Here is a 56,741-nt window from a genome sequence, read left to right as displayed (position 1 = left end):
GTCGGCCGTGGCGTCACCAACTACCGCCTGCGCGACTGGGGCGTGAGCCGCCAGCGCTACTGGGGCTGCCCGATCCCGGTCGTGCATTGCGCCGATTGCGGCGTTGTGCCGGAGAGGAAGGAGAACCTGCCGATCGAGCTGCCCTACGACGTCAGCTTCGACCAGCCGGGCAATCCCCTGGACCGTCACCCGACCTGGCGCGACTGCGCCTGCCCGAACTGCGGCGCGCCGGCCCGGCGCGAGACGGACACGATGGACACGTTCGTCGATTCGTCCTGGTACTATGCCCGCTTCACCGCGCCGCGCGCCACGACCCCGACGAGCGCGGAAGACGCCGACTACTGGATGAACGTCGACCAGTACATCGGCGGCATCGAACACGCGATCCTGCACCTTCTCTATTCCCGCTTCTTCGCCCGGGCGATGCACCTGACCGGCCACCTGCCCAGGAAGGCGATCGAGCCCTTCAACGCGCTCTTCACCCAAGGCATGGTCACGCACGAGACCTATGCGACGCGCGGGCCGGACGGCCGCCCGGTCTGGCACACGCCCGACGACGTGATTCGGGATGCCGAGGGCGCCCGTCTCAAGGACGGCACTCCGGTCGAGATCGGGCCTGTCATCAAGATGTCGAAGTCGAAGAAGAACGTCGTCGACCCGATGGACATCATCGCCCGCTACGGCGCTGACACCGCGCGCTGGTTCGTCATGTCCGACAGCCCTCCCGAGCGCGACGTCGAATGGACCGCCTCGGGCGCCGAGGCGACGCAGAAGCACCTCGCCCGCGTCTGGCGGCTCGCCGCCGAGATCGATAGCCGCGGCGGCACCGATACGTCGCAGGACGAGGCGCTCCTGAAGGCCATGCACCGCGCCGTCGCCGACGTGACGGCGGGGATCGAGGGCTTTGCCTTCAACAAGGCGGTGGCGAAGCTCTACGAGTTCACCAACACCTTCTCGAAATCCGACGCCTCTGCGGCGACGAAGCGCACCGCGATGCGGACGCTTGCGCAGCTCATGGCGCCGATGGTGCCGCACCTGGCCGAGGATGTCTGGGCGTTGGTCGGGGGCGAGGGGCTCGTCGCCGCGGCCCCCTGGCCGAAAGCCGATCCGGCGATGTTGGCCGAGGACACCGTGGTCCTGCCGATCCAGATCAATGGCAAGCGCCGCGCGGAAATCAGCGTTCCCAAGGACATGGCCCCCGCCGAGGTCGAGAAGATCGTGCTCGCGGACGAGGCGGTGATCCGGGCGCTGGCCGGGGCCGCGCCGAAGAAACTGATCGTCGTTCCGGGCCGCATCGTCAATGTCGTGGTCTGAGCGCAGACATATCCTTGCCCTCCTGGCCGCCGCCGCGCTCGTCGGCTGCGGCTTCACCCCGGCCTATGGCCCGAACGGCGCCGCGGTCGAGCTGCTCGACCGGGTGACGGTTGACGCGCCCAGCGACAAGGACGGTTTCGATCTTGTCGAGCGGCTGGAGGAGCGGCTCGGACGCACCCGCTCTCCCGAGTTCCAGCTCGGCTACGGGATCGACACCCGGACGGTCGAACAGTCGGTCGCGCCGGACAACGCGATCAACCGATACCAGGTGATCGGCTCCGCCAGCTTTACCCTGCGCAACGCGGAGACCAACGAGACCGTCAGTTCGGGCCGGGTAACCTCGTTCACGAGCTATTCCGCCTTCGGCACGCCGGTCTCCACCGAAGCGGCCGAGGCCGACGCCCGGACCCGCCTGATGCGGATCCTCGCCGATCAGATCGTTACCCAACTGATCGCGACCTCGGGCAACGGGAAGCGCCCGTGAAGCTCGCGGGCGCCGCGGCCACCCGCTTCTTCGCGAAGCCGGAGCCCGACAGGGCGGGGCTCCTGATCTTCGGCGCCGACGGAATGCGGGTCGCGCTGAAGCGGCAGGAGGTCATCGCCGCGCTCATCGGGCCCGAGGGCGAGGCCGAGATGCGGCTGACGCGGATCCCGGCCGCCGACCTGCGCAAGGATCCCGCCCTCGTCGCGGATGCGCTGAAGGCGCAAGGCTTCTTCCCCGGCCCGCGCGTGGCCTTCGTCGAGGACGCCGCCGACGGGCTCGCGCCGGTGCTGAAAGCCGCCCTCGCAGACTGGAAGCCGGGCGACGCGATGCTGGTGGTGACGGCCGGCAGCCTGACCAAGGCTTCGGCGCTGAAAAAGGCCTTCGAGGAGCATCCGAACGCCTATGCGGCCGGGATCTACGACGACCCGCCCTCGCGCGAGGAGATCGAGGCGGTGCTTGCCAAGGCAGGCCTCACCGAGATCGGCCGCGAGGCGATGACCGATCTGCTCGCGCTGGCCCGTGATCTCGATCCGGGCGATTTCCGGCAGACGGTGGAGAAGATTGCGCTCTACAAGTTCGGCGATTCCGCGCCGCTGGCGCCCGCTGAAGTCGCGGCCTGCGCGCCCGCGACGATCGAGGCGGAGGTCGACGACGTCCTTCACGCCGTCGCCGAGACCCGCGTAGCCGATGTCGGACCGCTCATGCGCCGGCTGGAAGGCCAGGGGGTGAACCCGGTCACCCTGTCGATCGCCGCGATGCGCCATTTTCGCACCCTGCATATGGCCGCCTCCGCGCCGGGCGGCCCGAGCGAGGGCATCGCCCGGATGCGGCCACCGGTTTTCGGACCGCGCCGCGACAGGATGCTCCGGCAGGCGCAGAACTGGGGCATGCACCGGCTGGAGAACGCAATCGGCATCCTGACCGACACCGACTTGACGCTGCGCTCCGCCTCGCGCGCGCCGGCGATGGCGGTAATGGAGCGGGCGCTGATCCGGCTGGCGATGCTCGGTCGGCGCTGAGCCGGACGCCGGCACTTCCCAGGTCCGCCGCACCGTCGATCAGCCCGTTTGCGACCCGGCCATGGACACCGCGCACCGCCCCCGGCGGATGGTCCGTCCGCTCGGCGCGCTGAACCCAAGGCCGAGCGCGCAGCGCGGTCAGGTCGGACCGGGGCGCGCCGACAAGTCATGCGCTGGCCTCGCCGAGGGCGGGCAATACGCGTCGATTTTCGAGGAAATCGCGACCTTCTTGAGTGGCTTCGTCAGGTACTCGTCGATTCCGGCTGCACTGACTGCATCCCGGTCGCCTTCCATGACATGCGCCGTGAGCGCCACGATCGGCACTTTCGGCAGGCCCTGCTCGGCCTCGATCGCCCGGATCGCCCGGGCGGCCTCGCGGCCGTCCATCTCCGGCATGGAGATGTCCATGAAGATCAGGTCGGGCTTGAAACTGCGCCATTTCTCGACCGCTTCGCGCCCATTGCGGGCAAACGTGAGGTCGATGTCGAAATCGGCGACCATCTTGCGGAACACGAGCTGGTTGGTGCGGTTGTCCTCGGCGGCAAGCACGCGCATCTGCCTACCGCCCGCGTCTGGGGGCTCGGCGGCGTCCTGGCTGGCGGGTGCGGGCTCGCCGGTGGCGGGATAGGAGAGGTCCTCTAGTGTACGAAACAGCTCGCGGCGCAGGATCGGCTTGCAAAGCACCGCCGCCAGACCCGCGGACGGGCCGTCAACGGCGGCGGGGTCCGACGACAGCAGTACGACCGGCGCGCCGACCCCGGCCGACCGGAGAGCGGCGGCCAGGGCGGGACCGTTCATGTCCGGCATCTCGTGATCGGTCAGGATCACGTCGAACGGATGCGCCGATGCGGCGCGCAATGCCTCGGCCGGAGTGGTGCACATCGTCACCTCGAGCCCGTAGGTCTCGAGTTGACGTTCGAGGATCACCCGGTTGATCTGAACATCGTCGACGATCAGCGCCCGCTTGAGGAGGATCGGCCGGTCAGGCTTGTCGACCGGATCGCGCGGCTCGGCCGGCGCCAGCGTCACGCGGAAACCGAAGCACGACCCCTTCCCCGGCTCACTGTCGACCCAGATCGCGCCCCCCATGAGCTCGACGAGCTGTCGGCTGATCGCAAGGCCGAGACCGGTGCCCTCGAACTTGCGGTTCGACTGATCTTCGATCTGGTTGAATTCGCCGAAGACATGGTCGATGAAGTCCACCGGAATGCCGATGCCGGTATCCTCGACGGTGATGTGAAGGTCGAACCGTCCATCGGACCCCTCGATCCCGACAACCCTCGACAGGACGTGGCCCGTGTCGGTGAATTTCACCGCATTGCCGATCAGGTTGGTGACGATCTGACGGATCCGCCCCCTGTCGCCGACATATCGCGTCGGCAGGAACAGGTCGAAATCGACCAGAAGCTTGATTCCCTTGTCGCGTGCGGCAGGCTGCAGGAGCAGCATGACTTCGTGCAGGCAGCGCTCGAGATCGAACGGCTCAGGATACAGCTTCAGCTTCTCCGCCTCGATCTTCGAGTAATCGAGCACGTCATTGATGATGGCCAGAAGCGCCTCGCCGGACGACTTGATCGTCTCGGCGAAGAGCCGTTGCTCCTCGTTCAGCCCGCTCTCGCAGAGAAGCTCGGCCATGCCGACGACACCGTTCATCGGCGTTCGGATCTCGTGGCTCATGTTGGCGAGGAAGGCGGACTTGGCGCGGTTCGCCGCCTCGGCCCTTGCCCGCGCCTCTTCCAGTTCGGCCTCGCGCGCGACCGCGTCGGTGATGTCGAGCGCCATGGACACCAGATCGCCGGCGTCGCCGCGCCGGTCGATGAGCTTGATGTGGCGGCCGTCCGGAAGGCTGACGATCGTCGGCTCGATCGCGTCGCGGCCAATGCGCTCGATCATCGCGTGGTACCAGTCCTGCACTGTTTCATCCCCGAGATCGCCGAATCCGGCCTCGCCGAAGGCCGCGAGAATCGTGTCGTAGTCGGACCCGACACCGAAATCGCGGTGCTTGCCGAACAGCCCGAGATAGGCCCGGTTCGCCGTGACCAGCCGAAGATCGGCGTCAAAGACCGCGAACCCGTCCTCGATCGTCTCGATCGCCTCCCAGAGCCGCCGCTGGGCGAGTTCCGATTCCACGTTGGCGCGTTCGAGATCGTGCTGGTAGCGGCTGTTCTGACCCTTCAGCGATTCGGCCTCGTGCCGGGCCTCCTCGAGCCCGTGGCGCTGTTCGACGATCTGGTCGGAGAGCAACCGGGCGTGGCGCGAGAGCTGGGAATTCGCGGCGAAGAGCTCCCTTTGTTTCTGGTCAAGCAGGCGTTCGGCGGCGAGCCGCGCCCGCCGCTCCCTCGCCAGTTTCTCGGCAATGCTCAAACCCGCCTCCGGTCCGACCGCGCCGCTTCGGCGCAGGGCAACCATGACGCTCCGGCATGAAGGAAGGTTTAAGCGTTCCGCGATCGGGGGCCGGTCTTGCCATGCCGGCCGGCGCCATGCGAGCATCCTCGCATTACCAAGGACAGGGGATTTCGATGCTCAGGGTGTTGCCCGCCGCTCTCGTGGCCTTGCTCGCAGTTTCCGCCGTCACCGCCCAGGACCGCGACTACATTCCCGACAGACGCGCGGCCCTGGTCGAAGGTATCGACTTCCCCGGCGCGGACCTTCGTGCCCTGTTCGACGTCGAATACAACGCCTGCGCGTCGGCATGTCTCACCGACGGCGCCTGCCGGGCCTTCACCTTCAACCGCCGTGCCGGATCCTGCTTCCTGAAAACCGAAGCCGGCACGGCAGAACCCTATTCCGGCGCCGTGTCAGGCCGCATCATCGCCGCCGCAGAGGGTGCCACCGAACAAGCGCGGAATTTGGCCACGGATCTCTCATTTCTAAGGGAGGAGGACTTCGATGCGGCGCTTGAGCAGGCAAACGGCCTCTCTGTAGCACATCCAACCGGAATTGCGACCGAGACAGAATTGATCGCGGCGGAGCGAGCGGCGCGCGACGCAGAGGACTGGCCCGGCGTCGCCGAAGCAACCGGCGCGGCGCTCAACATCTCCGACTCGGCCGGGCTCTGGGCCGATTATGCCGCAGCGCTTCTCGAAATTCCGGCCAACCGAAGCAAGCGCCGGGACAACGCCGATCGCGCCGCCGCCGCCGCGATCAACGCCTACCTGCGGGCCGACGCCCCCGCGCTCCGCGCCACCGCGCTTGCGACCCTCGCCCGCGCCTTCGAGACCGTCGAACGCGGCCCCGACATGATCCCCGCCTTGCGCCTTGCCCAGCGCCTGCAGCCGCGCGACGAAACCGCCGCGGCGCTTGAAGACGCGATCGGCAAATACGGCTTCCGCATCGCCGAGACCCAGGTCGACAGCGACGCCGCCATGCCGCGGATCTGCGCCACCTTTACCGCCGATCTGATCCGCGCCGGGACCGACTACGCCCCCTTCGTCAAGCTCGACGCGGCGGGCCTCGCCGTCGACGCCTCGGGCCGGCAGATCTGCGTGAGCGGGGTCGAGCACGGCCGCCGCTACGCGGTGACCTTCCGCGAAGGGTTGCCCGCCGCCGATGGCGAGGAGCTGGCGAAGGACGTGACGCTCAACCTCTACGTCCGCGACCGGGCGCCTGCCGTGCGATTCCCTGGCCGCGCCTATGTGCTGCCCCGGACCGATCGGGCCGGGATCCCGGTCGAGACCGTCAATACCGACCGGCTCGACCTCACGCTCCTCCGGATCTCCGACCGCAACCTGATCCGGGCGATCCAGAGCGACTATTTCGGCCGCCCGCTCGACTACTGGTCGTCGGAGAACCTCAAGGGACAGGTCGCGGAGGAGGTGTGGGCTGGTACGGGCGAGGTCGGGATGGAGGTCAACCGCGACGTGACCACGCGGCTGCCGCTCGACGCGGTGATGGAAGACCTCGGGCCGGGCATCTACTCACTGCAGGCCGGGGTTCCGGGGCTCGATCCCTACGACCATCCGCCGGCGACGCAGTGGTTCGTCATCTCCGATCTCGGGCTCACCACCTTCGAGGGCACGGACGGGCTCCACGTCGTCGTGCGCGCGCTCTCGGGCGCGACGGCGGCCGAAGGTGCCACCGCGACGCTCTTGTCCCGCGCCAACGCGGTGATCGCGACGGCCCGGACCGACGCCGAGGGCCTTGCCCGGTTCGCCGCCGGGCTGACCGCCGGGACCGGCGGCGCCGTCCCCGCGCTCGTCACCGTGGAGAAGGACGGCGACTTCGCGTTCCTGCCGCTGACCGAGCCGGAGTTCGACCTCTCCGACCGCGGCGTCGCCGGGCGCGAGGCCGCGCCGCCGATCGACGTGTTCCTTGCAACCGACCGCGGCGCTTACCGTGCGGGCGAGACGGTCCACACGACGATCCTTGCCCGCGACTCGAGGATGGAGGCGCTCGACGGGCTGCCGATGACGGTGCGGCTTCTCCGACCCGACGGCGTCGAATACAGCCGGATCCTCGCCGCTGCGGTCGGCGCGGGCGGCCATGTCGCGACGCTCCCCCTGGCGGCGAGCGCGCCACGCGGCACCTGGCGGATCGAGAGCTTCGTCGAGGACGGCAAGGTGCTTGCCGCCGACAGCCTCCTCGTCGAGGACTTCCTGCCAGAACGCATCGACTTCGACCTGACGCTGCCCGAAGGCGCGCTGCGCCTTGCCGACACGCCCGCGCTCGGCATCGCCGCGCGCTATCTCTTCGGCGCGCCGGGTGCGGGGCTCGCGGTCGAGGGCGATCTGAGGATCGCCGCGCTCGACCGGCTCGACGCCTTTCCCGGGTACGGCTTCGGCCGCCATGACGAACCGTTCTCGCCCTACCGCGACGCCTTGCCCGAGGTCGGGCCGACCGATGCCGAGGGACGCGCGACGCTAGCCGCGGCGCTCCCCGATCTCGGCGAAGCGGGGAACCGGCCCCTGGAGGCGCGCTTCGCGGTGCGTCTGAAGGAGGGCTCCGGCCGCCCTGTCGAGCGCGAGGTCGCCCGGCGGATCCTGCCAGACGCCCCGGTCATCGGGATCAAGCCGCTCTTCGAGGGCGGCACCGTGGCCCAAGGGGACGAGGCCCGGTTCGAGCTGATCGCGGTCGGCCCTGACGAGGCCCCGGCGGCGCGCAGCGCCCATTGGACGCTCAACCGGATCGAAACCGACTACCAGTGGTACTCGCTCTACGGCCAGTGGAACTGGGAGGTGACGACCACCCGCCACCGGGTCGCCGAGGGTGACGTGGCGCTGACCGCGACCGGCGCCGAGGCCATCGCCGCCCCGGTCGACTGGGGTAATTACGAGCTGGTCGTCGAGGCCGCCGACGGCACCTACAGCGCCGCCTCGGTCGAGTTCCACGCCGGCTGGTACGCCCCCGCCGACGCCACCGAGACGCCGGACACCGTGCCGGTGACGCTCGACAAGCCCGCCTATCGGCCCGGCGACACCGCGGTGGTGCGGCTGGAGCCGCGCGCCGACGGCGTGGCGCTGGTCACGGTGATGTCGAACCGGCTGATCGATATGAAGGCGGTGCCGGTCACCGCCGGCGAGACGCTGGTGGAACTGCCGGTGACCGATGACTGGGGCGCGGGCGCCTATGTCGCGGCCTCGGTGATCCGGCCGCTCGATGCCGATGCCGGCCGCGCTCCGGCGCGGGCGCTCGGGCTTTCCTACGCCGCGGTCGATCCCGGCCCGCGCAGGCTCGCCGCCGCCTTCGAAGTCGCGCCCGAGGCCGCGCCGCGTGGCCCGCTTCCGGTCGCGCTGAAGGTCGAGGGCGCGACGGCGGGCGAACCCGTCCTCGCCACCATCGCCGCCGTCGATGTCGGCATCCTGAACCTCACCGGCTTCTCCTCGCCTGACCCCGAGGGGCACTATTTCGGCCAGCGGAAGCTCGGCGTCGGGATCCGCGACCTGTACGGACGGCTGATCGACGGCCAGGCGGGCGTGAAGGGCGCGGTGCGCTCCGGCGGCGACGGCGCCTCGGGGCTGAAGATGCAGGCGCCGCCGCCGACCGAGGAACTCGTCGCCTATTTCTCCGGCCCGCTGACCGTGGGTGCCGACGGCTACGCGCGGACCGAGTTCGCATTGCCGTCCTTCAACGGCACGGTGCGGCTCATGGCCGTCGCCTGGTCGAAATCCGCCATCGGTCAGGCCGAAGCAGAGGTACTGGTGCGCGACCCGGTCGTGGTGACCGCCTCGCTCCCGCGCTTCCTTGCGCCCGGCGACGAGAGCCGGCTGCTTTTGGAAATCGTCCACGCGACCGGCCCGGCCGGGCGGATCGGACTCGACGTGAACGGCGAGGGGCTCACCCTCGGCGCGGCACCCTCCGGGCTCGATCTCACCGAAGGCGGCAAGGCGGTTGTCTCGGTGCCCGTCACCGCCGGAGACACCGAGGACACCGGTACCATCCGGGTCGCGCTGACGACGCCGGACGGGCGCCAACTGGTGAAGGATCTCGACCTGCCCGTCCAGTCGAACGAGCCCGAAGTGGCCCGCCAGAGCCGCTTCGACCTTGCCGCCGGCGACGCCTTCACGCTCGACGCCAACGTCTTCGCCGGGCTCGTCCCCGGCTCCGGCCGCGCCACCCTCGCGGTCGGGCCAATCGCCCGCTTCGATGCGCCGGGCCTTCTCGCCGCGCTCGACGCCTACCCCTACGGCTGCACCGAGCAGCTCACCTCGAAGGCGCTGCCGCTCCTCTATTTCGAGGAGGTGGCGCGGGCGATGGGCACCGGCCAGTCCGGCGACATCCGCACGCGGGTGGAGGAGAGCATCGCCGAGATCCTGCTCAACCAGTCGTCGAACGGCGCCTTCGGCCTCTGGCACGCCGATACCGGCGACCTCTGGCTCGACGCCTATGTGACCGACTTCCTCAGTCGGGCAAAGGCGCAGGGCTACCCGGTGCCCGACACCGCGTTCCGCAGCGCGCTCGACAACCTCAGGAACCAGATCAACTACGCGCCCGATTTCGACGCGGGCGGCGGCGCCTATGCCTATGCGCTGATGGTGCTCGCACGCGAGGGCGCGGCGGCGGTGGGCGACTTGCGCTACTACGCCGACGTGAAGACAGACGCCTTCGACACGCCGATCGCCGCTGCCCAGCTCGGCGCGGCGCTCGCCTCCTACGGCGATCAGCGGCGCGCCGACGCGATGTTCACCGCGGCCGCGCGGCTCATAGACACCCGGACAGGAACGGAGGAGGCCCCGCTCTGGCGCGCCGATTACGGCACCGACCTGCGCGACGCCACAGCGCTTCTGGCGCTCGCCGCCGAGGCGGGTTCCGCCGCCGTGAGCCCCGAGACGCTCGGCAACGACGTGGCCCGCGCGCTGACCGGAAAGCGGCTCTCGACGCAGGAGGCGACCTGGGCGCTGCTCGCCACCCACGCACTGATCGACCGGCCCGGCGCCGACGGCTTCACCGTCAACGGCGCGGCGGTCGAGGGACCGCTCGTCCGGGTGCTCGAAGCCGCCGCCGCCATGCCGCAGGTCATCGCCAACGGATCGGGCCGCGACGCGACTGTGACGCTTTCGACCTTCGGCGTACCCGCAGAACCGGAGCCCGCGGGCGGCAAGGGCTACGCGATCGAACGTAGCTACTACACGCTCGAGGGCGAGCCCGCCGACATCGCCACGGTCAGGCAGGGCGCGAGGCTCGTCGCGATGATCGAGGTCACGCCGCACGGCAGGGGCGAGGCGCGGCTGATGGTCGACGACCCGCTCCCCGCCGGGTTCGAGATCGACAACCCGAGCCTTATCCGCGCCGGCGACATTGCCACCCTCGGCTGGCTCGACAGTGTGGCCGAGACACGGACGACCGAGTTCCGCCAGGACCGCTTCCTCGCGGCGGTGGACTGGACCACCGGCGAACCGTTCCGGCTCGCCTATCTCGTCCGTGCGATCTCGCCCGGCAGCTTCCACCACCCGGCGGCAAGCGTCGAGGACATGTACCGCCCCGACTACCGCGCCCGGACCGCGACCGGCCGGGTCGTGGTGAGCGAGTAGCCGGTGCGCGCCGCCCTGCCCATAGCCCTCGCGGCGGCGCTTTTTGCGACAGCACTGGCGCGCGACGCCGCCGACCTCTGGATCGACCGGACCGAGCTGCCACCGCTCGCGGTCGCGACCGGAACCGAGGTGCTTGCCCGCGACGGCACGCTCCTGCGCGCCTTCACCGTCGCCGACGGGCGCTGGCGGCTCGAACCCGGCCCGGTCGATCCACTCTTCACCGGCATGCTCGTGGCCTACGAGGACAAGCGGTTCTTAACCCATGCCGGCGTCGATCCCCGCGCGCTCCTCCGCGCCGCGGCTCAGGCGGCATGGAACGGGCGGATCATCTCCGGCGGCTCGACGCTGACCATGCAGGTCGCCCGGCTCCTCGAGGAAAGCGGCACCGGGCGGATCGCCGGCAAGCTCCGCCAGGTCCGGGTCGCGATGGCGCTGGAACGGCGGTTGACGAAGGCCGAGATCCTCGGCCTCTACCTTCGGCTCGCCCCCTATGGCGGCAATCTCGAAGGCCTCCGCGCCGCCTCGCTCTCCTGGCTCGGCAAGGAGCCGCGCCGCCTCACCGCCGCCGAGGCGGCGCTCCTCGTGGCACTGCCGCAATCGCCAGAGACCCGGCGGCCCGACCGCTTCCCCGACGCCGCGCGCGCGGCCCGCGCCCGGGTGCTGGCGCGGATGGCCGAGGCCGGCTTTCTCGACCGCGACCGTGCCACGGCCGCGCTCACCGAACCCGTGCCGACAACGCGCAAACCCTTCCCCGCCCGCGCCCCGCATCTCGCCGAGCGGCTGCGCCGCGCCGATCCCCAGGCCCGGACGATCCCGACCACGATCGACGCCCGCCTGCAGACCGCGCTCGAAGCCCTCGCCGCCCGCGCCGCACGGCACGCTTTCCCCCGCGCCTCGCTCGCGCTCCTCGTCGCCGACCACCGGACCGGCGAGATACTCGCCTCGGTCGGCTCGCCCGACTGGACCGACGACCGCCGCGCCGGCTTCATCGACATGACCCGAGCGACGCGCTCGCCGGGATCGACGCTGAAGCCCTTCGTCTACGCGCTCGCCTTCGACGAGGGCCTCGCGCATCCCGAAACCCTGATCGAGGACCGCCCGACCGCCTTCGGCACCTACGCCCCGCAGAACTTCGACCGGAGCTTCCGCGGCACGACCCCGGTCCGCGAGGCGCTGCAGCTCTCGCTCAACATCCCGGTCGTCAGCCTTACGGAGGCGCTCGGCCCGGCCCGCCTCCTCGCGACGCTCCGCCGTGCCGGGGTGGAACCCGCGCTGCCCGGCGGCCAGCCCGGCCTCGCCGTGGCGCTCGGCGGCGTCGGGGTGACGCTCGAAGACCTGGTCCAGAGCTACGCCGCCCTCGCCCGCCTCGGCGCGCCGGTCCGGATCTCGGCCCTTCCCGGCGCCGCCCAACCGCTCGACCGTAGGCTCTTCGGACCCGAGGCGGCCTGGCTCACTGCCGACATCCTCGCCGGCCTCGCCCCGCCCGCGGGCGCGCCCGCACACCGGCTGGCCTACAAGACCGGCACCAGCTACGGCCACCGCGACGCCTGGGCGATCGGCTTCGACGGCCGCCATGTCGCCGGGATCTGGATCGGCCGCGCCGACGGCGCCTCGGTCCCCGGCGCCTTCGGCGGCGAGCTCGCGGCCCCCCTTCTTTTCGAGGCCTTCGCCCGGCTCAAACCCGTCCCCGATCCCCTGCCTCCGCCGCCGCCTGCGACGCTGATCGTCGCGAACGCCCGCCTGCCGCAACCGCTGCAGCGCTTCCGCCCGCGCGGCGCCGTCTTCGCCGTCAATCTAGACGCGCCAGAAATTGCCTTCCCGCCCGACGGCGCAGAAGTCGAGTCCCCGCGCGCACTCACGCTCAAGGTCCGCGGCGGCACACCGCCCTTCACCTGGCTCGCCAACGGCGCGCCGGTGATCCTCGCCGACCGCACCCGCGAGTCAGCCCTGCCCGCCCCGGAAGTCGGCTACCTCACGCTTTCGGTAATCGACGCGAAGGGGCGAAGCGCCACGTCTGCCGTGACCCTCCGCCCCTGATCTTCATCTTGCTCTATATATCCCGGGGGTCCGGGGGCAGCGCCCCCGGCCTTACCGCCTCAGACCCGCTCGATGGCGAGCGCGATGCCTTGGCCGCCGCCGATGCACATAGTGATCAGCGCCCTCTTGCCGCCGATCCGCTCGAGCTCGTAGAGCGCCTTGATCGTGATGATCGCTCCGGTCGCCCCGATCGGATGGCCGAGCGCCACCGCGCCGCCGTTCGGGTTTACCTTGGCCGGATCGAAGCCGAGCCCCTTCGTCACCGCGAGCGCCTGCGCCGCGAAGGCCTCGTTCGACTCGATCACGTCGAAATCGCCGACCGACAGCCCGGTGCGCTTCAGAAGCGCCTCGACCGCCGGCACCGGCCCGATCCCCATCACCTCCGGGCGCACCCCGGCATGGGCATAGCCCAGCACCCGCGCGCGCGGCTTCAACCCGGCCTTCTCGGCCGCCCCGGCGCGAGCCAGAACCACCGCGGCGGCACCGTCGTTGATGCCGCTCGCATTGCCCGCGGTCACCGTGCCGTCCTTCTTGAACACGGTCTTCAGCCCCGCCAGCGCCTCGAGACTCGTCGCCTTCGGGTGCTCGTCGGTGTCGAAGACGATCGTGCCCTTGCGCGAGGCGATCTCGACCGGCGCGATCTGCTCCTTGAAGCGGCCCTCGGCGATCGCCTTCGCCGCGCGGTTCTGACTTTCCATCGCGAAGGCATCCTGCGCCGCGCGGCTGATGTCATGCTCGGCGGCGACATTCTCGGCCGTCACGCCCATGTGGCCGGTGCCGAACGGGCAGGTGAGCGCCCCGGTCATCATGTCGAGCGCCTTGGTGTCGCCCATCTTCTGGCCCCAGCGCGCGGCCTGCATCGCATAGGGCGATCGGCTCATGCTCTCCGCCCCGCCGGCCAGCGCGAAATCGGCATCGCCGAGGCTCAACGACTGGACGCAGGAGACGATCGCCTGCACGCCCGAGCCGCAAAGCCGGTTGACGTTCATCGCCGGCGTCCCGTTCGGCACGCCTGCCTGCATCGCGGCGACGCGGCTGAGATACATGTCGCGCGGCTCGGTGTTGATCACATGGCCGAAGGCGACATGGCCGATGCGCTCGCCCTCGACGCCGGCGCGCTCGAGCGCGGCCTTCGCCGCCACGGTCGCGGTGTCGATGGGCGCCATGCCGGCCAGCGCACCGCCGAAGGTTCCGATCGCGGTGCGCGCGCCGGAGAGAATCACGATATCGTCGCTCATTCAAAGCCTCCTGGGTAAAATCCGAGGAAACTCTAGGCGCCGCGCTGCAGCATGACCAGCGTGATTTCGGGTGGCTGGAGGATTCTGAGCGGAAGACCGGAATAGCCGATTCCGCCCGAGACGATCAGGTGCCGCCCGCCCTCGCGGACATGGCCCCAGGCATAGCGCCCGCCATGGGCCGAGGGTGTCATCGGTCGCCATCCAAGAAGGTTCGCCTGGCCGCCGTGCGTATGGCCGGAGATCTGCAGGAACGCGCGTTCGTCGCCTTGCGCGAAATAGTCCGGCTCATGCGCCATGAGGATCGCCGGCGCGCCCGCGGGCACTTCGGAGAAGGCGGCGTCCGGGTCGTGCAGACCGGGATGGCCGTGCCGCCTCAGCGCATGCTGGCTGTCGATCCCGGCCAGCCAGAACCGCCCGCCGCCGTGTTCGAGACAGATCGCGCGGTTCCCGAGCAGGGCGATCGGACTCGGTTCCAAGGCCTCGACAACCGAGTTGCGGGCAAACCCGCTGCTCTGCGCGAGCCGGCAATCCCACCAGTCGTGATTGCCGAGCACGGCGGCGACGCCAAGCGGCGCCGAGAGGCGGCTGAGTTCGGCCACCACCGCATCCGCCGGCTCGCCGCGACCGGGAAGCTTCGCATCGGCGATGAGGTCGCCCGGCAACAGGATCAGGTCGGCGCCCAGCGCATTCGTGATCGCGACGATGTGACGAAGCGCCGGGAGCGGCGTCCAAGGCCGGCAGACGTGTAGGTCGGCCAGGACGGCAATGGTCAGATCCGGCAGGGTCCAGCGCGCATCGGCGATCCTGTGGCGGACCAGCCGCGGCTTCGACCGCACGGTCAGCGGTGCGAAAAACCGTCGCGGCTTCATGCCGGGCCACCAGGCGTTGCGGTCGCAATCGTCGAGGCACAATCCGGCATCATCCCTCCGATCAGGCCCCGACGCGGCGCGACCTGCAAGATCCCGTCCCGGCCGCGCGTCGTCCTGATCCCGCGGGTGTCAACACGTCGGCACGATCTCGGTGCGCCCGTCGGCGCCGAGCCGCCAGACCCGGTCCCCTTCGATCACGACCGCGGTCAACGCGCGGCCGTAGCCGGCCCCAGTGTCGATGTTCAGCCGGTTGCCATAATGCGTCGCGACATCCACCGGCGTGTGGCCATGCACCACGAGCGCGCCGTGGTCGCGCGGATCGTCGAGGAACTCGCCCCGGATCCAGAGCAGATCGTCCTCGCGCTGCTCCTCCAGAGGGATGCCCGGGCGGATGCCCGCGTGCACGAAGACGGTCCGCCCGCGCCGATAGGAGTTCGGCAGCGCGCGCAGGAAGGCGGCGTGACGCCCGGGCACGCGGGCCGACGCCTCCCGGTGGAGGTCGAAGAGCAGCCGTTCATCGATATTCTCGATGCCGTAGGACGCGAGGGTTGCCGCTCCGCCGAGGTTGCGGCTGACCCAGTGGAGACTCACGCGCAGGCCCGGATCGTGACTGTCCGGATCGTTGAGGAACTCGGCGAACATGCGGTCGTGATTGCCCCTGAGCACCACCCAGGGCGCACCGGAGGCTTGCCCGTGCAGCAGGAAGTCGAGAACGCCCCGACTGTCGGGGCCGCGGTCGACGAGGTCGCCGATGTGAACCACGGGTGCCGCCGCGTCGCCCACCCGCGCCCGATCCTCGGCAATCAACCGATGCGCCGCTTCGAGCTTGTCGAGATGGCCGTGAATGTCGCCGATCGCATAGGTCCGCATGGTCGTCCGTCCGGGTGCCTCGGGCGGACCCTATCGCGGGCGCGGGCCGGGAGGCAATCGCCGGATCAGGCGATCAGCTCCTCGGGGTCGTCGAGGAAGGCGTAGGAATGGGTGTTCACGTCGCCCGACCAGCGCCAGAGCGCAAGGACGCCTTCGGAGCCTGTACGGAAGGCATGCGGCATCAGGCTCGGATGGTGAATCATGTCACCGGGCACCCGCATCCGCCGGTCCTCGCCCGCGGTCCAGAAGGCCTGTCCGGCGAGGATCACATAGGTCTCGTCGGCATCGTGGTTGTGGAGCGCGTAATAGCTGTTCGGCCGCTGGTAGAAGAGGCCGAGCCGGAGGTCGGGCGCGGGGATCGGCCCGTCGGGGCCCATCAGCGTGGTCACGGCGCAGATCGCCGCAGCAGAGTCGCTCATCCGGTCGGCGACCGGGTTGGTGCCCCAGGGGATCAGGTCCTGCGCGGCGAGGATCGCTGCGGCGGCCGGATGCGCGGAGGTTGCGAGCAGGTCGCGCATCAGCCCATCGAGCGCGCAGGGCGGCTGCAGCGCGAAAGCCTCGGGCGCAGGCGTCGTCACCAGCGCCTGCGCGGTACGGTCGGCCGCCTCGCGGCCCTCGGACCGGTAGATGGACGCGAGGGCGTCGAGAAGGGCGTCGAAGGCGGGCGGGTGCATCGGGCGCGTCCTATTCGCGAGGGTAAAACGGACCGAGCATTGTGCCGGAACCGGCGCCACCGCTGCATCGCGAGCGACAGAAAGGCGTCGCATCTGTTAGAATCTTCTGCGGAAATGATCGGGAGAGGGAGATGAGCGACATTACAGTGGTGGGATTGGGGGCGATGGGCTCGGCGCTTGCCCGAACGCTCATTGCGGCAGGGCGGGACGTGACCGTGTGGAACCGCTCGCCCGAGAAGATGCGGCCCCTCGTGGCGGCGGGCGCCGAAGGCGCCGCGACACTGGGCGCGGCCGTCTCGGCCAGCCCCCGGACCATCGTCTGCATCCCGGACTACCAGTCGACCGCCGGTCTGTTCGAACAGCCCGATGTCGGCTCCGCGCTCAAGGGCCGAACCGTCATCCAGCTGAGCACCGGAACACCGCGGGAGGCAGCGGGAGGCGAAGCATGGTTCGGCGCTCATGGCGCCGCCTATCTGGACGGCGCGATCCTCTGCTGGCCCGGCGACATCGGAACGCCCAAGGGGCTCATGCTGGTGGCGGGCCCGGCGGCTGCGTTCGAGGCGAGCCGGGCCGACCTGCAGCCGCTCGCCGGCGACCTGCGCTATCTGGGGGCGAACATCCGGGCGGCGTCGACGCTCGATCTGGCATTCCTGTCGCGATTGACGGGCATCATCTTCGGCTCGATTCATGGCGCCATGGTCTGCGAGGCCGAAGGCGTGCCGGTTGAGGCGTTCACCGCGCTCCTGCCCGCGGGCGACCGGTCGGTTCCGCTGACGCAAACCATCAGCGCAGAAAGCTTCGCGCATGTCAGCAAGGGCGGCGCCACGGTCGACGTTGCCGGCAGCGCGGTGACCCGGATGCGGCAACAGGCGAAGGACGCTGGAATCAACAGCGAACTTCCAGACCTGCTGTGCAACTGGGTGCGGCGGGCGCAGGACGCCGGGTACGGGTCTGAGGAAACCGCCGCCGTGATCAAGGCGCTTCGGAGCGCGAGGGATCGCGGCGGGCGGCAGGAAGATCGCTGACGCGCATGGTCGCACGGCCTCGTTCAGGGCGGTGACGGCGGCGGCGTTTCTCTGGTATCCGATGTGCCGGCGCCACGAAATGGCGCCGGCCCGGTGTCTCAGGCCACGTCGAACACCAGCGGCTTGACCTGGCTGAACTTGCCGGTTGCCTCCAGTGCCCGCAGCACCTCCACCTTCGGCGCCTCGTCGAGATAGAGCAGCGCGATGGCGTCGCCGCCCTGTGCCGCACGGCCGAGGGTGAAGTTGGCAATGTTTACCCCGGCGTTGCCGAGCGTGTGGCCGAGCGTGCCGATGATGCCCGGCACGTCCTCGTTCGTGGTGTAAAGCATGTGCGCCCCGATCTCGGCGTCGATGTTGATGCCCTTGATCTGGATGAAGCGCGGCTTGCCGTCCGAGAAGACCGTCCCGGCGATCGAGCGTTCGCGCCTGTCGGTCACCACGGTAAGCTTCATGTAGCCCTCGAAGACACCGCCCTTTTCCTGCCGGGTCGTGGCGATCTTGACGCCGCGCTCGCGTGCGATGATCGGGGCCGAGACCATGTTCACGTCCGGGTTGGTCGCCGCCATGATGCCCGCGATCGCGGCGCAGTTCAGCGCCTCGAGGTTCATGTGGCTGACGCAGCCGTCATAGAGCACGTTGATCGCCTTGATCGGCTCGTCGGTGAGCTGGCCCGCGAAGGCGCCGAGATGCTGGGCGAGCTTCAGCCACGGCCCCATGACCGCGGCCTCTTCCGCCGTGACCGAGGGCATGTTCAGCGCGTTCTGCACCGCCCCGGTCAGAAGATAGTCCGACATCTGCTCGGCCACCTGAAGCGCCACGTTCTCCTGCGCCTCGGTCGTCGCCGCGCCGAGATGCGGGGTCACCACGACGTTCGGCAGGTGGAAGAGCGGGCTTTCGGTCGCGGGTTCCACCTCGAAGACGTCGAAGGCGGCACCGGCGACCTGGCCGTTGGTCAGCGCCTCGGCCAGCGCGCCCTCGTCGACGAGCCCGCCGCGGGCGCAGTTAATGATCCGCACGCCCTTCTTCGTCTTGGCGATGTTCTCGGCCGAGAGGATGTTGCGGGTCTTGTCGGTCAGCGGCACATGCAGCGTGATGAAATCGGCGCGGGCGAGCAGCTCGTCGAGCTCGACCTTGGTCACGCCCATCGCCTTGGCGCGCTCCTCCGAGAGGAACGGGTCATAGGCCACGACCTTCATATGGAGGCCCAGCGCCCGGTCGCAGACGATCGAGCCGATGTTGCCGGCGCCGATCACGCCGAGCGTCTTGTTGAAGAGCTCCACCCCCATGAAGCGGTTCTTCTCCCACTTGCCGGCATGGGTGGAGACGCTCGCCTCGGGCAGTTGCCGAGCGACGGCGAACATCATCGCGATGGCGTGTTCGGCGGTGGTGACCGAGTTGCCGAAGGGCGTGTTCATCACGATCACGCCTTTCTTCGAGGCGGCCGGGATGTCGACATTGTCGACGCCGATCCCGGCGCGGCCGATCACCTTGAGATTGCCGGCGGCGGCGAGGATCTTCTCCGTCACCTTGGTCGCCGAGCGGATCGCGAGGCCGTCATACTGGCCGATCACGTCGAGGAGCTTGTCCTTGTCCTTGCCGAGGTCGGGCAGGTAGTCGACCTCGACGCCGCGGTCGCGGAAGATCTGGACGGCGGTTTCGCTGAGCTTGTCGGATACGAGAACTTTCGGGGCCATGATCTGGGGTCCTGTCATCTGTCCGCCACGCGGGCGGAAAACCTTGGGGAAACCCCCGCCCGTGGCGGGGGGCAATCGCTCGGGGGTCAGGCCGCGACGGTCTGCGCCGCGATCTCGGTCTCGAAGGCCCATTCGATCCAGGGCATGAGCGCGGTCACGTCCGCGGTCTCGACCGTGGAGCCGCACCAGAGCCGCAAGCCCGCCGGCGCGTCGCGGTAGGCGCCGGCATCGAGGGCAACGCCCTGCTTTTCCAGCCGCTTCGCAACCGCCTTGGCGAAGGCCGCGCCATCGGCGATGCGGGCGTCGGTGAACTTCAGGCAGACGCTCGTCGTCGAGGCCGTCGCCGGATCGACCGCGAGATCGGCAACCCAGTCCTTTTGCGCGATGAAGTCGCGCACCGCCTTCGCATTCGCGTCGGCCCGTGCGACCAGCGCCCTGAGCCCGCCGAGGCCTTGCGCCCATTTCAGCGCCACGAGGTAGTCCTCGACGCAGAGCATCGACGGCGTGTTGATCGTCTCGCCGGTGAAGATGCCCTCGATCAGCTTGCCGCCCTTGGTCATGCGGAAGATCTTCGGCAGCGGCCAGGCCGGCGCATAGCTTTCCAGCCGCTCGACGGCACGGGGCGAGAGGATCAGCACACCATGCGCGCCCTCGCCGCCCAGCACCTTCTGCCAGGAGAAGGTGACCACATCGAGCTTGTCGAACGGCAGGTCCATCGCGAAGGCGGCCGAGGTGGCGTCGCAGATCGTCAAACCTGCGCGGTTCGCCGGGATCGCGTCGCCGTTCGGCACCCGCACGCCGGAGGTCGTGCCGTTCCAGGTGAAGACCACGTCGCGGTCGAAATCGACCGTCGCGAAATCGACGATCTCGCCATAGGGCGCCTTCTTCACAGTGGCATCGAGCTTCAGCTGCTTGACTACGTCGGTGACCCAGCCTTCGCCGAACGACTCCCAGGCGAGCATCTCGACCGGACGGGCACCGAGGAGCGACCAGAGCGCCATCTCGACGGCGCCGGTGTCGGAGGCGGGCACAATGCCGATGCGGTAATCGGCCGGAACGCCGAGTACCTCTCGGGTGAGGTCGATCGCCTCTTTCAGCTTGGCCTTGCCGACGGCAGCGCGGTGCGACCGGCCGAGCGGTGCATCCGAAAGCATGTCGAGGGAGAAGCCGGGGATCTTCGTGCAGGGGCCCGAAGAGAAGCGCGGGTTTGCCGGCCGCGCGGCCGGAGTCGTCAGATCGCTCATGGTATCCTTCCAGATAAGCGCCCCTCGTTGGGGAGGGGTGTCCCACCGCCGGAGATAGAGAGGTGCGGAGACTGGCACAAGCCGGAAAAGTGATCTAAAGCGCCGCTTGAGCCACAAAAAACGACACCCATAATCCACTATCGGAAACTTGCCCATGCATGTCGCAACGCTTCTCGCCAACCCCACCCGCGCCGACCTGTCCCGCGCCACGGTCGAAGCCCTGCGCGACGCCTGGGGCGGCGGCGAGGCGGTCTGGCTCAACCCCGGAATCGCCGCGGAATTCGCGCTGCCCGCCATGCCCGCGAACCGTTGGGAGGCCTGGGAGGGGCTGCAGGCGCTCGGCTTCGACCTCGTCGTGCAAAGGGCCGAGGGGCGGCGCAAGACGATGCTGCTGGCCGACATGGATTCGACCATGATCGGCCAGGAATGCATCGACGAGCTCGCCGACATGGCGGGTGTGGGGGCACGCGTGGCAGGGATCACCGCTCGCGCGATGAACGGCGAGCTGGATTTCGAGGGCGCGCTTCTGGAACGCGTCGGCCTGCTCGAGGGCCTGCCCGAATCGGTGATCGACGAGGTGCTCGCGACCCGCATGACCTACACGCCCGGCGGGCGCGAGCTGATCGCGACGATGAAGGCCAACGGCGGCTACGCAGCGCTGGTCTCGGGCGGTTTCACCGCCTTCACCACGGCGGTCGCCGCCCATCTCGGCTTCGACGAACACCGCGCCAACACGCTCCTCGCCGCCGACGGCCGGCTCACCGGCGATGTCGCCCGTCCGATCCTCGGTCGCGAGGCCAAGATGGCAGCGCTGCGCGAGATCTCGGCGCGTCTCGGCATCGGCCATGACGCGGTGATGGCGGTCGGCGACGGCGCCAACGATCTCGGCATGCTCGGCCTCGCCGGCGCCGGCGTCGCGCTCCACGCCAAGCCCTCGGTCGCCGCCCAGTGCGAGATCCGCATCAACCACGGCGATCTCACCTCGCTCCTTTACATCCAGGGCTACGCCGTCACCGACTTCGCCTGACGGCCGCTTCTGCCGCCCCCCCCTCCGCCCGCGGCAATCCGAGTGCCCGCCGCCCCGCGGCGGGCGCGAGAGGAAGGCCATGCGCCCGGAACGGGCGCTCCGCCGGATCACCGGACGTTCGCATGTAATTAACATTTGCGTTAATTAACAGAATCGGAAATAATCAACCCATGACCCGACTTCCCGACCTCTTCGCCGCGCTCGCCGACCCGACCCGCTTCGCCATCGTCGAGCGCCTGCTGGCCGAGGGCGAGCAATCCGCGGGCGAGCTGGCGGACATCGCCGACATCACCGCGCCGGCGATCTCGCGCCACCTCAAGGTTCTGCGCGAGGCCGGCGTCGTTACCCAGCGCATCGACGGCCAGCGGCGCATTTACGCGGTCACGCCAGAGCCGCTGCAGGCGATCTCCGCCTGGGCGATTGCGCATCGCGACTTCTGGGAAGGAAGCCTCGACCGGCTGGAAGCCGCCATCCGAAACCGAAGGAAGGAGAGCCGCTGATGTCCGACCTGCGCCTGACCCGCGACCTCGACGCGACGCTCAACGAGATCTGGGACTTCATCACCACCCCCGCCGGCCTCTTGCAATGGTGGGGCCCGGAGGGCCTGAGCGTGCCCGAACACGCGCTCGACTTCACCCGCGAGGGCCCGTGGTATTCGGTAATGGCCGGCCCCGAGGGCCAGCGCTACAAGGTCTCGGGCCGGGTCACCCATGTCCGGCCGCAGACCTCGGTCGGCTTCACCTGGGCCTGGCATGACGAGGCCGACCGGCGCGGCCCCGAAAGCCATGTCACGCTCGGCCTCGAACCGCTCGGACCGGGCCGGGTGCGGCTCGTGCTCGACCATGTGGGCCTGCCGGACGACGAGGCGGCACAGCGCCACACCGAAGGCTGGACATCGAGCCTGAAGAAGCTGGAGCGCCGCTTCGCCCCGGCCTGAACCCTAAGGGAGGAACCGATGCCGAAGTTCGTATTCGCCTATCACGGCGGCAAGATGCCCGAGACGCCCGAGGAGGGCGCGAAGGTGATGAAGGCCTGGACCGACTGGTTCGCGGGCATGGGCTCCGCCGTCGTCGACGGCGGCAACCCGGTGGGACCTTCGCAGACCGTTTCCGCCTCGGGCGTCGCGCCGAACGGCGGCGCCAATCCGCTTTCGGGCTATTCGCTCGTCAACGCCGCGTCGATCGACAAGGCCGTCGCGATGGCCAAGGGCTGCCCGATCCTCGAAGTCGGCGGATCGGTCGAGGTCGCCGAAGCGATGGACATGTGACCGATCAGTTCGCGAAACCGGCGCCGAGCCGGTATTCGCCCACGACCTCGCCGGCCCGGCTCAGGACCGGGTCGGTGAGGTAGCTGCCGACCACCGGATGGCCGCGGTCGAGGACGCCCGAGCGCACCAGCAGCGCCGTGATCGCCGACTGCGCCGCCTGGACTTGCCCGTCGAGGATCTTCAGCGCGATGCCCATGCGCTTTTCCGGAATCACCGCCACATAGACCGCCTCGGCGCCGTATTTGACCGAGACCCGCCCCTCCATCGCCCGCATCAGCCGCGTGCAGCTCCCCCGCTCGCCGAGCACCATCTCGGGATGCGCCGTCGTGGCCCGCACCAGCCGGTGGGCGGCGCGCGACCGGGCGTCGCCATCCTCGCGCGCGGTGGCGAACCGCGACATCGCGCGGGCGAGGCCATGCACGGTGGTGGTGAAATTTGGCGCCGAGCAGCCGTCGATCCCGTGGCCGGGCGAGGTCATCCCGGTCAGATCCTCGAACGCCGCCTTCACCGCCTGCTGCACCGGATGCGCGACATCGACATAGCGCAGATCGGCCTTGAGATGCCGCGCGAGCGTGAGGAACCCGGCATGCTTGCCCGAGCAGTTGTTGTGGAGCCGGCAGGGCGCGGTCTCCGAGCAGATCAGCCCCTTCCTCGCCTCGCGGTCGTCCGGCAGCTGCGGGCCGCACATCAGGTCGGATTCCGACAGTCCGATATCCGCGAGCCAGCTCTCCACCGCCTCGGTATGGATCCGCGCGCCGCAATGACTGGCGCTCGCCAGCGCGAGCTGGCGGTCGGTGAGCCCCGCCGCCTCGGCCGCGCCGCTCTCGATCAGCGGCAGCGCCTGGATCATCTTGCAGGAAGAGCGCGGGAAGATCACCGCCTCGGGATTGCCCCAGGCCTCGACGATCTCGCCCTTCTCGTCGGTGATCACCGCATGGCCGGAATGCACGCTTTCGAGCATTCCACCCCGCCAGAGCTCAATCATCGGGATCGCTGCCATCTTGCCCTCACCGTTGCGCGATTTTCTGCCGCCGGGGCTTTTCCCGTGGCGCAGAACTGGGATAAGAGGTCCATATCGAGTTGGGATGCGTCCCGCCACAGAAAATGGCGCCGGCGAGGCGCCGCGGCGGGTTGCGCGGAGGCAGACAGCTGGAGGCTGCAGGACAATGATTTCATCGAAACTGCGCATCGCGGGCGCCGCTCTCCTGACGCTGGGCATGGCGACGGCCGCCCTGGGCCAGGTCTCCACCAACCGGGTCGCGGCCGACACCGACTGGAGCGTCTTCGTCGAGGAAAGCCCGAAGGAATGCTGGGGCGTCTCGGCGCCGAAGGAAACCGTGAACACCAAGGACGGCAAGTCCGTCGAGGTGCGGCGCGGCGACATCCTGCTCTTCGTCACCTACCGGCCCGGCGCGGCCGGTGAGGTCTCGTTCACCGGTGGCTATCCCTTCGCCGACGGCTCGACCGTGGGTCTCGACATCGGCGGCACCAAGTTCGACCTCTTCTCCGAGGGCGAATGGGCCTGGTCGGGCTCGAAGGACGAGGATGCAAAGATCATCGCCGCGCTGAAGGCCGGCGCCTCCGCCATCGTGACAGCCCATTCGAGCCGCGGTACCGAGACCAAGGACACGTTCTCGCTGCTCGGCATCAGCGCGGCACTCGACGAAGCCGAGAAGCGCTGCGCCGGATAAGGCGCGCTCAGCTTCAGGCCCGCCTGCCTCGCGCACGCCGGAACCGCCCCTTCCCCGTTAGCCGCGCATTAAGTCACGGCTGCTAGTCCTGTTCACGGGTGAAAGACAAGGTGGATGGGATGGCTGGGCAAACCAATGCCGCGCCGGTCATCATCAAGCGTAAGAAGGTTGTCGCCGGTGGCGGGCATCACGGCGGGGCGTGGAAGGTCGCCTATGCCGACTTCGTGACCGCGATGATGGCCTTCTTCATGCTGATGTGGCTGCTGAACGCGACGACCGAGAAACAGCGCAAGGGCATCGCGGACTATTTCAGCCCGACGATCCCGCTCAGCCGCATCTCGGGCGGCGGCGACGGCTCGTTCGGCGGCGACAGCGTCTTCTCGGAGGACCAGATCGCCCAGAACGGCACCGGCGCGTCGAGCCTCAAGCCATCGAAGGAACGGCAGGCCCTCGGCCAGACCGGCACCGAGGCCAGCGAACGCGCCGCCGATGCCGCCGCCTTCGCCGAGGAGGCGCGCAGGATCGAAGAGGCGCTGATGGGAATCGGCGGCGAGAGCATGGTCAGCGCCAAGGCCGCGCGCCACATCGTCACGCGCGTCACCGACGAGGGTCTGATCGTCGAGATCTTCGATCAGGACGATGCGCCGCTGTTCGTCACCGACAGCGACACGCCGGAACAGATCCTGACCGATCTGATCGCGATGGTGGCGCGGGTCTTCGGACTTGCCGCCAACAACGTGGCCGTGAACGGCCACATTCGCGCCCTGCCCGCCGTCCTGCGCGACAACCCGTCCTGGGATCTGTCGACCGCCCGGGCGATGCGGGCTCGGAAGATGCTGGAGAACGCGGGCCTCGACCCCGAACGGATCGAGCGGGTCACCGGCCATTCCGATCGCCAGCCTGCCGTGAAGAATCCCATGGCGGCGCGCAACAACCGGCTGGAGATCGTGCTCCTGCGTTCGAAACGCTGAGGGTCGGTCGCGTTAGGGCGATGTTAAGCGGGCGTGCGCCATTGTGGCTGCGATTGACGGACGCAGCAGCAGAAAGGCCGCACCCATGTCCATTTCGTCCTCGCTCAATGCCGGTGTTGCGGGCCTCAGCGCCAACGCGACGCGCCTGGCGACGATCTCCGACAACATCGCCAATTCCGGCACCTACGGCTACAAACGCGCCTCGACCGATTTCGAGAATTTCGTGATCAACCAGGCGCGCGGCGCCGGCACCTATTCGGCGGGCGGCGTGCGCGCCTCGTCGACGCGCCTGATCGGCGAGCACGGCGCGCTCGTGGCGACCTCGAACGCGCTCGATCTCGCGGTCTCGGGGCGCGGGATGCTTCCCGTCACATCGGCGGTTTCGCTGAACTCCTTCTCGGGCGGTCAGCAACCGCTGATGATGACGACGACCGGCGCCTTCCGGCCCGATGCCGACGGCGTACTGCGCACCGAATCCGGCCTCGTGCTGCTCGGCTGGCCGGCCAATGCCGACGGCTCGATCCCGGTCCTGCCGCGCGACACGATGGCCGGGCTGCAGCCGGTGGTGATCAATGCCAACCAGACCGCGGGCGACCCGACGACGACGATGAACCTTGGCGTCAACCTGCCCGCCACCGCGACCGAGGCCGGGGCCTCCGGCAACGCGCTGCCGCTCTCGGTCGAGTATTTCGGCAATCTCGGCACATCCGACACGCTCGACATCACCTTCGCGCCGACCGTGCCGGGAACCGGGGCGTCGAACACCTGGACCATGCGGATCCGCGACTCGGCGCAGAATGGCGCCCTGATCGGGGAATACACGCTGGTCTTCGACGACACCCGCGCCAACGGCGGAACGCTCGCCTCGGTGACGACGCTGTCGGGCGGCGCCTATGATGCGACGACCGGGTCGCTCTCCTTGAGCGTCGCGGGCGGGCCTATCACCATGGCGATCGGCAAGCTCGGCGATCCGAACGGGCTGACCCAACTCTCCGACAGCTTCGCGCCGACCTCGATCACCAAGGACGGCTCGCCGGTCGGCAACCTCACCACGGTCGAGGCCGACGAGAACGGCTATCTCACCGCAACCTACGACACCGGATTCACCCGGCGCATCTACCAGATCCCGGTCGTCGACGTGCCGAACCCGAACGGGCTCATCGCGCTCAACAACCAGACCTTCCAGGTCTCGCCGGATTCGGGGTCGTTCTTCCTCTGGGACGCCGGCGATGGGCCGACCGGCTCGATCGTCGGTTACGCGCGCGAGGGCTCGGCGACCGACGTCGCGGCCGAACTGACGGCCCTGATCCAGACGCAGCGCGCCTATTCGTCGAACGCCAAGGTGATCCAGACCGTCGACGAGATGCTGCAGGAGACGACCAACATCAAGCGCTGAGGCCGGACGGGTGGGGCCGTTACCCGGAAAGACTAAACCATGAGCCTCTCTGCCTCCCTCGCCAATGCGCTCACCGGTCTCACCGCCTCGTCGCGCCGGGCCGAGGTCGTGTCGTCCAACGTCTCGAACGCGCTGACCGAGGGCTATGCGCGGCGCGAGCTGCACCTGTCGCCGCAGTCGCTCGGCGGCACCGGGGCGGGCGTGCAGATCGACGGCGTGACCCGCGCGGTCGATTCCGTGCTGCTCGCCGACCGGCGGATCGCCGATGCCGAGGCCGGCAATGCCGGGCTCAAGACCGATTTCCTCGCCCGGATCGAGCGGCTCATCGGCGAACCGCAGGACGAGGGCTCGCTCTCGGCGCGGATCGCGGCGCTGGAATCGGCACTGGTCGCCGCGTCGAGCCGGCCCGACAGCCAGGCCCGCCTGCAGGACGTCGTGGCCGCCGCCGGCGCGCTGACCTCGCATCTCGGCGCCCTGAGCGACGATATCCAGACCGCGCGGATGCAGGCCGACGACCGGATCGAGCTGGAGGTGAGGACCCTCAACGAATCCCTCGTCCAGATCGACCGTCTGAACGCCGAAATCCTCGCCCAGCGCGCCGCCGGTCGGGACGCAACCGCGCTGATGGACCAGCGCCAGCGCCTCGTTGACCGGGTGGCCGAAATCGTGCCGGTCCGCGAGGTGCCGCGCGAGCGCGACCAGATCGCGCTCTTCACCACCGGCGGCGCGATTCTTCTGGAGGGCAAGCCCGCCGTCATCGGCTTCACACCCGCGGGCGTCATCACCGCAGACATGACGATCGGCTCCGGGGCGCTGTCGGGGCTCACCATCAACGGCATGCCGGTGCCCGCGACCGATCCGGGCGTTCTCGGAGGCGGCACGCTCGGCGCCGCGCTCGCGATCCGCGACGACCTCGCGCCCGGCGCCCAGGCGCAGATCGACGCGTTCGCGCGCGATCTCATCGAGCGGTTCGAAGACCCTGCCGTCGATCCGACGCGTGCGCCGGGTCAACCCGGCCTCTTCACCGACGCGGGCGGCGTGCTCGACCCGACGCTGGAGGCCGGGCTCGCCGGCCGGATCCGGCTCAACGCGCTCGTCGATCCGTCCCAGGGCGGCGCGCTCTGGCGGCTGCGCGCCGGTCTGGGCGCCGCGGGCGCGGGCGATGTCGGCGACGCGACGCTCCTCAACGCGCTCGGCGACGCGCTCGGCCGGGCGCGCGTTCCTTCGTCTGGCGGTTTCATCGGCGCGGCACGGTCGGCGTCGGGCCTCGCCGCCGACGTGCTCTCGGGTATTTCCGGGGCGCGCCAGCAGGCCGAGTCGCGCCAGGGCTACGCCGTCGCGCGCCAGAGCGCCCTGATCGATTTGCAGCTCGCCGACGGCGTCGACACCGATGCCGAGATGCAGACCCTGCTCATGGTCGAACAGGCCTACTCGGCCAATGCGCGCGTGATCCAGGTGATCGACGACCTCATCCAGAAACTGATCGGGCTTTGAACCATGACCACCCTGTCGATCGGCGACATGGCCCGCGCCTTCCAGATGCGCCGCCAGAATACCGAGCTGCAACGCACGCTGACCCGTCTCTCGGAGGAGCTGACCTCGGGTGTCAAATCCGACCTCGCGACGGCTGTCTCGGGCGACTACACCGCGCTGGCCGGGATCGACCGCTCGCTCGAGACCCTCTCCGCCTACCGGACCGCGACCAGCGAGGCGGCGCTTTTCACCGAAACCCTGCAAACCGCACTCGGGACTGCGCAAGACCTGTCAACAGATCTCGCGCCGGGTCTCCTGACGGCGGCAACCAACGGCGCGCCGACGCTCGTCGACACGGCCGCCGGCGACGCGCGGCAGAAGTTCCATGCCGCCGTCTCGGCGCTGAACACCCAGATCGCCGACAGGTTCCTTCTCTCCGGCGCGGCGACCGACCGGAAACCGATCAGCGGTTCGCAGGAAATCCTTGATGCGCTGATGGCCGCCACCGCCGGCGAGGTCACCGCCTCGGGCGTCACCGCGGCCGCCCAGGCCTGGTTCGACGCGCCCGCGGGCGGGGGCGGATACCTGGATACCGTCTACGGCGGCTCCGCGGCAGGGCTCGCACCGTTCCGGGTCGGGCCGGGCGATACCGTCACGCTGGACATCACCGCCGCCGATCCGGACCTGCGCGACCTCGTCAGGGGGCTGGCCCTCGGGGCGCTCGTCGCCGAAGGCGCGCTTGCCGGCGATCCGGTGGGGCGCGCCGCGCTGGTCAAGACCGCGGGCGAAACGTTGCTCGCCGCGAACGACCGCGTGGCCGGGCTCCGGACCCGCATAGGCACCGTCGAGGCCCATATCGCCCATGCCACCACGCGCAACGACGCCGAGGCCTCGGCGCTGAACATAGCCCGGACCGCGATCGTCGCCGCCGATCCCTACGAGACCGCCTCCGCGCTGGAGGCGATCCAGACCCAGATCGAGACGCTCTACACCCTCACCGCGCGGCTTTCGCGCCTGACCCTGGCGGATTACCTGAGATGAGACTTCTCCTTGCGCTTCTCCTGTTCGCGCTCGCCAGCGCCGCCTCCGCATCGCCGATCCGGATCAAGGATCTCGTCGAGTTCGACGGCGTGCGCGGCAACGACCTCGTGGGCTACGGCCTCGTCGTGGGGCTGAACGGCACCGGCGACGGCATCCGCAACGCGCCCTTCACCGAGGAGATCATGTCGAACATCCTCGAGCGGCTCGGCGTCAACGTCACCGGCGAGAGCTTCCGGCCGAAGAACGTGGCCGCCGTCCTCGTCACCGCGACGCTGCCGCCCTTCGCCCGTGCCGGAGGCCAGATCGACGTGACGGTCTCGGCGATTGGCGACGCCAAGAGCCTCCTCGGCGGGACCCTGGTGATGACCCCGCTCAACGCCGCCGACGGCGAGATCTACGCCGTCGCGCAGGGTACGATCATTGCCGGCGGGGTTGCGGCCGAGGGTCAGGCGGCAAGCGTCATTCAGGGCGTTCCGACGGCCGGCTCCATACCCGCTGGCGCGCGGGTTGAACGCGAGATCGCTTTCGATTTCGGCGGATTGAACGCGGTGCGCTTGGCGCTCAGGAGTCCGGACTTCACCACCGCAGGCCGGATCGAGGCTGTGATCAATGCCGAGTTCGGGCGCCGCGTCGCCGTGATGATCGATGCCGGCACGGTCGCACTGGATATCGGCGCGACGCGGATGGGTTCGCCAGCCCATGCGCTCGGTCGGGTGGAGAACCTGCTGGTCGAGCCGGAGCGTCGGGCGAGGGTAGTGGTCGACCAGCGTTCGGGCACGATCGTGATGGGGGCCGACGTTCGGATCGGCCGGGTGGCGGTGAGCCAGGGCAACCTGACCCTGCGCATCGAGGAGGCGCCGGTCGTCGTCCAACCCAACCCGTTCGCGCAGGGCGAGACCGTGGTTGTTCCGCGCTCCGCAGCCGCGATTCAGGAAGAGTCCGGGATCGGCATGGCCGAGATCAGGGAAGCCTCGTCGCTGTCGGAGGTGGTGGCCGGTCTCAATGCGCTCGGCGTAAGTCCGCGCGACATGATCGACATTCTCAAGAGCATCAACACCGCCGGCGCGTTGCACGCCGAGTTCGTGGTTCAGTAGGCCATGCCCAAGCGCTCCGGAAAACTGACGGATACTTGTCAAGCCGTCGCCTCGCTTCCGATCAAGCACCTCTTCGGCAGGTCGCTTGCGTGCGAATGTTCGTTTGAACGCGGTTTCCTGCTTTGCACCGCCGATCACGATCGCCAGTCGCCGGCACTGCCCTGTGTATAGAGCGCGCGTTCGTACCGGCGGAATGGCGTCTGCCGGATGAGGCGACGACGGACGATGCCAGAGATGCCAAGCCTCAGAAATAGCTTCGCACGAGCGCGCCCGAGATCAGAGACCAGCCGTCGGCCACGACGAAGAACGCGAGCTTGAAGGGGAGCGCCACCACCGCCGGCGGCACCATCATCATCCCCATCGACATCAGCACCGCCGAGACCACGAGGTCGATGATGAGGAACGGCAGATAGATCAGGAAGCCGATCTCGAACGCGCGCGCGATCTCGGAGAGCATGAAGGACGGCACCAGCAAGGACAGCGGCGCGTCCGCGCCACCCGTGAGCTCCGCCGTTCCGGGCCGGAGCGCAGCGAGCGAGCGGAACGTGTCCGGATCGACCCGGTTCGCCATGAAGTCGCGGAATGGCGCGATGCCGCGCTCGAAGGCGGTGGGGAGATCGATCGTCCCGGAAAGCATCGGATCGACTCCGACGGCCCAGGCCTCGGTAAAGACCGGCTCCATGATGAACCAGGTGAGGAACAACGCGAGAGAAACGATCAACATGTTTGGCGGTGACTGCTGCAGCCCGATCGCCTGTCGCAGGATCGCGAGCACCGTCACGATGAAGGGAAAGCACGTAACCATGACCGCAAGACCGGGCGCGAGGCTGAGCACCGTGACCAGCGCGATGAGCAGCAGCGACTGGCCGGTCAAGGTCTGCTCGCCGAGGCCGAGCGCCAGGTCCTGCGCCGTCGCGGGCGCCGCGATCACGAGGCAGGTTGCCGCGGTCAGCGCGATGCGACGCATCGTTCAGAGCCCGTTCTGGAGATCGGCGACTTCGGTGAGGCGCACGGCGAGCTGGCCGGCCTGGTCGCCGTCAAGCTCGGTCAGTTCGCCCCGCGCGATCAGCCGGTCACCGACATAGAGCTCGACCGGATCGTCGATCTTGCGGTCGAGCGGCAGCACGGCGTCGCGCTTGAGCCTGAGCAGCTCGCGCACGAGCGGGCGGGCGCGGCCGACTGAAATCGTTATCTCGATCGGAACTTGGGTGAACGGATTTCCATCGGGCGTGTCGGGATTGCGGACGTCAGCCATGGCGCATCTCCTGATGTTTCTCGATCTGGAAGAACCCGGATACCGCAGACGAGATGGCATCGATGACACCATCGAGATCGACGCGTGTCTCCTCCTGGCCGAACCTCAGATAGACCTGGCCGTCGCCGAGCGACGGCTCCTCGCGGAAGGAGACCGGGAACGGCGCCGCCTCGGTCACGAGCCGTTCGAGTACCGCACGATTGGCCGCAGTAGAGACGACCGCGATCGGCTGACCGGCAAGCTCCTCGGCCACCGGGCGCAGGTGTTCGAGGACCATCTGGCCCAGTGACTCGCGAGCAACCGCCGGCAGCACCTTGGTCACCATGTCGTGCAAGAGCGGTTCGAGCGTCCGCAGGACGTGGCTGTGGGCCTCGTGATAAGTGAAGGACAGGTCGCGGAGATTGCGGCCAAGATCGGCGCGCAGTCGGGTCACCTCGGCGTCCTGCGCGGAAACCGCATCATCCCAGCCGGCAGCGTAGCCCTGCTCATAAGCCGCGAGCCGACATTCCTCGAGTTCAGCCTGCGCCAGTTCGACCCGCTCCGCGGTCATGTCGGTCAGTTCGAAAACCTCAAGCTGCACGCGGCGAGGCATCAGGCGCGCTCCTCTTCGGGATCTTCCATCCAGCCGCGCAGGATTTCGACCGTCTCGTCCTGACGTTCGGCAATCATCTGGCGGAGCCGGGATACCGGATCGACCTCGCTCCCCGGAATGCGGCCGGCACTGTCGCCAGACCGCCCGGAGACCACTGCGAGGTTTTGCAGCGGCTCGTCGTCATCGGCGATTTCGCCGGTCAGAGCCCCGGAATCGAGCGCCAGGCGATCGTCCGCCCGCGGCGGCGCGAGGTCAGGCACGCGCCCACCGCGCGAAGTCAGGATCGGGCGGATCACGAACAGGCCCAGAACCAGTGTGACGATTGCCAGGACGAGGAGCTGAACCATGCTCATCGCATCAAGACCGAGACCGGCGAGATAGGAAGCTCCGGCTGGCTCACCGGCCGGTGCCAACGGCTCGAAGCTCATCGATTTCAGGGTGATCACATCACCCCGATCGGCATCGAACCCAACGGCGGCCGAGACGAGATCACGCAGGGCGGCGAGCTCGTCGTCCGAGCGCGGCTCGACCCGCGTCGCACCTGTGTCGTCGACCACGGTGACGCCGTCGACGAGAACCGCAACCGTCAGGCGGCGGACGGCTCCGGGGTTGCGCAGAACCTCGCGCGTGGTCTCCGAAACCTCGAAGTTAGTGCGTTCACGGGTCTCGCTGTTCTGGCTCTGAGACGTTCCGGCCGGTGCGTTGGCATCGCCGGACGGCAGATTCGACGCGACGGTCACGGCGCTCGAGCCCCGGTCGTTCGACGAGGTCGTCCGCTCCTCGGTGTCGGTGGAGATCGCGACCCGGCCGTCGGGATCGAACCGGCGCTCGGTGATCGCCTCGCGCTCGGTCACCGTCTCGACCGAGACCTCGACGACGGCGTTGCCATAGCCGACGCGTGCTTCCAGCAACCGCTCGACATTGCGACGAAGCTCCTCGGCGCGGTCGCCGGCCGCGGGTCCGGCCTGTTCGTCGCCCGCGATGACAAGGCCGCCCGCGCCATCGATGATGGCCACGTCTTCGGGCGCAAGGCCAGCAACTGCGGATGAGACGAGGAATTTCAAGGCCTTGGCATGGGGCGGCGTGATCCCGCCCGTTGCGGTCGTGACCGCGACGGAGGCCGAGGGCCGCGTCTGGGCACGCAGCCCCTGGGCGCGGGTCTCGGCAATATGAACGCGTGCCGAGCGAATCTGCGGCAGCGCCGATATCGTGCGCGCGAGCTCGCCCTCCTTGGCGCGCAGATAGGCGGCGTCGAACATCTGCGAGGTGGTCCCGAACCCGGTGAGCGAATCGAGAAGCTCGTAGCCCGAGCCGCTGTTCGCAGGCAGCCCTTCGGCGGCGAGCGTCATCCTGAGCTCGTCGCGCCGCACGCCCTCGACATAGATGGCTGTGCCGCGCACCTCGTAGACGGCACCGCGTTGGTCGAGCGCGGCCAGAACCTCGCCAGAACGATTGCCGTCGAGGCCCGCATAAAGAAGCGCCATCGAAGGTTTCGCAACGAGATTGGCCAAGGCGAGCACCGCAGCGAACATCGCAAGCGTCGTCACCGCGACGATCGCGCGGCGGCGAGGGTCAAGAGCCTGCCAGACGGCTGTCAGCTGCTGCACGGCGCATCTCCGAATAGGCGGGCTTCTGCCCGTCGTCTCCCCGATGCTTCGCCGATTGCCCTTAACAATCGGTTAGTCACCCCCGGTCTATACCGGTCCGACAATCAAACCGCGAAGATCGCCATGTCCGGATCTGACACGACACCCGACGACGCCCCGAAGAAGGTCTCGAAACTGCCGATTCTGTTCGGCTTCGTGCTGATGCTCGCGCTTGGCGGCGGTGGTTTCTTCGCGGTCTATTCGGGATTGATTCTCGGGCATGGTGCTGCAGTGAAGAAGGGGTCTCCGCACGTCGAGGCGTTGCCGGACATTGCCTTCGTACCGATCGCCCCGATGGTCGTATCGCTCGGCAGCGAGTCGGGGCGGTATTTGCACTTCACCGCCCAGATCGAAGTCGCGAAGGTCCACGAGTCGGACGTTGTTCTTCTGCTGCCGCGTGTTCTCGACGTCCTGAATGGCTATCTGCGCGCAGTCGAAGTGAGCGAGCTGGAGGATCCGACCGCGCTGGTGCGGCTTCGGGCACAAATGCTGCGACGGGTGCAGATGGTGGCGGGCGACGGGCGGGTGCGAGATCTGCTCGTGACCGAGTTCGTGATCAACTGAGGGCGGCGCGATGGCACTCATTGCCGATATCCTGATGAGCGCGGGCGCGATCGGTGCCGGCATCTACTGCCTCGTCCTTTCGCGGCGACTGAAGGCGTTCAACCAGCTCGAAGGCGGAATGGGGGGTGCGATCGCGGTCCTGTCGGCGCAGGTCGACGACATGACCCGCGCGCTTGAGACGGCGCGTGGTACCGCGACCGACTCGGCCAGATCACTGCGCGAGATGACCGAACGGGCTGAGCAGGCAGCGGCAAAGCTCGAGCTGCTGTTCGCGACGCTCCACGACCTGCCCGAACCGCCTGAGCGCAGCGGGTCGCGAATGCGCGTCCTGCGCCGGCGCAACCATGGCTATGAGCGTCCGGAGGCGGCCGAATGAGCGTGCGCAAGGCGGCCACGATACGGCGCCGCCGCCGCGGCCGCGGCGCCCTGTTCCTGATCGCGGTTCTGCTGGGCATGTCCGGCCTGATCCGGATCGGCGCAGGCGCGAGCCAGGCCCTCGCGGGGGGAGAATCGCAGAGTGAGCCTGAGGCGCAAGCCGACGCGGTGAGCTGCGAACCTGGTGGCGGCGCGATGGCGATGCTTGAGGCGCTCCGCGCCCGTGAGGCACGACTTGCGGCACGCGAGGCGCAAGCCAACGACCGCGCACAGGCCCTTGAGCTAGCCAAGTCAGAGATCGACGAGAAGCTCGACGCGCTGACGGTGGCGGAGGACGAGCTGGCAAAGACGCTTGCGCTCGCGGACGAGGCGGCCGCTCAGGACGTTCAGCGACTGGTCACTGTCTACGAAAAGATGAAGCCCAAGGAAGCGGCGGCGCTTTTTGCCGAGATGGATCCGGAGTTCGCGGCCGGTTTCCTGGCCCGGATGCGTCCAGAGTCTGCCGCGGCTGTGATGGCCGGGCTCGACACAAAGAGCGCCTATTCGATCAGCGTCATCCTGGCCGGGCGCAATGCGAGTGCGCCGACGGAGTGACGCGCAGACGGAATGTTAACGGCGCCCTGCAAGGGTCGAAGCGTGTCCCGGGCGGCAATCGGACAGGGACGGAAGGAACGGGTTCATGATCGGTATCGTCGGTATCGTCATCATCTTCGTCATGGTCTTCGGCGGCTATATCGCCGCCGGCGGGAAACTCGGCATCATCCTGAAGTCGCTGCCGTTCGAGATGATCATGATCGGTGGTGCTGCCGTGGGAGCGTTTGTTCTCGCCAATGATGGTGCCGCGATCAAGCACACGGTGAAGGACGTGAAGAAGGTGTTCAAGGGCGCCCACTGGAAGCCGGAGGACTACCGCGACCTGCTCTGTCTGCTGTTCGAGCTGATCCGGCTCTCACGACAAAACCCGGTCGCCGTCGAAGAGCATATCGAGGCGCCGGGCACCTCGGCGATATTCGGGAAATACCCAAAGATTCAGCAGGATCACGAAGCGGTGGATCTGATCTGCGATACGATGCGCTCGGCCTCGATGAACTACGACGACCCGCATCAGGTGGAAGAGGTGTTGGAGAAGCAGCTCGAGGCCAACCTGCGGCATGCGCTGCATTCGACCCATGCGCTGCAATCGATCGCCGACGGTCTGCCTGCGCTCGGCATCGTCGCGGCGGTGCTCGGCGTGATCAAGACCATGGGCTCGATCGACCAGCCGCCGGAGATTCTCGGCAAGATGATCGGCGGTGCGCTGGTCGGAACCTTTCTTGGCGTGTTTCTCGCTTACGGGCTGGTCGGGCCATTCGCCGCGAAGGTGAAGGCAGTCGTCGATGAGGACAGCCATTTCTACAAGCTGATACGAGAGGTCCTGGTGGCGAATCTTCACAACCACGCGGCCAACATCTGCATTGAGGTTGGAAGGCAGAACACGCCGCATCACATCCGCCCCAGCTATTCGGCGCTCGAAGAAGCCCTGAAGGCCGTCAAGTCGGACGCCGCATGAGGATGGGCGCTTCGGTCATGGTCATCAGGACTACAATAACGCTCATCGCGATCCTGACTGGCGCGGGCGTCTCCCCGTCCTTCGCCGAGATGATTCGTGTGCGATCCGGCGAGCACACCGGTTTCACCCGGATCGTGGTCGATGTTGGTGCGCCGTCGGGATGGGAACTCGGTCGGGATGGGAGCGGCTATATTCTGCGCGTAAGCGGACTCGACGTGACATTCGACGCAACGGATGTGTTCAGGAGAATCACGCGCACGCGCCTCGCGACCCTTGCACTTGACGCGACCCCGGGAGTTTTGCGGTTCGGGATCGGCTGCGCCTGCCACGCAACCGCCACCGCCGACGGAAACGGCAACATCATCGTCGACATCGCTGACGGCCCGCCCGCTGCGGGTTCGCCTTTCGAGTCTCAGCTGACTCCGACCGTGCCGCCCCGGCAGGACAAGAAGGCGGCTGAACCAATTCGAACGCGGTCTTATCCTGCTACCAGAGATCGGGCACAAGATGTGGAGAAGACCATAGACCTCGCTCCCCTCTGGCGCGGCGACAATCTCTCCGGCCTCGCAAGCCGTGGCGTGCCGGACCAGGTGCACGGGAAACACCGGCAGATGCCGGATACCGGCCGGACAGATGTCGGCGGTTCCGGCGACGCGAAACTGCATATGTACACCGATCCGAGCGTGGCGGAGGCTCAAGAGCGGCTTCTTCTGCAACTGAGCCGCGCGGCCGCGCAAGGACTGGTCGAGGTCGCACCAACCGAGCCCCGGGGTGCGTCCGCACACGCAGCGTCTGACGATACCGCTAGCGCCGCAGATCGGCGCCCGAAGGTAGATGCACACGAGACGCCGGAGCCTGCCCTCCATGTGGAAACCAGCTTCGACCGTGACATGCCTTCGACCGCGGCGCACCCGCCGGTCTCGGCCACGGGCGCAGCCTGCCTGCCGGACGCGAATTTCGATCTGGCCGGCTGGGGCGACGATCGCCCGGCTGCGGCACAGATTGCCGAAAGGCGACGACCCCTGGTCGGAGAGTTCGATCACCCCTCGACCGAGGCGGTGCTGTCCCTTGCGCGGCTGTATCTTCACCTTGGCTTCGGGGCCGAGGCCGGCGCAGTCCTGTCCGCCTTTGCCGTCGAAACGTCCGACGGTTCGACCCTGCGCGATATCGGGGCGGTCCTCGACGGAGGCGTGGCCGAAGCCGGTTCGGCCCTGCCGGCACTGACAAGCTGCGATACAAGCGCGGCATTGTGGGCGGTGCTCGCCTTACCGCAATTGCTGCCGGGAACCGATATCGACGAAGCCGCCGTGCTTCGGGCTTTCTCCGCCCTTCCGGTCCACCTCAGGCGCCTCCTCGGCCCCGGATTGTCGGATCGGTTCCTGTCGGTCGGATCGGAGCAGGCGGCACGAGCCGTCCGCGACGCAGTCGCGCGATCCCCGCAGAACACCACCGAGAGCCTCTGGATCATCGATGCCCAGCTCGGGCTGGCGCTAGGCGACGCTGGCGCACAATTGGAAAAACTCGAAGACCTCGCCCTCAGCAACGGTTCGCTGTCAACCGACGCGCTCATTCTGGCGATCAAGTCGCGACTGGCGCGCGGCCTCGCGGTGCCAACCGGGTTGATCGAAAGCGCCGAAGCATTGGCTTTCGAATTGCAGGACGCCGAGTCCGGGGAGGTGCTGCAGCATCTCCATATACTTGCGCGTGGATCGGCAAATGACTTCGACGGTTCCTTCGACGCCTATCGTAGATGGATTTCGGATCCGCCCAATCACTTTCAGCGCGATACCGCGCTCAAACTCTTTGCGATGCTTGCCGGTCACGACAGCGAGCCGGATTTCCTCGCCGCGTATTTCGCCAATCGGTCCGAACTCTACGCCGCCGATCCGGATGCGTCGCTTCGCCTCACCCTCGCTGAACGGCTAGCCGCGTCTGGCTTCACGGAAGAGGTGCGCAAGCTTGTAACCGCCGACGCCGCCCGTTCGGAGCAAGGTCGGCGGTTACTTGCCCGCGCCGCTACCGTCGAGTTCGACGCGGCGGCAGCAATCGACAAGCTCGCCGGACTGCGGGACACGGCATCAGAAACCCTTCGCGCAGAGGCGCTCGCAATGGCCGGCGATCACGCTGCGGCCGCGCGCGCGTACGTTTCGGCCGGCGACGCTGAAGCGGCCGGACGCGAACTCTGGCGAGCCGGCGATTTTTCCGGCGCGGCCGCGAACCCGCCTGAGCCTTTAAGAGCAGCCCTCAACGCACTGCACGCGGCTGGATTCGGTTCGGCCGGAGAAGCCGGCTTGTCTGCCGAGCCGGTGTCAGACTCCGTCCAGGAACTCGCATTGCCCGGACCGCTCGCGCGCGGCAAGGCACTTGTCGAGCAGAGTCGCGCCGCGCGCTCCGCAATCGAAAGCATGATCGCGGCGACCTCGGATGCGGGCAGCCGATGACCGGCGGTTACCGAATCTCAACGCCCGCACCCTAGCGTGGATGCGAAGGCAAGAACTGCTTGGGAAACGTCCGAATGTCCGCGCGCTCATGGCCTCGACCTGCCGCAGTCTTTGTCTGTATCGTCACGACTTGCCTGCTCGACGGCTGGTCGTCATCAGTTTCGGCAAGTGTACCCGTCGATCAATCTGCGGTGTGCGACATGGTGGCTGCGGAAGCGTCGCAGCGCACCGGCGTGCCAGTTTCGGTGTTAAGGGCGATTTCATTGACCGAGACCGGACGTCGACGGGGCCGTGCGATTCGTCCATGGCCATGGACGGTAAACATGGAGGGCAAAGGCCTATGGTTCGAATCCGAACGTGAGGCACGCACATATGTTTACAAGGAGTACGATCGCGGCGCGCGCAGCTTCGACGTCGGCTGCTTCCAGCTCAACTTCAAATGGCATGGCGCCGCGTTCCGGTCGATCGACGACATGTTCGATCCGCTGACCAACGCGCTTTACGCCGCCCGGTTCCTGAAATCGCTGCATGCCGAGCAGGGGTCCTGGAGCCGCGCCGCCGGCGCTTACCACTCGCGCACCCCAGAATACGCCGGACGCTATCAGGCGCGTTTCGATCGCTTCCGCAATTCGCTGCTGGCCCAAGACACCAACGAGATCCCGGCGATCCCGGACATCGTGGGGGTGGCAAATGACGACTTTCCAAGCAGTGAGGGCACCGATCCCGACGCGATGGTCGGGGCGATCGCGCGGGTCAACCGCTATCCACTGCTCCAAACCGGGGGCACCTCCGGGCTCGGCTCGTTGGTTCCGCTTGGCAACGGCGGCGGTGCAAGCCTGTTCGGCGCGCCGCCCCCCCTGACGGAGGACGACCAATGACGAGTCTGACGATTACAAGTTTGTTCCGTCCGACCGTCCTACTTGCGCTCGCGCTCATGGCTGTGATCGTGATGATGATCCTGCCGATGCCGGCCTGGGTGCTCGACATCGGGCTCGCCACCTCCTTTGCGCTCGCGATCCTGATCTTCACGGTGACGCTCTTCATCGAGCGCCCGCTGGACTTTTCGGCGTTTCCGACAATCCTTCTTGCGTCACTGATGCTGCGCCTTTCGCTCAACGTCTCGTCGACGAAGCTGATCATCGGCGAGGGCCACACCGGCACCGGCGCCGCGGGCGACGTGATCGAAGGCTTCGCGATGTTCATCATGTCGGGATCCGTTCTGATCGGTCTCGTGGTCTTCGGTGTCCTGCTAATCGTCAACTTCATCGTCATCACGAAGGGCGCCGGCCGCATGGCGGAGGTCGGCGCGCGTTTCGCCCTCGACGGGATGCCGGGCAAGCAGCTCGCCATCGACAGCGACATGAATGCGGGTGCGATCGACCATGCCGAGGCAAAGGCGCGGCGCGAACGAGAACAGGCGGAAACCACCTTCTTCGGCTCGCTGGACGGGGCATCGAAATTCGTCAAGGGCGACGCGGTGGCCGGGCTCCTGATCACGCTGCTCAACCTTGTGATGGGTCTGATCATCGGGGTCTCGATCCATGGCATGCCGATCGGCCGGGCGCTCGAGACCTATGCGATCCTGACGGTGGGGGACGGGCTCGTCAGCCAGATCCCGGCGGTGATCATCTCGATCGCGTCGGCGCTTCTCCTGTCGCGCGGCGGGGCCAAAGGGGCGGCGGATCTGGAACTGTTCCGGCAACTCGGGAACTATCCGCCGGCGCTCGCGACCGTCGCATTCCTCATGGCGCTCTTCGCGCTCGTGCCGGGCCTGCCGTTCGTTCCCTTCCTTGCCGGCGCGGCGGTGCTCGGCGGGGCGGCGGAACTGATGCGGCGGAAGGCCGCGCGCGCGGCGCTGGACCAGGCCCGGGCTGACTCGCCGCCGGTCACGGCGCCGCGCAAGAAGTCGCTGGGCGACATCCTCGACCTCGACGAGATCCATGTCGAGTTCGCGCCGAACCTGGTCAATATGGTCCTCGATCCGGCAACCGGGCTCGACGCACGCATCGTCAACATGCGCAACCATGTCGCAGCGGTGTACGGGTTGATCCTTCCGGAAATCCGGCTGACGGACGATGCGACCCTCGCCAGTGGCAGTTACCGGATCCGCATTCAGGGCGTCGAACAGGCGCGCGATGTGTTATATCCCGACCATGTCCTGGCTTTGCTCGCGGGCGGCGACACGGGCGTGCCGCCCGGGCGCGACGTCCGCGAGCCGGTTTATGGTGCCCCCGCGCGCTGGGTATCGCAGGCCATGCAGGAGGACGTGGCGCTGAGCGGTGCGACCGTGGTCGGCCCGGCGGAGGTTCTGGCCACTCACCTTCTCGAAATGATCAAACGCAACTTCGCGCGGTTGCTGTCGCTCAAGTCGGTGCGCCGGCTGCTCGAGGAATGCACCAACCTCTCTGATCCCGTTCGGAGCGAAGCCAACCGCAAGCTGCTCGACGAACTCATCCCCGACAAGGTGCCGGTAGACCTCCTGCTCGCAGTACTCAGGCTCCTGCTCGACGAGCGGGTCTCGATCCGCAATCTGCCGCTGATCCTCGAGGCGATCGCGGAGGGGCGCGGCGTCAGCCCCGAGGCGGTCTGCGAGCATGTCCGCCGCCGCCTCGGCTTCCAGCTTGTCGCGGAGATCCGGCGAGAGGATGGGACCGTGCCGCTTCTGCAGCTCTCCCCGGAATGGGAGGAGACATTCGCCGCCCACCAAGTCGATGGCGACCGCGGCCAGTGCGACGTCGCCCTTCCGCCCGACAAGTTCAACCGGCTGGCGATGAACATCGCGGACAGGATCTCGAAGGCTGGCGAGAAGGGGCAATTTCCGGCGGTAGTCACCTCGGCCCGGCGCCGAAGGTTCCTGAAGACCGTGCTCGGCGCCAAGGGAATCAGCGCACCCGTCCTGTCGTTCGACGAAATCGGTTTCGACGCCAAGCCATCGATCGTCGGGCTGGTGCCGGCATGAACGAGCTCCTGTCCGCAGCACTTGAGACCGGCAAGGGCGGCGCGCTCGCGGGATTCGTGGTCTTGCTCAGGATCGGTGCCGCGATGGCAATCCTTCCGGGCTTCGGCGAACATTCCGTGCCGGTTCGCGTGAAGCTGGCGCTGGCGCTCGTCTTCACGGCAATCGTCTCGCCGGCTGTGGGCACGCAAGTCGCTCCGCTCACGCAGGGGCTCGGAACCCTGCTTGCCTGCTTCGCGACCGAGAGCGTGATCGGCCTTGCTCTCGGGCTAGTGCTGCGGCTGATGACTCTCGCGCTCGAGATGGCCGGAACGATCGCCGCGCAGTCGAGCTCGCTGTCACAGCTTTTCGGAGCCGGGGGCGAGCCGATGCCGACGATGTCGCATCTCCTCGTGGCTGGCAGCCTTGCTCTGGCGATGATGGCGGGTCTGCATGTGCGACTGGCCGAGGCGCTGATCCTCTCCTATGACGCCCTGCCGCCGGGCCGGTTTCCCGACGCGACTCTTATGCGCTACTGGGGCGTGGATCACATCGGCCGAGCCTTTGCGCTGGCGTTCAGCCTCGCCGCGCCCTTCGTCATCGCCTCGTTCGTCTACAACCTGGCACTCGGTGCGATCAACCGGGCGATGCCCCAACTGATGGTGGCCTTCGTCGGCGCCCCTGCCGTGACCGCCGGGGCATTGGTCCTGCTGGCGATCGCCGCGCCGGTCGGGCTCTCGCTCTGGGCCGGCTACTTCAATGCGCTTGTCGCCGATCCGTTCGGAGCCGCGCGATGAGCGAGGAGGACGGCGGCGAGAAGGAGCATGAGCCGTCACAGAAGAAGCTCGACGAGGCACGGGCACGCGGTGAACTGGTCCGTTCGACCGAGCTGGCGATCGCGGCGAGCTATGGCGGATTCTTCCTGGCCTGTGCGGCGATCGGCAGCACGGCTCTGCGGCGGTTCGGCGACTGGGGCGTGTCTGTGCTCGATCAGGCCGACACGCTAGGCACAAGGCTGCTCGGGTCGGGCGGCGAGTTGGCCGGCGACATGGTCCTTGCCTCGGCGCTTCCGGCACTGCCGTTCCTGATCGCGCCGATGGTCGCCGTCGCGGCGATCATCTTTGCCCAGCGCGGTTGGGTCTTCGCCCCGGAGAAGCTCATGCCTCGGCTGTCGAGGATCAACCCGCTCGGCAACGCCAGGCAGAAATTCGGTCGCACCGGGCTGTTCGAATTCGCGAAGAGCACGGCGAAGCTGGTCATCATCGCGGCCCTGTTGACCGTCTTTCTGATCGACCGGCTGCCGCGAATGCTGACCAGCCAGAGCCTCGATCCCGGCCTCGCGGTGGCCGAACTCGCGCGGTTGATCGTTGAGTTCCTGTTCCTGCTCGTGCTGGTGGCGGGCGGGCTTGGCGCCCTCGACTATCTCTGGCAGCGACATGAGCATCTGCGCCGGAACCGGATGTCGCGTCAGGAATTGATCGACGAGCTTAGGCAGTCCGAGGGCGACCCGCAGTTGCGAGGCCTGCGCCGGCAGCGGGCGGAGGCGATTGCGACCAACCGGATGCTCGCGGACGTTCCGAAAGCCGATGTGGTGATCGTGAACCCCACCCACTACGCCGTGGCTCTGCACTGGGACCGGGCGAGCGGGCGGGCGCCGATCTGCGTCGCGAAGGGCGTCGATGCGGTTGCCGCGCGCATCCGCGAGGCGGCGGCCACGGCCGGGGTGCCGATCCGGTCCGACCCGTCGACAGCGCGTGCGCTCCATGCCGGGGTCGAGATCGGTCGCGAGGTGCGGCCCGAACATTACGCCGCGGTAGCCGCCGCGATCCGCTTCGCCGAAAACATGCGCCAGAGGGCCCGCGCGAGGAGGGGCGGATGAGCGGCGCCGGACGCCTCGCGGCGCTCGCCCGCCTCGCGACGCTGAAGAAGGAGGCCAACCAGATGGCGTTGTCGGCCGCCGGTGCGCGCCGCGCCGCCATTGAGGCGCGTCTCCGCGCCCTCGACCAGGCCGAAACCGAGGCATGGTGCGCCGCCGAGCGTAGCGAGGATGCCGGCACGCTCGTTGCCCAGCAGGCTTTCGCGCGCCTGATGGCTGCGCGGCGAACGGTTCTTGGTGGAGAACTGGAGCGGGCGACCGAGGCCTGGCAGACCGCGAGGGCCGCGGCCGCGCGCTCTTTCGGCCAAAGCACGGTGCTTGATCGGCTTCTGGCGGAGGCGCGCATCGGGACCTCGATGCGCCGGCGCGATCGCTAGGACGGACCAGCGGGAACGCGGTTCGGTGCGCGGCGGTCAGCTGTCCTGCCGGACAATGTCGACGATGAGCACTCCGGTGATCGCCGGACCCATCGACTTGCGCGCGACTTCGAGGAGAGCGCCACGCAAAACTTCCATCTTGTTCGATTCGGTAAAGGCGCCCTCAAACCCACCGACATTCGCATGATCGAAGAGCACGCGCAGGAACGCGTCGCGGATCTTCGGTTCGCGGGCGAAGACCTGCTCGGTGCTGCCCGCCGTAACCTCCAGGCTGATCGAGAGGATAACCAGGGCCGCCACATCGCCGTGCTCGACCACGGGGACAACGAACTGGTTGGCGAGTTTAACGTATTCGGGGGGATGTTCGGGATCGGCCGCAGCGTCCTCCGGTTCGGCATGCGCCTCGCCGAGAGCGGCCGGCTCTGCGCCGCCCTCGCCGCAGGGATCGATCGATACGCTCTCCATGGGTGCCGGGCGCAGCCAGAACCCCGCCCCGCCGCCTGCGGCGAGCCCGAAAAGCGCGAGGAGGAGTGGCACGACCTTGCGCATTGACGGCCTCAGAACGGTAGCAGGATGTCGGCGACCTGCTGACCATAGCGCGGCTGCTGGACATCGGTGATCTGGCCGCGGCCACCGTAGGATATCCGCGCCCCGGCGATCTTGTCATAGGTGACCTCGTTCTGGCGCGAGACGTCCTCGGGCCGGACGAAGCCCTGGACGATGAGTTCGCGCACCTCGAAGTTCACCCGCACCTCCTGTGATCCGTGGATGCGCAGGACGCCGTTCGGCAGTGATTCGACGACCGTCGCGGCGATCCGAAGCGTCAGCTTCTCCTTGCGCTTGACCGAACCGTCGCCCTGATAGCTCGACGCGGACGAGGTGCTGTAGGCATTGGCGACGCTCGCGCCTTCGGGCATCCGACGGTCGAGCCGCTGCGGTATGCCGGCGAGGTGGGGGATCCCCATCTCGTCGGAGCCTTCACGCGAGCGGCCGCTGGAATTCGAGATCTCGGCCTTGTCGTCGATCTCGACCACCACGGTCAGGATGTCGCCGCGCTGGCCGGCGCGGCGGTCGCCGAGCAGCGAACCGCGCGAACGCGACCAGAGCGAAGCGTCGTCGCCCGCGTAGCGCGGCTCGGCGGTCAGGGGCAGGCCCGAGGTCGACATCGCGTAGTACTCGTTGCCGCCTTCGACCGGCGTGAAGGCGGGCGCCTTGCCGACGTTTTCCATCCGGGCACAGCCGGTCAGCGCGATCAGCAGCGCGGCCATCACTCTCAAACGCATTCGTTCGTCTCCATTTCAGCGTTCCGCCATGACCCGCACCGACCCGTCGGCGGCGACGACGCCGGAGACGGTGGTGCGGGAGGCGACATTCATCACCCTGATGCGATCCCCGACCCCGCCGCGCGCGAGCGCGCGGCCCTCGGCGGTGATCGTGAGCGCCCCGGCGACGTAGCTCAGCGCCACAATCTGGTTGCGATCGACGATCGCCGGCGGGCCGAGATCGGCAGGCCGGATCGGGCGGCCCTCGTAGATTGAGACGCGGGTCTCGAGCCCGATCGCCTCGGTCGCGTCCGTCAGCACACCCGGCACGGTTCCTGATTGCGTCAGCACGTCGTCCGGCGTGACGATCGTCTGCGCCCGAAGCGTCCGGGCGGCGACCAGGGTTTCGGCCGAAGCCGGGATCGCGGCAATCCCGAGGAACAGAACGATCCAGATCCGCATCACCGCACCTGCGTCGTCGCGCCGAGCATCTGGTCGGCGGCGGTGATGACCTTGGCATTGAGCTCGTAGCCGCGTTGCGCCTCGATCAGCTCGGTGATTTCGCGCACCGCATCGACGGAACTGTCCTCGAGGAACCCCTGCCGGAGCGTACCGAGCCCGTCCTCGCCCGGCACGGCGATCGCGGCGGGGCCGGACGCGGCCGTCTCGAGAAAGAGGTTCGAGCCGATCGCCTCGAGGCCCTTCTCGTTGGCAAAGCCCGCGAGCGTGATCTGGCCGAGAAGCTCGGGTTGCACCCGGTCGCTGAAATAGGCGTAGACCTCCCCGGCCGCGTTGATCGAGAGCGAGCGGGCGTCGGCCGGGATGGTGATCCCCGGCGCGACCTGGTGTCCGTCGGAGGTGACGATCAGCCCGTCGGCCGACCGCTTCAGCGCCCCGTCGCGGGTATAGGCCGAGAGCCCCGACGGCAAGGCCACCTCGATATAGCCGAGCCCCTCGATCGCGACGTCGAGATCGCCGCCGGTCTCCGACAGCGAGCCCTGCGAGATGTTCACCGTCACCGCAGATGGACGCACGCCGAGGCCGAGCTGGACCCCGGTCGGCACGACGGTTCCGTCGCTGGCATTGATCGTGCCAGGCCGGGTCACCTGCTGGTAGTGCAGGTCGGCGAACTCGGCGCGGCGGGCATTGAAGCCGGTGGTCGACATGTTGGCGAGGTTGTTGGAAATCACCTCGACCCGCATCTGCTGGGCGCTCATGCCGGTGGCGGCGATCTGGAGGGCACGCATGGGTCGGTCTCCTATGTCCGGCCGAGGGTTTCGATCACCGAGCGGATCCGCCGGTCCTCGTTGTCGAGGAAACCCTGGCCCATCTCGTAGGCGCGCTGGACCTCGATCATGCGGGCGATCTCGGCGACCGGATCGACGTTGGAATGTTCCAGAAAGCCCTGGAACATGGTGCCGTCCTCCTGCGGCTCGATCCCGCCCGGGGCGGCGAAGCGGGTTCCGCCTTCGTGGACGAGGTCGCCCGGACCGGCGGGCACGAAAAGCCCGATCTGGGCGACCGGATTGCCGCCGACCGAGACCGTGCCGTCCTCCGCGACCGCGACCGGTCCGGCATCGGCCGGCACGAAGACCGGCGCACCGCCGAGGTCGAGGAGCCGGGCGCCGTCGGCGGTCACGAGCTCGCCCTCGGGCGAGGGCGTGAAGGCGCCGGCACGGGTCAGCCTGGGCCCGTCCGGCGTCTCGACCTGGAAGAAGCCTGCGCCCTCGATCGCGAGGTCGAAGGTTCCGCCGGTCTTGACCAGCGCACCCTGAGCGAGATTGACGCTGCGCGCCTCGGCGGTGGCCATCGAGAGCGACGGCTCCGCGCCCTCGAGCGCCGCGACATGTTCGGCGAAGATCACCCCCTCGCGGCGAAAGCCCGTGGTCGAGAGGTTGGCGATGTTGTTGGCCACCGCGCGCATCTCGGCCATCAGCCCGGACTGGCGGTTGAGCGTCGTGTAGCTCGCGTTGTCCATCGCTCAGATCCCCGCGATCAGCGGGATGATGCGGTCGGTGAAGAACGCGACCAGCATCCCCGACATGAAGGTCATCGAGACCCAGAACACGGCGAGCATCGCGCCGACCTTGGGCACGAAGGTAAGTGTCATTTCCTGCACCGAGGTCAGCGCCTGGAAGAGGCCGATCACCACCCCCATCACCAGCGCGACGGCCAGGAGCGGCGCCGAGATGATCACGGCGATCCAGAGCCCCTGGCGCATCGTGTCGAAGAAGACCGCTTCCTCCATGGCTCAGACCGGCATTCTCAGGATTTCCTGGTAGGCCTCGACGACCTTGTCGCGCAGGGTCACCGCGGTCTCGACCGCAAGCTCGCTCGCCGCCAGCGCCTCGACCAGCGCGTGGGGGTCCGCGCCGCCGATCATGGCGGCCTTCGCGGTCTCCTCGCCGGCCCGCAGGGTCTCGGCAAAACTGCCGACAAGCGCGCTGAAGGCGCCCGAGGTCCCGGCCGGCCCCGCCGCGTTCGGCGACGGTTGGGTGGCCGGCCGGGCCTGCGCGTAGGTCTGCGCGGCGAATGAGGTTCTTACGTCCATTCCGGACCTCTTCCTGTCAGCGGCGCAGGAGTTCGAGCAGGTTGCGCGACATTTGCCGCGTCTGCTCGAACATCCTGAGGTTCGCCTCGTAGCTGCGCTGCGCTTCGCGCGCGTCAGCGATCTCGACCACCAGATCGACATTCGAGCCGTCGTAGTAGCCGTTCTCATCGGCCAGCGGATGACCGGGATCGAGGATCCGGGTCAGCTCCCGCCGGTCGAGTTCCACGGGGCCGAGCCGGACCTCTCCGGTGGTCTGGCCCCGTTCCAGCACCGCCTCGAAGGCGGTGGTCTTGCGGTGGTAGCCGGGCGTGTCGGCATTGGCGATGTTCTCGGAGACATGGCGCAGCCGCATTGCCTGCGCTTCCATGCCGCTCGCCGCGACCGACAGGCTGGAGCTGAAATCACTCATCCTGCGCCTCCGTCCCTACCGGCGCCCGATCGACGCACGCAGGATCGCGAGCGACTTGCCGTAGATGGCCAGCGCCAGGTTCTGCTCGCGCTGCACATCCGCGGCCTTCACCATCTCGGTCTCGAGCGACACAGCATTGCCGTTCGGCGAGAGCGAGCCGCCCCCCACCCGCTCGATGAGCGTGAACCGCTCCGCCGCCTCCGACACCCCGAGATGGCCCGCGCGGGTCTGGCGCAGTCCGCCCGCGCTTTCGGCGCGATAGGTCGCGGCGAAGTCGGCAACGTCGCGCGGGCGGTATCCGGGCGTGTCGGCATTCGCCACGTTCTGCGCGATCGCCGACTGCCGCGTGGCGGCATGGGCAGCGAGCGATGCGGCCAGCGACAGGATCTCCGGTTTCTCGAACATCGGGGCTTCTCCTCCGAGCTTTCAATCAAGCCTTAACCCCGATTCCTTTAGAAACGGTTGCGGAACACAGGGAGGTCAGAATGGCGACACTCGGGCTCGACCGGCTCAGGGCGGAGATCGGCGGATGTGGCGCGCTGCGCCGGCTCGGGCGCATCCGCGAGATCGGCCGCGGCGTGCTCAAGGTGAGCGTTTGTGGCCCCGACTGGCGGCTTGGCGACCGGGTCCGGCTCGTCGAGGGCGCGGCGGTCGGCGGCGAGGTCGTGGCGCTCGATACGGACAGCGCGACGGTGCTGACCGACGGACCGGTCGACGGGGCGCGGATCGGTGACGGGGTGGAGCTGCTCGGCGCGGGCGGGATCGCGCCCGACGACAGCTGGATCGGACGTGTCCTCGATCCGTTCGGCCAGCCGATCGACGGCCGCCCGTTAATGCGCGGAGCAGAGGAAAGGGCCCTGCGTGCCGCGCCGCCAGCCCCGTCGCGGCGCCGCCGGCTCGGCGCGCGGCTGGAGACCGGGGCGGCGGTCTTCAACACGCTCCTGCCCTTGGTGCGCGGCCAGCGGATCGGGCTCTTCGCCGGCTCCGGCGTCGGCAAGTCCTCGCTCCTGGCGAAATTCGCCCGCGGAGTCGCAGCCGATGTGATCGTCATCGCCCTGATCGGCGAGCGCGGGCGTGAACTTCGCGACTTCGTCGAAGGCGTCCTCGGCCCCGACGGCATGGCGCGCAGCGTCGTCGTGGCCGCGACATCGGACCAGTCGCCGCTGATCCGCCGCCGCTGCGCCTGGGCAGCGATGACGGTGGCCGAGCACTTCCGCGACCGCGGCCTGCAGGTGCTGCTGCTCGCCGATTCAATCACCCGCCTGGCCGAGGCGCATCGCGAGGTGGCGCTTGCGTCGGGCGAGCCGCCCTCGCTGAGGGGCTTTCCACCCTCGACCTCGCACCTGATCATGTCGCTCGCCGAGCGCGCCGGGCCGGGGCTGGAGGGTGCGGGCGACATAACGGCGGTGTTTTCCGTCCTGGTCGCGGGCTCGGACATGGACGAGCCGGTCGCCGATATCCTGCGCGGTGTGCTCGACGGCCACGTCGTGATGGAGCGCGAGATCGCCGAGCGCGGCCGCTATCCCGCGATCAACCTGCTTCGGTCGGTCTCGCGTTCCCTGCCGCAGGCGGCGAGCGAGGCCGAGAACGCGCTCATCGCCCGCGCGCGGCGGCTGCTAGGCGCCTATGACCGGGCGGAGATGATGATCCAGGCCGGGCTTTACGTGAGCGGCTCCGATCCGCTCATCGACGCGGCGGTCAGGGTCTGGCCCACGCTCGACGCCTTTCTCTCGGAGGACGAGCCGGAGAGCATCGCGGCAAGCTTCGCGCGGCTGCGTCAGATCCTCGACCGGGCCGGGGCCGCGTGACGCAGTTGCAATCGCGACAACAGCCGACTCCCGAGGCCTCGTTCATGCGGAAGTGAACGCGCGAGCCGTCGCGGCAGCGCGCGATCGCGGAGAGTAGCCGCTCGGGCTTGTTCCCGGGGGCAGGCCGCGTCGATCCCAGGCCACGAGCATGGCTCCGGTTCCGCAAGGAGACCAACGACGGACAAATCAAGCCGCGTCATCGCTTGATCCGATTCTGATGGACGTCGAACTCCTGCGCCCAGCATGTGTCACCTCGCCCCGGTCCCGACGAGAGCTTTCTCCGTGCACCGGGCTGCGGTCGCCGCGCGACCGCCGCGCCACGGTATCAACCTGTTTCGCCGGGTCACCCCGCCGCAGCTCGGGCAAGACACAGACCCGGCGGTGCGGTTTTCTCGGATCCCGCTTGCCGGATCTGATACCGAGAGCGGGCTGAAGCCATGTTTTTGAGCAGGACGCCGCCGACAAATTGCACCGGCGTAGGAAAATGCACGCGTGCGTGATGTTCTCCCTCTTGCATTCTACGACGCAGCGAAGAAATACGGCGCTGAGTCAGGAAGTTGGGATGTGTTCCTTGGTCAGGCCGATTCGCGAAGTTCGCACCTGCAGCACGCGCCGCAAGCTCGTCACGGGCTTGCTGTCATCTGTCGCCCTGGCGGCACTGGCCCCTTCCTTGCCGGCCTTCGCCCAGGACAGCTCGACCGGGACCACCGGCACCGCGCCCGCGGGCGTGGCCTTCTCCTTCGACTGGCTGACCGGCGAGATGCGCGCCGCCGCCGCGGCCGCACCCAAGCCCGCGGAGGCCGTCGAAGGCTTCCTCGCCGAGTTTGACTACGACGACTACCAGCGGGTGGGCTTCCGCCGCGAGCGGACGAGATGGGCGGACCAGAAAAATGCGCCGTTCCACCTCAACGCCTTTCACCTCGGCTGGCTCTTCAACGAACCGGTCCACCTCTCCGAGGTGACCGAGGGCACCGCCACGCCGATGCGTTTCTCGACGGCCGATTTCGACTACGCCAACGTGAAGGCCGAGATCCCCGCCGACTTCGAGATGCCGGGCGTCGCCGGGTTCCGGCTCATGTCGCCGCTCAATCGCGCCGACCATTATGACGAGATCGCGGCCTTCCTCGGGGCGAGCTATTTCCGGGCGCTCGGACGCGACACCGTCTACGGTCTGTCCGCGCGCGGGCTGGCGGTCAATACTGGCATGTCGAGCGGCGAGGAGTTTCCCCGGTTCACCGACTTCTGGATCGAACGTCCCGCCCCCGGCGCCGACGAAGTCGTCGTCTACGCGGCGCTTCAGTCGAAATCGGTCACCGGCGCCTACCGCCTCGTCCTGAAGCCGGGCAGCACGACCGTCGTCGACGTGACCGCGCGGCTGTTCCTGCGCGAGGACGTGGAGCAGCTCGGGATCGCGCCGCTGACGTCGATGTTCCTGTTCGGCGGCGCCGATCCGGGCGCGTTCGACGATTTCCGCCCCGCGGTGCACGACAGCGACCACCTCGTGCTCAATACGCGGGACGGCGAGACCTTCGTCCGCCCGCTGGTGAATCCCGCCCAGCTCGGCAATTCCTACCTCGGCGCACAGAACCCCGCGTCCTTCGGGCTGATCCAGCGCGAGCGCGATTTCGACCAGTATCTCGACGCGCAGGCGCATTACGAGCGGCGCCCGTCGCTGATCGTGGAACCGCTCGGAGACTGGGGCCAGGGCTCGGTCCGGCTGCTGGAGATCCCGTCGGATCTCGAAGGCAACGACAACATCGTCGCCTACTGGGTTCCGGCCACGCCCGCCCGGAAGGGCGACAGCCTCGAAGTCTCCTATCGCCTGCACTGGGGCCTGTCCCCCGCCGGCGACCGTTCGAAGGAACGGGCGCGGATCCTGCGCACGCGGGTCGGCAAGGGCGGCGTCGCCGGCGTGTCCGGCACGACCGACGGGAAGAAGTTCGTCGTCGATTTCCGGGGCGGCCTGCTCGCTGACCTTCCGCGCGACGCGGACATCACCCCCAAGGTGACGGTCCTGCGCGGCGAGCTCACGCAGGCGATCCTGTCGCCGATCGCGGGCACGGGCGACTGGCGCCTCGTCATCGAAGCGGTGCCGGCGGGCGACCAGAACACGATGGAAATCCAAGCCGCCATTACCGGATACGGACAAAACCTGAGCGAGATATGGCTCTACCAGTGGGTGACCGAATGACCGAGACGTTGCATCAGGCACGAACCGAAACGGTCCTGATACCCGAAGACCCCCGGTTCTGGGGGCCGCCCGAGGCGCCGCTCGACATGCCGCGCCAGGAGCTCGAACGCCGCTCCGGCCGCTTCGAGTTCGCCCAGCTGTTCCGGCCGTTCCTGCCGGGTCAGCACATCTGACGCCCGGCGCGGGGCTGACGTGACATCACGGGCTCATCTCTCGCCGGACGCCGCCACGGTCCGGATCCGGGTGCTGGCGATCGGCTTCGCCACCACCGCCGCGATCGGTGCGTCGGTCCTCATCACGGATGCCGGTTTGCAGGACGGGTTCCAGGTCTGGGACGCCATTCGCACCGTCCTGATCCTGCTGACCACCGGCTGGCTGGCCTGGGGCGCGGCGCTGGCCCTGACCGGGCTCCGGCCGCGGCGGCGCTCCACCACGATCGCAGCGGTGAATTCGGACGCTGCGACCGTGGTGCTCGTCCCGATCTGCAACGAGGATCCGGTTGCGACCTTCGCGCGGATCGCCGCGATGGACCGCTCGATCCGGGACGCGGCGCTGAAGCTCGACATCGTGATCCTGTCCGACACGCGCTCCGCCGAGGGGCAGGCGGCCGAGCATGCGGCGTACCGCCTGCTGATCGCCGAAACCGGCGGCGCCGATCACATCTACTACCGCAACCGCAGCGACAACCGCGGGCGCAAGGCCGGCAACGTCGAGGATTTCATCCGCAGGTCCGGCGGCGCCTATGACTATGCGGTGACGCTCGACGCCGACAGCCTGATGTCCGGCGAGGCGCTCGCCGCGATGATCGCGCGCATGGATGCGGATCCGAAGCTTGGTCTCCTCCAGACCCTGCCGCGGATCATCGGCGCGCGCAGCTTCTTCGGCCGCGCGATGCAGTTCGCCGCGGCATTTCACGGCCCGGTCTTTACCCGCGGGCTCGAACGGATGCAGGGTGCGACCGGTCCCTACTGGGGCCACAACGCGATCATCCGCGTCAATGCCTTCGCCCAGTCCTGCGGCCTGCCGGAGCTGTCCGGCAAGCCGCCGCTCGGCGGTCACATCCTGTCGCACGACTACGTGGAAGCCGCCCTGCTGGCCCGGGGCGGCTGGCGCGTCCTCGTGGACAGCGGCATCGGCGGGTCCTACGAGGAGGGGCCGGAAAACATCCTCTCCTACGCCAAGCGCGACCGTCGCTGGTGCCAGGGCAACCTCCAGCACATGCGGCTTCTCTTCGCGCCGGGCCTGGCCGGATGGAGCCGTTTCGTCTTCGTCCAGGGCATCTTCGCCTATCTCGTCTCGGTCCTCTGGGGGGTGTTCCTGATCAGCACGGTGGCGGGTACCGTGCTGGCGCCCGAGCCGGACTACTTCCCCAACACATACCAGCTCTTCCCGGTCTTCCCGTCGGACCGCAGCCGCGAGATCACGGCCCTGGTGCTCGGCATCATCGGGCTGCTGATCATGCCCAAGTTCGCCATCCTGACGAAATCCGCCATCACCGGGCGCACCCGCGAGTTCGGCGGATCGGCGCGCGCGCTGGCGTCGGTGGCGGTCGAGATCCTGCTGACCTCGGCGCTCGCCCCGGTCATGCTGATGTTCCAGTCGCGCGCCGTCGTTCAGGTCCTTTCGGGGCAGGATGGCGGCTGGCCGGCCAATGCGCGCGGTGAGGGCGCGCTGACCTTCGCCGAGGCGGCAAGAGCCTCAGGCTGGATCGTGACGACCGGGCTCATCGTCCTCGGCCTGACGTGGCAGTTCGCGTCCGACCTGCTGCCGTGGCTGCTTCCGGTGGCGCTGCCGATGATCGCCGCACCGCTGCTGATCTCGTGGTCGTCGCAACCCGTCGGTGCGCGCCACTTCAGCGTTCCCGAAGAGACCACCGCGCCGCCGGTCCTCGCCAGCTTCCGCGAGATTCACGGTCGCTGGCTCGCAACCAGTCATGACTCAGCGGCCGCCGAGGCCCTGCCGAACGAGGCTCTTCATGTCCCAGCCTGACACGCAGACCGCAGGCCGCACCCGGCGCCCGCGTGATCCCCGGATCGACCTGTTCCGGGGCCTGCTCCTGGTGATGATCTTCATCGATCATGTGCCGGGCAACTGGTACGAATACCTCACGCTCCGCAACATCGGCTTCACCGACGCGGCCGAGAGCTTCTTCGCCATGTCCGGCATGGCCGCCGGGCTGGCCTATACCGCGGGCATCGTACGCTGGCGCGAGATCGGCGTCTGGTCCGGGATCGCTCCGGTCTGGAAGCGGGCCTGGGTGCTCTACCTGAGCCATGTCTTCCTGACCATGGCCGGCATTGCCATCTTCGCGGCGGCGGCCGAGGCGTTCGGACTGACCGAACTTCTGACCAAGAACAACCTGCGGCAGGTGTTCGAGAACACGTCCCAGGCCCTGCTCGGCATCGTGACGATGGGGCACCAGATCGGCTATGTGAACATCCTGCCGGCCTATTCGGTGCTGCTCCTCGCCGCGCCTTTCGCGATCCATCTGGCCTTGCGCTCTCCGCTTGCACTGCTGGCCGGCTCGCTTGCGCTGTGGTTCGCCACCGGGCTCTTCCGCCTCAACATCCCCGCCTATCCCAACCCCGGCGGCTGGTTCTTCAACCCCTTCGCTTGGCAGCTCATCTTCACCATCGGGCTCCTGACGGGCGTCGCCCTGCGCGACGGCGAGCGGTTCGTGCGCAAGAGCCGGGTGTTGTTCGCTCTGGCGGCAGGCTGGCTCGTCTTCGTGTTTGCCTGGCGCTATGTGCCGGAGGTCGGATCGACCATGAACGGCTTCATGGCGCGGCTGCAGTCCGTCGGGCTGCCGTTCCACATCACCTCCCACGACAAGACCTATCTGCCGATGCTGCGCCTCCTGCACGTCCTGGCGCTCATCTACGTCATCTCGTGCCTGCCGGTCATCGCGCGGCTCAGTGCCCACAGGTTCGCCGAGCCGCTGCGCCTGATGGGCCGCCAGGGACTTCTGGTCTTCTCCGCGGGCACGCTGCTGTCACTCGCAGGGCAGGCGTTGCTCCGCTATTTCGACGGTGTGGCACTCGTGCCGTGGCTTTACATCCCGGCCGGAACGCTTGCGCTCTGGGGCATCGCCTGGCTCGGCGACTGGAAACGGCGCGCAAGTCAGCCTGCGGGGCAACCACCCCTCGCAAAGGACGAACCGCTTATCAAAGCGCCGTCGTGTCAGCGGCGCTCCGATAAGCGCGGACACGCCTCACCCGATGCAATTACCGGATTCGATGTTCCGGTGGCGGCCGAATAACCCTGCGGGCAGATGCGTTCGTTCTGAGCAACGCGATCCGACGGCTTGGCGAGCGAGATCGCATGGCTTCGGGGCACTCATGACGGCAGAGCGCGAGCCGGTCAGGACATCCACCTGTTCCGGAGTCGAAGCCGGGTCATGTTGACGAACGGCGGAGCCATAGGCGCATCGGCGTGATGTCGTTGAGGTCGTGGACGCTTTCCGCCGCTTTGCCGCATGTGTGGCCACTCGTCAGGCGTTTTCCCGCATTTCGAAGGAGCGCTCGACCAGGTTGCGCAGATCCGAAAGTCGACGACGCGCAGCTTGCGGGTCATCCGCATGGGGATCACCGGCGCCTAGTTGCACACCCCCTTGATCTTGCGAACGTCGTCAGAGAAATAGCCACGGTCGCCGAGTGTGACGCAGGGCTCGGGCACTAACCCGGCCTCATTCGTGCGTCCATGATCCGCTCCCGCTGCCCCCGCCCGCGTCCGGCGCCGGAACTGACGACAGACCGACGACCGCATGCCGGACTCCTCGGCCAAACCGCGCCGCGGCGAACCGGTGTGTGCGATCCAGGTATCCCGTCCAGAACAAGACGATTGTTCGCGGGTTTGCACCCATTCGGGGCACGGGCGGCAAGGATGAAGCGCTCGTGTAACGCCCGCACCTCGTCAGGCATCAGCTCTCGTGCCTGGCTTGTCCCCACTGCGGATGCCGGCTTGCGCGACGATCATGGCGCCATGTGAGTCCCATTTGTCGACACGGCCTAGTATGACGGCCGCGCGGCTCGCCACGCCCGCGCCTCCCGTGGGGACGCCACCGCGGCTCCTCCTTTTCTTGGCCGTCCCTGCGACAATGTCCGCCTACATCATCACGGTATCGGAATGAGCATGCGAGACCGCAGCCTGTCTTCCGATCGCCGGCTTGATGCCGGTGTCGATCTGATTGGTGTTGGCGAGGCGAGTGGTTTCCAACGCCCCTTCATGTTATTCGCACAGCTCTCTGCGAGACAGGTGCCGATCATGTCTTTGCGAGCGGCCCCTCATTCGGCTGACCAATGCCAAGAAACCACGCGTGCGGGCTCGTCACGGTGGTTCTCCGGCTCGTCGCGTTGCAAATTGCCCTTGCGCCGGGCGGGCCGGTTCCTCATCTAACAGCCGGGTGGGCGCGCCGCCCGCGCGGGGGCGAACCCCGCGCGTGATCGAGGAGCTTCGGGACATCTTGGGACGCAAAGCCAGTCAGCTGCCGTTCTGGAAGATCGGGCGCGAGTTGCG

52 protein-coding genes and 2 pseudogenes (2 of these 54 only partly in view) are annotated in these 56,741 nt (G+C 68.3%); 32 read left to right on the top strand and 22 right to left on the bottom strand.

The features are described 5' to 3' along the window. The 3 genes in view from leuS to holA are tightly spaced (each overlapping or abutting the next) and all read left to right on the top strand, a layout consistent with a single transcriptional unit that may run on beyond the window. Positions 1-1,314 carry the 3' portion of a leucine--tRNA ligase gene (leuS, locus tag OM960_RS10760; RefSeq protein WP_264771954.1) on the top strand. It extends 1,242 nt beyond the left edge of the window, so only the last 1,314 of its 2,556 coding nucleotides appear in the window; its start codon lies beyond the left edge, outside the window; it ends in the stop codon at positions 1,312-1,314. Then, entirely contained in the window at positions 1,301-1,798 is a 498-nt protein-coding gene (gene lptE, locus OM960_RS10755; protein WP_264771953.1) for an LPS assembly lipoprotein LptE, read from the top strand. Before leuS ends, lptE begins: the two co-directional genes overlap by 14 nt. Then, complete coding sequence (gene holA / locus OM960_RS10750) at positions 1,795-2,817, top strand: DNA polymerase III subunit delta (RefSeq protein ID WP_264771952.1); 1,023 nt, start codon at positions 1,795-1,797, stop codon at positions 2,815-2,817. Before lptE ends, holA begins: the two co-directional genes overlap by 4 nt. A gap of 138 nt (positions 2,818-2,955) precedes the next feature. On the opposite strand, the gene OM960_RS10745 is transcribed toward holA, so the two are convergent. Beyond that, on the bottom strand, positions 2,956-5,181 hold the full coding sequence (locus tag OM960_RS10745) for a response regulator (protein ID WP_264771951.1): 2,226 nt from the start codon (positions 5,179-5,181) through the stop codon (positions 2,956-2,958). Positions 5,182-5,336: 155 nt separating this feature from the next. Here OM960_RS10745 and OM960_RS10740 point away from each other — a divergent pair, with 155 nt between their 5' ends. Together OM960_RS10740 and pbpC are read left to right on the top strand one after the other, a co-directional pair. Further along, positions 5,337-10,784 carry an alpha-2-macroglobulin family protein gene (locus OM960_RS10740; RefSeq protein ID WP_264771950.1) on the top strand — a complete coding sequence of 1,816 codons (5,448 nt, stop codon included), beginning with the start codon at positions 5,337-5,339 and terminating at the stop codon, positions 10,782-10,784. A 3-nt stretch (positions 10,785-10,787) separates the two neighbouring features. Further along, positions 10,788-12,821 (top strand): penicillin-binding protein 1C, encoded by a 2,034-nt coding sequence (pbpC, locus tag OM960_RS10735; RefSeq protein ID WP_264771949.1) that lies wholly within the window; start codon positions 10,788-10,790, stop codon positions 12,819-12,821. Positions 12,822-12,880: 59 nt separating this feature from the next. On the opposite strand, the gene OM960_RS10730 is transcribed toward pbpC, so the two are convergent. The 4 genes from OM960_RS10730 to OM960_RS10715 all read right to left on the bottom strand — a co-directional run bounded on the left by OM960_RS10730 (position 12,881) and on the right by OM960_RS10715 (position 16,472). Continuing rightward, complete coding sequence (locus tag OM960_RS10730) at positions 12,881-14,059, bottom strand: acetyl-CoA C-acyltransferase family protein (protein ID WP_264771948.1); 1,179 nt, start codon at positions 14,057-14,059, stop codon at positions 12,881-12,883. A 32-nt stretch (positions 14,060-14,091) separates the two neighbouring features. Further along, a complete protein-coding gene (locus OM960_RS10725; protein ID WP_264771947.1) occupies positions 14,092-14,895 on the bottom strand; it encodes a metallophosphoesterase in 804 nt (267 codons plus the stop codon). Positions 14,896-15,057: 162 nt separating this feature from the next. Then, positions 15,058-15,798 (bottom strand): metallophosphoesterase, encoded by a 741-nt coding sequence (locus OM960_RS10720; RefSeq protein WP_263338286.1) that lies wholly within the window; start codon positions 15,796-15,798, stop codon positions 15,058-15,060. A gap of 65 nt (positions 15,799-15,863) precedes the next feature. Continuing rightward, positions 15,864-16,472, bottom strand: coding sequence for a dimethylsulfonioproprionate lyase family protein (locus OM960_RS10715; protein ID WP_263338283.1), 609 nt, complete (start codon positions 16,470-16,472; stop codon positions 15,864-15,866). Positions 16,473-16,603: 131 nt separating this feature from the next. Between OM960_RS10715 and OM960_RS10710 the strand changes: the two genes are divergently transcribed. Continuing rightward, a complete protein-coding gene (locus OM960_RS10710) occupies positions 16,604-17,497 on the top strand; it encodes an NAD(P)-dependent oxidoreductase (RefSeq protein ID WP_264771946.1) in 894 nt (297 codons plus the stop codon). A 98-nt stretch (positions 17,498-17,595) separates the two neighbouring features. On the opposite strand, the gene serA is transcribed toward OM960_RS10710, so the two are convergent. Beyond that, positions 17,596-19,191, bottom strand: coding sequence for a phosphoglycerate dehydrogenase (serA, locus tag OM960_RS10705; RefSeq protein WP_264771945.1), 1,596 nt, complete (start codon positions 19,189-19,191; stop codon positions 17,596-17,598). An 86-nt stretch (positions 19,192-19,277) separates the two neighbouring features. Continuing rightward, positions 19,278-20,435, bottom strand: coding sequence for a phosphoserine transaminase (locus tag OM960_RS10700; protein WP_264771944.1), 1,158 nt, complete (start codon positions 20,433-20,435; stop codon positions 19,278-19,280). A 154-nt stretch (positions 20,436-20,589) separates the two neighbouring features. Here OM960_RS10700 and serB point away from each other — a divergent pair, with 154 nt between their 5' ends. The 4 genes from serB (at position 20,590) to OM960_RS10680 (ending at position 22,729) form a co-directional block, all read left to right on the top strand. Beyond that, the gene (gene serB / locus OM960_RS10695; RefSeq protein ID WP_264771943.1) at positions 20,590-21,462 is read left to right on the top strand and encodes a phosphoserine phosphatase SerB; all 873 of its coding nucleotides are present in this window, start codon (positions 20,590-20,592) and stop codon (positions 21,460-21,462) included. Between the two features lie 170 nt (positions 21,463-21,632). Then, entirely contained in the window at positions 21,633-21,962 is a 330-nt protein-coding gene (locus tag OM960_RS10690; RefSeq protein WP_263338274.1) for an ArsR/SmtB family transcription factor, read from the top strand. Continuing rightward, entirely contained in the window at positions 21,962-22,399 is a 438-nt protein-coding gene (locus OM960_RS10685; protein ID WP_263338271.1) for an SRPBCC family protein, read from the top strand. The genes OM960_RS10690 and OM960_RS10685 overlap by 1 nt, the downstream gene beginning before the upstream one ends. A gap of 18 nt (positions 22,400-22,417) precedes the next feature. Further along, complete coding sequence (locus tag OM960_RS10680; protein ID WP_264771942.1) at positions 22,418-22,729, top strand: YciI family protein; 312 nt, start codon at positions 22,418-22,420, stop codon at positions 22,727-22,729. A 4-nt stretch (positions 22,730-22,733) separates the two neighbouring features. Here the strand turns inward: OM960_RS10680 and OM960_RS10675 are convergent, their stop codons facing one another. Further along, the gene (locus OM960_RS10675) at positions 22,734-23,714 is read right to left on the bottom strand and encodes an asparaginase (protein ID WP_264771941.1); all 981 of its coding nucleotides are present in this window, start codon (positions 23,712-23,714) and stop codon (positions 22,734-22,736) included. A 493-nt stretch (positions 23,715-24,207) separates the two neighbouring features. Here OM960_RS10675 and OM960_RS25665 point away from each other — a divergent pair. The 6 genes and pseudogenes from OM960_RS25665 to OM960_RS10645 all read left to right on the top strand — a co-directional run. Then, positions 24,208-24,318: pseudogene (locus OM960_RS25665) on the top strand (invasion associated locus B family protein); the annotation flags it as partial. Positions 24,319-24,539: 221 nt separating this feature from the next. Continuing rightward, positions 24,540-25,391, top strand: coding sequence for an OmpA/MotB family protein (locus tag OM960_RS10665; RefSeq protein ID WP_264771940.1), 852 nt, complete (start codon positions 24,540-24,542; stop codon positions 25,389-25,391). 85 nt (positions 25,392-25,476) lie between these two features. Further along, complete coding sequence (locus OM960_RS10660) at positions 25,477-26,787, top strand: flagellar hook protein FlgE (RefSeq protein ID WP_263338259.1); 1,311 nt, start codon at positions 25,477-25,479, stop codon at positions 26,785-26,787. Between the two features lie 39 nt (positions 26,788-26,826). After that, entirely contained in the window at positions 26,827-28,281 is a 1,455-nt protein-coding gene (gene flgK / locus OM960_RS10655) for a flagellar hook-associated protein FlgK (RefSeq protein ID WP_264771939.1), read from the top strand. A gap of 3 nt (positions 28,282-28,284) precedes the next feature. After that, complete coding sequence (locus OM960_RS10650) at positions 28,285-29,301, top strand: flagellin (RefSeq protein ID WP_264771938.1); 1,017 nt, start codon at positions 28,285-28,287, stop codon at positions 29,299-29,301. Further along, positions 29,298-30,395, top strand: coding sequence for a flagellar basal body P-ring protein FlgI (locus tag OM960_RS10645; RefSeq protein WP_263338253.1), 1,098 nt, complete (start codon positions 29,298-29,300; stop codon positions 30,393-30,395). Before OM960_RS10650 ends, OM960_RS10645 begins: the two co-directional genes overlap by 4 nt. A gap of 244 nt (positions 30,396-30,639) precedes the next feature. Here OM960_RS10645 and fliP read toward each other — a convergent pair whose 3' ends face one another. Genes fliP through fliF form a run of 4 tightly spaced genes read right to left on the bottom strand, consistent with a single transcriptional unit; the run spans position 30,640 to position 33,849 of the window. Further along, the gene (gene fliP / locus OM960_RS10640; RefSeq protein ID WP_263338251.1) at positions 30,640-31,362 is read right to left on the bottom strand and encodes a flagellar type III secretion system pore protein FliP; all 723 of its coding nucleotides are present in this window, start codon (positions 31,360-31,362) and stop codon (positions 30,640-30,642) included. A 3-nt stretch (positions 31,363-31,365) separates the two neighbouring features. Beyond that, positions 31,366-31,650, bottom strand: a complete 285-nt coding sequence (locus tag OM960_RS10635; protein ID WP_263338246.1) for a FliM/FliN family flagellar motor switch protein — start codon at positions 31,648-31,650, stop codon at positions 31,366-31,368. Next, complete coding sequence (locus tag OM960_RS10630) at positions 31,643-32,242, bottom strand: FliH/SctL family protein (protein WP_263338244.1); 600 nt, start codon at positions 32,240-32,242, stop codon at positions 31,643-31,645. The genes OM960_RS10635 and OM960_RS10630 overlap by 8 nt, the downstream gene beginning before the upstream one ends. Further along, a complete protein-coding gene (fliF, locus tag OM960_RS10625; protein ID WP_264771937.1) occupies positions 32,242-33,849 on the bottom strand; it encodes a flagellar basal-body MS-ring/collar protein FliF in 1,608 nt (535 codons plus the stop codon). The genes OM960_RS10630 and fliF overlap by 1 nt, the downstream gene beginning before the upstream one ends. Positions 33,850-33,966: 117 nt before the next feature. Here fliF and OM960_RS10620 point away from each other — a divergent pair, with 117 nt between their 5' ends. The 10 genes from OM960_RS10620 (at position 33,967) to OM960_RS10575 (ending at position 44,005) form a co-directional block, all read left to right on the top strand. Further along, positions 33,967-34,452, top strand: a complete 486-nt coding sequence (locus OM960_RS10620) for a flagellar basal body-associated FliL family protein (protein WP_432759516.1) — start codon at positions 33,967-33,969, stop codon at positions 34,450-34,452. A 10-nt stretch (positions 34,453-34,462) separates the two neighbouring features. Then, a complete protein-coding gene (locus OM960_RS10615) occupies positions 34,463-34,828 on the top strand; it encodes a DUF6468 domain-containing protein (RefSeq protein WP_263338236.1) in 366 nt (121 codons plus the stop codon). Then, complete coding sequence (locus OM960_RS10610) at positions 34,825-35,421, top strand: MotE family protein (protein WP_263338234.1); 597 nt, start codon at positions 34,825-34,827, stop codon at positions 35,419-35,421. The genes OM960_RS10615 and OM960_RS10610 overlap by 4 nt, the downstream gene beginning before the upstream one ends. An 85-nt stretch (positions 35,422-35,506) precedes the next feature. Then, positions 35,507-36,376, top strand: a complete 870-nt coding sequence (gene motA / locus OM960_RS10605) for a flagellar motor stator protein MotA (protein ID WP_264771935.1) — start codon at positions 35,507-35,509, stop codon at positions 36,374-36,376. Between the two features lie 2 nt (positions 36,377-36,378). Beyond that, on the top strand, positions 36,379-38,817 hold the full coding sequence (locus OM960_RS10600; RefSeq protein WP_264771934.1) for a hypothetical protein: 2,439 nt from the start codon (positions 36,379-36,381) through the stop codon (positions 38,815-38,817). A 323-nt stretch (positions 38,818-39,140) separates the two neighbouring features. Continuing rightward, the gene (locus tag OM960_RS10595; RefSeq protein ID WP_354003554.1) at positions 39,141-39,695 is read left to right on the top strand and encodes a transglycosylase SLT domain-containing protein; all 555 of its coding nucleotides are present in this window, start codon (positions 39,141-39,143) and stop codon (positions 39,693-39,695) included. Continuing rightward, the gene (gene flhA / locus OM960_RS10590) at positions 39,692-41,776 is read left to right on the top strand and encodes a flagellar biosynthesis protein FlhA (protein WP_264771932.1); all 2,085 of its coding nucleotides are present in this window, start codon (positions 39,692-39,694) and stop codon (positions 41,774-41,776) included. The genes OM960_RS10595 and flhA overlap by 4 nt, the downstream gene beginning before the upstream one ends. Further along, complete coding sequence (locus OM960_RS10585) at positions 41,773-42,549, top strand: flagellar biosynthetic protein FliR (RefSeq protein ID WP_264771931.1); 777 nt, start codon at positions 41,773-41,775, stop codon at positions 42,547-42,549. Before flhA ends, OM960_RS10585 begins: the two co-directional genes overlap by 4 nt. Then, a complete protein-coding gene (locus OM960_RS10580) occupies positions 42,546-43,631 on the top strand; it encodes an EscU/YscU/HrcU family type III secretion system export apparatus switch protein (protein ID WP_264771930.1) in 1,086 nt (361 codons plus the stop codon). Before OM960_RS10585 ends, OM960_RS10580 begins: the two co-directional genes overlap by 4 nt. Continuing rightward, positions 43,628-44,005 (top strand): hypothetical protein, encoded by a 378-nt coding sequence (locus tag OM960_RS10575; RefSeq protein ID WP_264771929.1) that lies wholly within the window; start codon positions 43,628-43,630, stop codon positions 44,003-44,005. The genes OM960_RS10580 and OM960_RS10575 overlap by 4 nt, the downstream gene beginning before the upstream one ends. A gap of 36 nt (positions 44,006-44,041) precedes the next feature. Here the strand turns inward: OM960_RS10575 and OM960_RS10570 are convergent, their stop codons facing one another. From OM960_RS10570 to OM960_RS10530, 9 genes are read right to left on the bottom strand one after another with little or no spacing between them, the layout of a single operon-like run. Then, positions 44,042-44,554, bottom strand: a complete 513-nt coding sequence (locus OM960_RS10570; RefSeq protein ID WP_263338215.1) for a flagellar basal body-associated FliL family protein — start codon at positions 44,552-44,554, stop codon at positions 44,042-44,044. A gap of 8 nt (positions 44,555-44,562) precedes the next feature. After that, complete coding sequence (flgH, locus tag OM960_RS10565; RefSeq protein ID WP_263338214.1) at positions 44,563-45,288, bottom strand: flagellar basal body L-ring protein FlgH; 726 nt, start codon at positions 45,286-45,288, stop codon at positions 44,563-44,565. A gap of 15 nt (positions 45,289-45,303) precedes the next feature. After that, a complete protein-coding gene (gene flgA / locus OM960_RS10560; protein ID WP_264771928.1) occupies positions 45,304-45,729 on the bottom strand; it encodes a flagellar basal body P-ring formation chaperone FlgA in 426 nt (141 codons plus the stop codon). After that, positions 45,729-46,514 carry a flagellar basal-body rod protein FlgG gene (flgG, locus tag OM960_RS10555; protein WP_263338209.1) on the bottom strand — a complete coding sequence of 262 codons (786 nt, stop codon included), beginning with the start codon at positions 46,512-46,514 and terminating at the stop codon, positions 45,729-45,731. The genes flgA and flgG overlap by 1 nt, the downstream gene beginning before the upstream one ends. Positions 46,515-46,525: 11 nt before the next feature. Continuing rightward, positions 46,526-47,245, bottom strand: a complete 720-nt coding sequence (locus OM960_RS10550; RefSeq protein ID WP_263338207.1) for a flagellar hook-basal body complex protein — start codon at positions 47,243-47,245, stop codon at positions 46,526-46,528. Between the two features lie 3 nt (positions 47,246-47,248). Continuing rightward, positions 47,249-47,515: a flagellar biosynthetic protein FliQ gene (locus OM960_RS10545; RefSeq protein ID WP_263338206.1), complete on the bottom strand. Its 267-nt coding sequence runs from the start codon at positions 47,513-47,515 to the stop codon at positions 47,249-47,251. A gap of 3 nt (positions 47,516-47,518) precedes the next feature. Further along, complete coding sequence (fliE, locus tag OM960_RS10540) at positions 47,519-47,818, bottom strand: flagellar hook-basal body complex protein FliE (protein ID WP_264771927.1); 300 nt, start codon at positions 47,816-47,818, stop codon at positions 47,519-47,521. Between the two features lie 16 nt (positions 47,819-47,834). Next, entirely contained in the window at positions 47,835-48,227 is a 393-nt protein-coding gene (gene flgC, locus OM960_RS10535) for a flagellar basal body rod protein FlgC (RefSeq protein WP_263338201.1), read from the bottom strand. 15 nt (positions 48,228-48,242) lie between these two features. Further along, positions 48,243-48,632: a FlgB family protein gene (locus OM960_RS10530; protein WP_263338198.1), complete on the bottom strand. Its 390-nt coding sequence runs from the start codon at positions 48,630-48,632 to the stop codon at positions 48,243-48,245. A gap of 80 nt (positions 48,633-48,712) precedes the next feature. Here OM960_RS10530 and OM960_RS10525 point away from each other — a divergent pair, with 80 nt between their 5' ends. From OM960_RS10525 to OM960_RS10505, 5 genes are all read left to right on the top strand, one after another. Further along, positions 48,713-50,035 (top strand): FliI/YscN family ATPase, encoded by a 1,323-nt coding sequence (locus OM960_RS10525; RefSeq protein ID WP_264771926.1) that lies wholly within the window; start codon positions 48,713-48,715, stop codon positions 50,033-50,035. A 571-nt stretch (positions 50,036-50,606) separates the two neighbouring features. After that, positions 50,607-52,226 (top strand): OpgD/OpgG family glucan biosynthesis protein, encoded by a 1,620-nt coding sequence (locus tag OM960_RS10520; RefSeq protein WP_264771925.1) that lies wholly within the window; start codon positions 50,607-50,609, stop codon positions 52,224-52,226. Continuing rightward, positions 52,223-52,399, top strand: coding sequence for a hypothetical protein (locus OM960_RS10515; protein WP_264771924.1), 177 nt, complete (start codon positions 52,223-52,225; stop codon positions 52,397-52,399). Before OM960_RS10520 ends, OM960_RS10515 begins: the two co-directional genes overlap by 4 nt. A gap of 19 nt (positions 52,400-52,418) precedes the next feature. Next, positions 52,419-54,215: a glucans biosynthesis glucosyltransferase MdoH gene (gene mdoH, locus OM960_RS10510; RefSeq protein WP_264771923.1), complete on the top strand. Its 1,797-nt coding sequence runs from the start codon at positions 52,419-52,421 to the stop codon at positions 54,213-54,215. After that, positions 54,202-55,485: an OpgC family protein gene (locus tag OM960_RS10505; protein WP_264771922.1), complete on the top strand. Its 1,284-nt coding sequence runs from the start codon at positions 54,202-54,204 to the stop codon at positions 55,483-55,485. The genes mdoH and OM960_RS10505 overlap by 14 nt, the downstream gene beginning before the upstream one ends. A gap of 136 nt (positions 55,486-55,621) precedes the next feature. On the opposite strand, the pseudogene OM960_RS10500 reads toward OM960_RS10505, so the two are convergent. Beyond that, positions 55,622-56,173, bottom strand: a pseudogene (locus OM960_RS10500) (IS5/IS1182 family transposase). A gap of 515 nt (positions 56,174-56,688) precedes the next feature. On the opposite strand from OM960_RS10500, the gene OM960_RS10495 reads away from it, so the two are divergent. Beyond that, positions 56,689-56,741 carry the start of a rhamnan synthesis F family protein gene (locus OM960_RS10495; RefSeq protein ID WP_264771921.1) on the top strand. The gene runs 1,117 nt beyond the window's last position, so 53 of the gene's 1,170 nt are visible here — the first part of the coding sequence; the start codon lies at positions 56,689-56,691; its stop codon lies off the right edge, out of view.

The sequence above is a fragment of the Defluviimonas salinarum genome (assembly GCF_026013545.1).
Classification (GTDB): Bacteria; Pseudomonadota; Alphaproteobacteria; order Rhodobacterales; family Rhodobacteraceae; genus Albidovulum; species Albidovulum salinarum.
Note: the sequence above shows the minus strand (reverse complement) of the source record. Positions and strands in the feature narration are given on the sequence as shown.

What these genes read in the sequence shown, in the direction of transcription:
- lptE (WP_264771953.1), top strand. Translation starts at nt 1,301, where the DNA reads ATGTCGTGGTCTGAGCGCAGACATATCCTTGCCCTCCTGGCCGCCGCC.
- OM960_RS10740 (WP_264771950.1), top strand. Translation starts at nt 5,337, where the DNA reads ATGCTCAGGGTGTTGCCCGCCGCTCTCGTGGCCTTGCTCGCAGTTTCC.
- OM960_RS10730 (WP_264771948.1), bottom strand. Translation starts at nt 14,059, where the DNA reads ATGAGCGACGATATCGTGATTCTCTCCGGCGCGCGCACCGCGATCGGA.
- OM960_RS10720 (WP_263338286.1), bottom strand. Translation starts at nt 15,798, where the DNA reads ATGCGGACCTATGCGATCGGCGACATTCACGGCCATCTCGACAAGCTC.
- OM960_RS10715 (WP_263338283.1), bottom strand. Translation starts at nt 16,472, where the DNA reads ATGCACCCGCCCGCCTTCGACGCCCTTCTCGACGCCCTCGCGTCCATC.
- OM960_RS10710 (WP_264771946.1), top strand. Translation starts at nt 16,604, where the DNA reads ATGAGCGACATTACAGTGGTGGGATTGGGGGCGATGGGCTCGGCGCTT.
- serA (WP_264771945.1), bottom strand. Translation starts at nt 19,191, where the DNA reads ATGGCCCCGAAAGTTCTCGTATCCGACAAGCTCAGCGAAACCGCCGTC.
- OM960_RS10700 (WP_264771944.1), bottom strand. Translation starts at nt 20,435, where the DNA reads ATGAGCGATCTGACGACTCCGGCCGCGCGGCCGGCAAACCCGCGCTTC.
- serB (WP_264771943.1), top strand. Translation starts at nt 20,590, where the DNA reads ATGCATGTCGCAACGCTTCTCGCCAACCCCACCCGCGCCGACCTGTCC.
- OM960_RS10690 (WP_263338274.1), top strand. Translation starts at nt 21,633, where the DNA reads ATGACCCGACTTCCCGACCTCTTCGCCGCGCTCGCCGACCCGACCCGC.
- OM960_RS10685 (WP_263338271.1), top strand. Translation starts at nt 21,962, where the DNA reads ATGTCCGACCTGCGCCTGACCCGCGACCTCGACGCGACGCTCAACGAG.
- OM960_RS10680 (WP_264771942.1), top strand. Translation starts at nt 22,418, where the DNA reads ATGCCGAAGTTCGTATTCGCCTATCACGGCGGCAAGATGCCCGAGACG.
- OM960_RS10675 (WP_264771941.1), bottom strand. Translation starts at nt 23,714, where the DNA reads ATGATTGAGCTCTGGCGGGGTGGAATGCTCGAAAGCGTGCATTCCGGC.
- OM960_RS10665 (WP_264771940.1), top strand. Translation starts at nt 24,540, where the DNA reads ATGGCTGGGCAAACCAATGCCGCGCCGGTCATCATCAAGCGTAAGAAG.
- OM960_RS10660 (WP_263338259.1), top strand. Translation starts at nt 25,477, where the DNA reads ATGTCCATTTCGTCCTCGCTCAATGCCGGTGTTGCGGGCCTCAGCGCC.
- flgK (WP_264771939.1), top strand. Translation starts at nt 26,827, where the DNA reads ATGAGCCTCTCTGCCTCCCTCGCCAATGCGCTCACCGGTCTCACCGCC.
- OM960_RS10650 (WP_264771938.1), top strand. Translation starts at nt 28,285, where the DNA reads ATGACCACCCTGTCGATCGGCGACATGGCCCGCGCCTTCCAGATGCGC.
- OM960_RS10645 (WP_263338253.1), top strand. Translation starts at nt 29,298, where the DNA reads ATGAGACTTCTCCTTGCGCTTCTCCTGTTCGCGCTCGCCAGCGCCGCC.
- fliP (WP_263338251.1), bottom strand. Translation starts at nt 31,362, where the DNA reads ATGCGTCGCATCGCGCTGACCGCGGCAACCTGCCTCGTGATCGCGGCG.
- OM960_RS10635 (WP_263338246.1), bottom strand. Translation starts at nt 31,650, where the DNA reads ATGGCTGACGTCCGCAATCCCGACACGCCCGATGGAAATCCGTTCACC.
- OM960_RS10630 (WP_263338244.1), bottom strand. Translation starts at nt 32,242, where the DNA reads ATGCCTCGCCGCGTGCAGCTTGAGGTTTTCGAACTGACCGACATGACC.
- OM960_RS10615 (WP_263338236.1), top strand. Translation starts at nt 34,463, where the DNA reads ATGGCACTCATTGCCGATATCCTGATGAGCGCGGGCGCGATCGGTGCC.
- OM960_RS10610 (WP_263338234.1), top strand. Translation starts at nt 34,825, where the DNA reads ATGAGCGTGCGCAAGGCGGCCACGATACGGCGCCGCCGCCGCGGCCGC.
- motA (WP_264771935.1), top strand. Translation starts at nt 35,507, where the DNA reads ATGATCGGTATCGTCGGTATCGTCATCATCTTCGTCATGGTCTTCGGC.
- OM960_RS10600 (WP_264771934.1), top strand. Translation starts at nt 36,379, where the DNA reads ATGGGCGCTTCGGTCATGGTCATCAGGACTACAATAACGCTCATCGCG.
- OM960_RS10595 (WP_354003554.1), top strand. Translation starts at nt 39,141, where the DNA reads ATGGAGGGCAAAGGCCTATGGTTCGAATCCGAACGTGAGGCACGCACA.
- flhA (WP_264771932.1), top strand. Translation starts at nt 39,692, where the DNA reads ATGACGAGTCTGACGATTACAAGTTTGTTCCGTCCGACCGTCCTACTT.
- OM960_RS10585 (WP_264771931.1), top strand. Translation starts at nt 41,773, where the DNA reads ATGAACGAGCTCCTGTCCGCAGCACTTGAGACCGGCAAGGGCGGCGCG.
- OM960_RS10580 (WP_264771930.1), top strand. Translation starts at nt 42,546, where the DNA reads ATGAGCGAGGAGGACGGCGGCGAGAAGGAGCATGAGCCGTCACAGAAG.
- OM960_RS10575 (WP_264771929.1), top strand. Translation starts at nt 43,628, where the DNA reads ATGAGCGGCGCCGGACGCCTCGCGGCGCTCGCCCGCCTCGCGACGCTG.
- OM960_RS10570 (WP_263338215.1), bottom strand. Translation starts at nt 44,554, where the DNA reads ATGCGCAAGGTCGTGCCACTCCTCCTCGCGCTTTTCGGGCTCGCCGCA.
- flgH (WP_263338214.1), bottom strand. Translation starts at nt 45,288, where the DNA reads ATGCGTTTGAGAGTGATGGCCGCGCTGCTGATCGCGCTGACCGGCTGT.
- flgA (WP_264771928.1), bottom strand. Translation starts at nt 45,729, where the DNA reads ATGCGGATCTGGATCGTTCTGTTCCTCGGGATTGCCGCGATCCCGGCT.
- flgG (WP_263338209.1), bottom strand. Translation starts at nt 46,514, where the DNA reads ATGCGTGCCCTCCAGATCGCCGCCACCGGCATGAGCGCCCAGCAGATG.
- OM960_RS10550 (WP_263338207.1), bottom strand. Translation starts at nt 47,245, where the DNA reads ATGGACAACGCGAGCTACACGACGCTCAACCGCCAGTCCGGGCTGATG.
- OM960_RS10545 (WP_263338206.1), bottom strand. Translation starts at nt 47,515, where the DNA reads ATGGAGGAAGCGGTCTTCTTCGACACGATGCGCCAGGGGCTCTGGATC.
- fliE (WP_264771927.1), bottom strand. Translation starts at nt 47,818, where the DNA reads ATGGACGTAAGAACCTCATTCGCCGCGCAGACCTACGCGCAGGCCCGG.
- flgC (WP_263338201.1), bottom strand. Translation starts at nt 48,227, where the DNA reads ATGAGTGATTTCAGCTCCAGCCTGTCGGTCGCGGCGAGCGGCATGGAA.
- OM960_RS10530 (WP_263338198.1), bottom strand. Translation starts at nt 48,632, where the DNA reads ATGTTCGAGAAACCGGAGATCCTGTCGCTGGCCGCATCGCTCGCTGCC.
- OM960_RS10525 (WP_264771926.1), top strand. Translation starts at nt 48,713, where the DNA reads ATGGCGACACTCGGGCTCGACCGGCTCAGGGCGGAGATCGGCGGATGT.
- OM960_RS10515 (WP_264771924.1), top strand. Translation starts at nt 52,223, where the DNA reads ATGACCGAGACGTTGCATCAGGCACGAACCGAAACGGTCCTGATACCC.
- OM960_RS10505 (WP_264771922.1), top strand. Translation starts at nt 54,202, where the DNA reads ATGTCCCAGCCTGACACGCAGACCGCAGGCCGCACCCGGCGCCCGCGT.